Source organism: Methyloceanibacter sp., assembly GCF_050726195.1.
In the GTDB taxonomy this organism is placed as follows: Bacteria; Pseudomonadota; Alphaproteobacteria; order Rhizobiales; family Methyloligellaceae; genus Methyloceanibacter.
The window spans coordinates 1-55,848 of record NZ_JBOHJC010000002.1; the positions used below are offsets into that span (position 1 = coordinate 1).

The window sequence follows — 55,848 nt, forward strand, 5'->3', positions numbered from 1 at the left end:
GGGTGAGGGGGTTCTAACGCTTGTGGCTGAACTGTAAAGGCGATCAGTTCAAGCACTCCGTCGATGTTCGTCAGCACATCGTTGTTCCAAAAGCGGAGAACCAAATAGCCCATAGATTCCAAAATCTCCGTCCGCCGTCGGTCTGCTGTCGTTCGTGTCCCATGCTGACCGCCATCGACTTCAACGATGAGGTTCGCGTCAACGCAAATGAAGTCGACGATAAAGCGATCAACCGGTGCCTGACGCCGAAACTTCAGGCCCAGAAATCGTCTGTCGCGAAGCCTGAACCACAATTTTCGCTCGGCAGGTGTGGCTTGGCTTCGGAGCCGCTTTGCCAGACTTCGACCCTTCATCCCCCTCACCCTACCCTCTCCCCACTGGGGAGAGGGGGAGATTGCCGCGAGGCTACACATACACAACCCGCGCACAATGCGCGGGAATGACAACACTCATTCCTCGCGTCCTGCCTACTCCTTCTTCTCCGCCTGCTTCTGGAGCCGCTCCTCCTCGTACTGGATGAACCAGCCGATCATCTGCCGCCACAGCGCCTCGGCCAGTTCCGGCGGTAGGCCCTGCTTCGCCGCACGCACCCGCACCCGGTCGATCACCTGCTGGATGCGCCACGGGATGCGTGCCTCGGCTGGCGAGTTCTTGAGCTGCCAGGCGCGGTCGACGAAGGTGAAGCGCTCGCCGATAAGGTCGACCAGGGCCTGATCGATACGGTCGATCTCGGCCCGCACCTCCTCCATGTTGGCGCAATCCTTGGCTTTGCGTGGTGCCATGACTGATCGTCCTTCAACAGGAGCCGCCGGACAAGACGGCATCGGCCTCGATCTCGACGAGCCAGTCGGGGCTGACGAAGGCCGAGACCTGAAGCATGGTGTTTGCGGGGCGAATGTGGGCGAAGAATTCGCCGTGCACGCGGCCCACCGCCTCCCAATGGGCGATGTCAGTGAGATAAACCCGCGTACGGATGACGTCCTCGAGGCCAGATCCGGCCTCCTCGAGCGCCTTGCCGATCGTCTCGAGGATCGCTCTGGCCTGTGCCGCGGGGTCGCCGATGGCGACCGGCTTGCCGCCGGAGCCTGCCGTGGTGCCGCTCACCGCGACGAGATTGCCGACCCGCACCGCACGGCAAAAGCCGACGATCTTCTCGTAGGGGCTTGCCGAGGAAACCGACAGACGCTTGGCCTTGTGTTCGGTCATGCCTTGCTCCACCAATCCTTGGGCTTGGCCGATGGCCCCGCCGCTTCTTCCATCACCTGTCCGACGCGAAACAGCGTCTCCTCGTCGAACGGCCGGCCGATGAGCTGCAGCCCGAGGGGCGTGCCTTCCGACGAGAGGCCCGCCGGCACGGAGATGCCCGGCAACCCCGCCATGTTCACCGTCACCGTGAAGATGTCGTTCAGATACATCTCGACCGGATCGCCGGACTTCTCGCCGAGCGCGAAGGCAGGCCCCGGCGTGGTCGGCGTCAGGATCGCATCGACGCTCTCGAACGCCTCATCGAAGTCGCGCTTGATCAAGGTCCGCACTTTCTGCGCCTTGAGGTAGTAGGCGTCGTAATAGCCCGCCGACAACACATAGGTGCCGATCAGGATGCGCCGCTTGACCTCCGTCCCGAAGCCCCCCTCGCGCGTGTTCTCGTACATGGAGATCACGTCCGAGCCCGGCTCGCGCAGGCCGTAGCGCACGCCGTCATAGCGGGCGAGGTTCGACGAGGCTTCCGCCGGCGCGACAATATAATAAGACGGCAGCGCGTATTTGGTGTGCGGCAGGCTCACGTCCTTGATCTTGGCGCCGGCATCCTTGAGCCAGGCGATGCCCTGCTTCCATAATGTCTCGATCTCGGGCGCCATGCCGGCCACGCGGTATTCCTTGGGGATGCCGATGGTGAGGCCTTTGACGCCCTGCCCCACCGCCGCCTCGAAATCCGGCACGGGCAGGCCGGCGCTCGTGGTGTCCTTTGGATCGTGGCTCGCCATGACCTTCAGCAGGATCGCGGCGTCGCGCACGGTCCGCGCGATCGGCCCTGCCTGGTCGAGCGACGAGGCGAAGGCGACGATGCCCCAGCGCGAGCAGCGGCCGTAGGTCGGCTTGATGCCGACCGTGCCGGTGACGGCCGCGGGCTGGCGGATCGAGCCGCCGGTGTCGGTCGCCGTCGCGCCCATGCAGAGCCGCGCGGCCACCGCGGCGGACGAGCCGCCGGACGACCCGCCTGGCACGAGCTTGGCGTCAGAGCCTTCCCGCCGCCAGGGATTGACCACCGGGCCGTAATGGCTCGTTTCGTTCGACGAGCCCATGGCGAACTCGTCGTTGTTGAGCTTGCCGAGCATCACCGCGCCTTCCGCCCACAGATTGGCGGTGACCGTCGACTCGTAGGTCGGGGTGAAGCCGTGGAGAATGTGCGAGCACGCCGTGGTGCGCACGCCCTTGGTGCAGAATAAGTCCTTGATGCCGAGGGGGATGCCTTCGATCGCGCCGCCCTCCCCCTTGGCGAGGCGCGCGTCGCTCGCCCTCGCCATTTGCATCGCGCGCTCCGGCGTCGGCAGGACGTAGGCGTTGAGCGCTTCGTTTGCGGTCTCGATCGCCGCAAGATGCGCTTGCGTGAGCTCGCGCGCCGAGAACGACTTTGCCGCCAAGCCTTCGCGCGCTTCGGCGATGGTGAGGTCTGTCAGTTTGGTCACGGGGCTTAACGCTTCACGTCAGGGCAAGGGACATAGTGATTGAACGCATCCGGCTTCGCCGGCGGCTGGTCGCCTTCGGCCTCGACCCCCTCGTCTTCAACCTCGACGGGCTCCTTGCCGAGCTCGACCGGGTCCATGTCGTCGGCGAAGGAGGGCAGGTCTTGCGCGTCCGAGCTTTGCTGCTGCGTGACGTCGGTGAGCCGCGTCACGGCAAGGCCGCCGTCGGCCTTGCGCGCGATGGCGAACATGTCGGGATAGATGAAGCCCCCCTCGTCGCACATCGCCGTCGCCACCCACTGCGCGTTCTCCCGCGGCGTGACCTGCACGAAGTCGCAGCGCTGCGCGTAGGTGGCGATCCCGCTCCGGTCCAAGGTGTAAAAGTCGAAGTCCTCGCCCAGCTCCTCGGCGGTCTCCGTCTTGAGCATGGTGCAGCCTTCCGCGCTGGAGGCGAATGTTCCGTCAGGTAAGTCTTCGCCGAAGGCCGCGGCCATGCCGCCGAGCCAAGCGCCAAACACGACCAGAAGGAGTTTCCGCATTCCTGCCTCCTACTCGACGATCTTCGGCACGACGAAATAATGGTCGTCGACCTTGGGCGCATTCTTGACGATGTCGTCGGCGCAGAAGCCGTCCGTCACTTCGTCCTTGCGCTGCTTCATGGTCATGGCGGCGACCCGCGTCATCGGCGGCACGGCGCTCGTGTCGATCTCGTCGAGCTGCGCCACCCAGTCGAGGATGCCCGACAGCTCCGTCTCGAGCCGCTCCGCCTCCTCGTCGGTGATGGCGATGCGGGCAAGGCGGGCGATGCGGCGGACTGTGGCGCGGTCGACGGACATGGCGGCGTTCCTGTAACACTGAACCTGGAGCAGCATCAACTTGGGGTCTTCGAGGGCCGTCATACCGGCGAAAGCCGGTATCCAGAATCACGGATTCAGTGCTGGCTGCCCTGGATTCCGGCTTTCGCCGGCATGACGCTACACGGTGAACGGTACGCCGACCTCGGGCACCAGGACCCGGCTTCCGCCCATTTCGGCGACAAACTTGTCGGCCGTCTGATCGATGACCGGGAAGGTCCCGTAGTGGCACGGCACGATCGTCTCGAAGTCGAAGAACCGCTTGCAGGCGAGCGCCGCGGTCTTGGCGCCCATCGTGTAGCGGTCGCCGACGGGGACGAAGCCGATCTGCGGCCGGTAGAGCTCGTTGATCAGCGCCATGTCGGAGAAGATCGCCGTGTCGCCCATATGATACACGGTCTTGCCTTCGTGTGCGGCGATCACGATCCCGCAAGGATTGCCGAGATAGAGCGGCTTCCCGTCCACCATGTTGGACGACGAGTGAAAGGCCGGAACGAAGGTCAGGTCGAAGTCCTCATGCGGCTGCGTGCCGCCGGTGTTGCCGTGGTCGGTCTTCCTGGCGCCGCGCAGCTGCAGATAGGTGGCAAGCTCATGCACCGCGATGAGGGTCGCGCCGGTCTTCTCGCAGATGGCGAGCGTATCGCCGAGATGGTCCTCATGGCCATGGGTGAGCGCCACGTGGGTGACCCCTTCCATCACCTTGCTCTTGGCAATGCCGGACTTTTCGAACGTGGCGTTGCCGGTGAGGAACGGATCGATCAGGATGACGCTTGCGCCCGTCTCGATGCGGAAGCAGGAATGTCCGAACCACGTAATCTTCATTGTCTCACCCTTAGACTGCCGAAGTGACGTCAACACCGCCCCTTCCTATCGAAGACTTGGCCGCGATTCTACCGCCGGACGCGCGGCTGCTCGGCCTCGATGTCGGCACCAAGACCATCGGCCTGGCGCTCTCCGACGTCACCCGCTCTATCGCTACGCCGTATGACACCTTGCGCCGCACCAAGTTCACGGCGGACGCCAAGCACATCGCCGGGATCGTCGGCCAAATGGGCGTCGGCGGGCTGGTCGTCGGCCTGCCCATCAATCTCGACGGCACCGAGGGGCCCCGGGCACAATCCACCCGCGCCTTCGCCCGCAATCTCGCCGGGCATGTTTCGGTGCCCATGGCGTTCTGGGACGAGCGGCTCTCCACCGCCGCCGTCGAGCGCCTCCTGATCGAGGCGGATGCGTCCCGCAAGCGCCGGGCCGAGGTCATCGACCGCATGGCGGCGGCCTATATCCTGCAAGGCGCGCTCGACCGGCTTAAGCGCCTCGGCGAAGGCGCAGGCTAGGTCGGAGTCGCCTCGAACAGCATGTAGTCGGTCGGCGCCTCGGGGCAGAACCCCGTGCCGCACAGCGCGATGGTCGAGAATACATTGCCGATGGCGAGCACGAGAAACAGCAGAAGCGCCGAGAGCGGCAGCGGTTTCAGGCGGGACGACATGGGCTCCGCTCTGGCGAATTGCCGGTCGTCCAGCAACATGATGGCGCAGCCGACAACGATGACGACGAACGCGATGAACGCCCAGGTGTAGAGGTGAAGGTCAAAGACAGGAGGGCCGTAGGACCCCGTGCCCGGAACAATGTGCAACAGGATCTGGCGCATCGCTATGGCGGCGCCGGCGACCGCGCCGATGATGGCGACGCCGTAGTGGCTCGGCCTTGGACCGAAGACGAGGTTGAGCGCGATACCGAAGCCCGCAGCCAAGAAGCCCGCGCGTTGCAGAATGCACAAAGGACACGGCAGATCGCGGAACCAGAGCTGATCGATAAAGGCCAGAGTCAACACCGTGCCGATGCCCAGAAGGCCGATGGCGTTGAGGAGCCTCGACAGATCGGCGGACACGCACGTCTCCTTAGGTCAGAGCTGAATGTTCAGGACTTCGGTCACATGGAAGCGGAACAGCACCAGCATCACCAGAAGCCCCACGACCCAGAAGCCCATGGCCACGCCGCGGTGCCGCAACCACGCCGCACCGATCGCGCAGGCGAACAAAACAAAGGGTAAGCTCATCATCGCGCAGCCCTCCCGTATGTCCCCCGGACGCTCTCAGAGCCCCTGCCTGCTCAACTCGTCTTGTGATTCGTTTAGGCCAAGGTATTGAAAATTCGGCCTTGTTGACAACCCCCTTAGGCAGGGCAACGAGACCGCCGCGAGACCGGCGGCCTCATCTGCCGATCATACCCGGCGCCAAGCCTTTTAGCAGGGGGCGCACCAACACCGCAGCGGACCGCAAACCCGGTACCGGCCCCAGCCGCACCGTCCCCGGCGGAAGCAACCGGCCTTCTCGACCGGCGAGTAGGTCTTGGCAACCGTCGGGAGGTTCACCGTGGCGGACTTCCAGTTCGTCGCTTCAGCCTTCCACGCAATGCCTCCGGCGAGCATGACCGCCGCCGCAAGCCCAAAGGCAACCGCAAGCTTACGCATCGTCATCGTCTCCTGGTTAGAACGCCCTGCCCCATGAACGGGAGAGCGAGTTTAGAGTAATCCACATTGCGGGATGATGTCATGGTGCGCCCTAAGCAGCGTTCCCAAACGCTTAAGCACTTCACGCCAATTGCAGCCCGGCGCGGTCGAGGATGGCGCGCGCGTCGATCTTGGATGCATCGGCGCCATAGGTGTTGCGGCTCCGCCCTTCGAGGCGCGTGGCGAGATAGGCGTCGCTCACCGCCGGGGGTGAATGGGCCAGAAGGAGCGCCCCGGCTTGGGCGAGCGCGAGCTCCTCGACAAGCGCCCGCGCCGCACTTTGATCTCGCTTGGCTTGCGCCAGCAGCGTTTCGATCCTCTCAAGCGCAGTCTTCAATCTTGGCTCACCGGCGGCAATCTCGCCGATGGCTTCGAGCACGAGCATCACGGTCTCGGGCGCGCGCTCCAGCACGCGCAACACGTCAAGGCACATCACATTGCCCGACCCTTCCCAGATGGCGTTGACCGGCACCTCGCGATAGAGGAGCGGGAAACCGCCCTCCTCCACGTAGCCGTTGCCCCCGAGGCACTCCATGGCCTCGTAGGCGAGCCCCGGTGCAGTTTTGCACACCCAATATTTCGTCACCGGCGTCATCATCCGTCGATACGCGGCCTCGCTCTCCTCCGCGCCGCCATCGAAGGCGCGCGCCAGCCTGAAGCTGAGCGCGGTCGCCGCCTCCACGTCGAGCGCCATGTCGGCGAGCACCTGCGTCATCAGCGGCTGGTCGATGAGCAGCCTCTGGAACACGCTGCGGTGGCGCGCGTGATGAATGGCGCGGGCCAGCGCCTGACGCATGAGGCCCGCCGACGACACCGCGCAGTCGAGCCGGGTCAAAGTCACCATGTCGATGATGGTGGCCACACCCCGCCCCTCCTCGCCGACGAGGAAGGCGCGCGCGCCTTCAAACTCGACCTCGGACGAAGCGTTGGAGCGATTGCCGAGCTTGTCCTTGAGCCGTACCAGACGAAGCCCGTTGAGCGTGCCGTCCTCGTTGAGCCGCGACAGCAGGAAGCAGGAGAGCCCGCCTTTCGCCTGCGCCAGCACGAGGAACGCGTCCGACATCGGCGCCGAGAGGAACCATTTATGTCCGGTGATGGCGTAGGGCGCGCCGGGATCAGCGCCGTCGAGCGGCTCCGCCCGCGTGGTATTGGCGCGCACGTCAGTGCCCCCTTGCCGCTCGGTCATGCCCATGCCGAGCGTGACGGCCGACTTGACCTTGGCGGGCGCCGCGCCCGGGTCATAGGTGCGGCTCAGTATCTTCGGCAGCCACTCAGCCGCGAGCGACGGCGCGTGGCGAAGCGACGCCACCGCCGCATGGGTCATGGTGATGGGACAGCAATGGCCGGGCTCCATCTGCGCCGCCATGTAGCTGCCGGCCGCGCGCGCCACGTGCGCGCCCGGTTTCGGCTTCTCGCCGGTGAGCAGATGCTCCCATGTCGAGCAGTGGAGGCCCTGCGCCATGCTGATGGCCATGACCTCGTGATAGGCGGGGTGGAACGCCACGTGGTCGACGCGGCGCCCCTTCGCGTCGAAATTCTGAAGCTCAGGCGGATGCGCGTTGGCGCGCCGCCCGAGCTCGATGGCCGTGGCGCTTCCCGTAACGCCGCCGAACAATTGGAGGTCCGCCGCCGCCCACGCCGCGCCCTCCCGCCTAACCGCCTCCCGCAAGGCGCTGTCCGACGCGAACAGGTTCACATCGGCAAAAGGCGGGCTTTGATTGAACGCCGCATCGTCCCGGGAAGGCTCGGCCATCGCGCCTCACGCTGCCAGAGGTCCGTTACGGCGAGCTTACCTTAAATGAGCGCCCGCGCTTGATGCCGGCGGCGCGCGAGCCTATACAGTGCGCTTTAATGAGCATCGCCGCAGAAGCTCCACACCCGACCTTTTCTCACCGCCATCTTATTGGAATAGAAGGCCTTTCGCGCGCCGAGATCACGGCGCTGCTCGACCTCTCCGAGGAGGCCGCCAAGCTCGGGCGCCAGATCAACAAAAAACGCGACGATCTGCGCGGCCGCACCCTGATCAACCTGTTCTTCGAGTCCTCGACCAGGACCCAAAGCTCCTTCGAGCTTGCGGGCAAGCGGCTCGGCGCCGACGTCATGAATATGGCGATCCCGACCTCGTCGGTGCAGAAGGGCGAGACCTTGATCGATACGGCCGTGACCTTGAACTCGATGCGGCCCGATCTGCTCGTGGTCCGCCATCATGCGGCCGGCGCGGTCGAGCTGCTCTCCCAGAAGGTCGACTGCTCGGTGATCAACGCCGGGGACGGCAGCCACGAGCATCCCACCCAAGCCCTGCTCGACGCGCTGACCATCCGCCGCCACAAGAAGCGCATCGAAGGCCTGATCGTGGCGATCTGCGGCGACATCCTCCATTCGCGGGTCGCCCGCTCGAATATTCTCCTGCTCAATACGCTCGGCGCCCGGGTCCGGGTGGTCGCCCCCTCCACCCTGCTTGGCGCCGGCATCGAGCGGCTCGGCGTCGAGGTCTATACCTCCATGCGCGAGGGGCTCGCTGATGCCGACATCGTCATGATGCTCAGGCTCCAGCGCGAGCGCATGGTGTCGAGCCTGGTCCCGAGTCAGCGGGAATACTTCCACTTCTTCGGTCTCGACTACGACAAGCTCGCGTGCGCGAAGCCCGACGCGCTCGTCATGCACCCGGGCCCGATGAACCGCGGGGTGGAGATCGACTCCAACGTCGCCGACGACGCGCGCAGCCTTATCCGCGAGCAAGTGGAGATGGGCGTTGCCGTGCGCATGGCCGTGCTTCTGGCGCTCGCCCGCCATCTGCCGAATCAATGACCGAGATGCCGCCGCAAGACCAAGATCATCGCCCGCCGCGGCGCCCGCTTGCGCTTCTCAACGCGCGGCTGATCGACCCCGCCACGGGTCTCGATGCGTTCGGCGGCATGCTGATCGCCGGCGGCGTCATCGCCGATCTCGGCATGCACATCACCGAGGGGACGATCGAGGGCGCCGAGACCCTCGATTGCGGCGGCCGCGCCGTCGCGCCCGGCCTGATCGACATGATGGTGTTTGCCGGCGAGCCAGGCCACGAGCACCGCGAAACCCTGGCGACGGCGAGCCGGGCGGCGGCTGCGGGCGGCGTCACGACCATGCTCTGCATGCCCGACACCGACCCCGTCATCGACGACGTGGCGCTGGTCGATTTCATCTTGCGCCGCGCCCGCGACACCGCGCTCGTCAACGTCCATCCCATGGCGGCGATGACCAAAGGTCTCCTCGGCGAAGAGATGGCCGAGATCGGCCTCCTCTACGATGCCGGCGCCATCGCCTTCACCAACGGCAAGACGAGCGTCGCCAATGCGCGGGTCATGCGCAACGTGCTCGCCTACGCCAAGGACTTCGGGGCACTGATCGTGCATCACCTGGAAGACGCCTCGCTCTCCCAAAGCGGCGTGATGAATGAGGGCGAGATCGCGACGCGGCTCGGCCTGCGCGGCGTCCCAGCCGCGGCCGAGACCATCGTGCTGGAGCGCGACATCCGCCTCGTCGAGCTGACCGGCGGGCGTTACCACGCCGGCCAGATCTCCTGCCGTGCTTCGCTCGACGTCATTCGCGACGCCAAGGCGCGCGGCCTCCCTGTCACCTGCGGCGTCTCCATCAACCACCTCACCTTGAACGAGCACGACATAGGCTCCTACCGGACGTTCTTCAAGATGAAGCCGCCGCTGCGCGCCGAGGGCGACCGGCGCGCCATGATCGAGGGCGTGGCGAGCGGCGACATCGACGTCGTCGTGTCGGCACACGACCCGCGCGGCGCGGAAGGCAAGCGCCGTCCCTTCGCCGAGGCCGCCGACGGCGCCGTCGGCCTCGAGACCCTGCTCGGGGCCGCGCTTCGCTTCTATCACAACGGCGAAGTGACCTTGCACCGCCTGCTGAAGGCCATGTCCGCCAACCCGGCCAAGCTGCTCGGCCTTGGCACCGGACGCCTCGCCAAGGGCGCTCCCGCCGATCTCGTCTTGATCGATCTCGAAATGCCGTGGACGGTCGAGCCCGAGCGTCTGTGCTCCAAGTCCAAGAACACCCCCTTCGACGGGGCGCGCCTCGAGGGCCGGGCGCTCGTGACATTCGTTGCCGGGCGGCCCGTCTATCACTACGCTTGAGCGGGGCTAGCGAGAGGGTGATCCATGCCGCCTTCCGGGGATTGGAGCAACGTCCTCCCGCTGATGCTCGGTCTTTGCCTCGTCAGCTTCGCGATCGGCTATCTGCTTGGCTCCATCCCGTTCGGCCTCATCCTCACGCGCCTCGCCGGCCACGAAGACCTGCGCAAGATCGGCTCCGGCAATATCGGCGCCACCAATGTGCTGCGCACCGGCAGCAAGGGGCTCGCGGCCCTCACGCTCCTGCTCGATGCGTTGAAAGGCACGGCCGCGGTGATGATCGGCGCGCAGTTCGGCCCCTATGCCGCAACGGCCGCCGGGCTCGGCGCCTTTCTGGGCCATTTGTTCCCGGTCTGGCTCGGCTTTCGCGGCGGCAAGGGTGTCGCGACCTATATCGGCGTGGCGCTCGGCCTCTATTGGCCGGCGGCTTTAGCGTTCTGCCTCGTGTGGCTGATGGTCGCGGCGGCCACGCGCTATTCGTCGCTTGCCGCACTGGTGGCGAGCGCCGCCACATTGGGCGCCCTCGCCCTCACCAGTGAGTGGCGCATCGCGGCGCTGTTCCTTTTGCTCACCGTCCTTCTCTATGCCCGCCACGCTCAGAATATCGGCCGGCTCGTGAAAGGCGAGGAGGCGCGGATTGGCCAAAGCAAGCAAAGCACCTGAGGCGCGCAAGCGCCTCAACAACGCCCAGCGGCTCGCTTGGCTCCGGCTGATCCGCAGCGAGAACGTCGGCCCCGCCACATTTCGCGCGCTGGTCAACGAATTCGGCGGCGCGGACGCGGCCATCGAGGCGCTGCCCGCGCTGTCGCGCCGCGGCGGCCGTACGCACGCCATCAGGCTGTGCACCGCCGCGGAAGCTGAAGCCGAGCTCGAGGCGGCCGAGCGCTTCGGCGCGCAGCTTGTCGCCGTCGGCGAGCCGGGCTATCCGCCCGCTCTCGCCCAGGTCGATGGACCGCCGCCAGTCATCTACGTGAAGGGCCGGATCGAGCTTGCCGACATGCCCATCGTCGCCATGGTCGGCGCCCGCAACGGTTCCGCCGTCGGGCAGAAATTCACACGCCAGATCGCCAGTGGGCTCGGGCTGGAGGGCTTCGTGGTCGCCTCGGGGCTTGCCCGCGGCATCGACACCGCCGCCCATACCGCCGCCCTGCCCCATGGCACCATCGCCGTCGTCGCCGGCGGCATCGACGTCGTCTATCCGCCGGAGAACGAGGCGTTGCAGGAGGACATCGGCACGCGCGGCCTTATCATCAGCGAGCGGTCGCCGGGCTTTTCCCCGCGCGGCAAGGACTTCCCCCGCCGCAACCGGCTGATCTCGGGGATCTCGCTTGGGGTCGTCGTGGTCGAGGCGGCGGAGCGCTCCGGCTCGCTCATCACCGCGCGGCTCGCCGGCGAGCAGGGCCGCGAGGTGTTCGCCGTCCCCGGCAGCCCGCTCGACCCGCGCGCCGCCGGCACCAACAATCTCCTGAGGCAGGGAGCGACCCTCGTCACCAATGTCAGCGACATCGTCGAGACGCTCGCGCCGATTTTGGGCCGCCCACCCGCGCCGCCGGTCGAGCTTGCCTCCTCCGACGAGGCCGCGACGCCGGCGCCACTTCCCGATATCGGCCAGAGCGAGCGGGCGCGCATCGTGGAGGCGCTTGGGCCGAGCCCCGTCGACATCGATGAATTGATCCGCGCGACGGGCATCGAGACGCGCAAGGTGCACATCGTGCTGCTCGAGCTCGACCTTGCCGGCCGGCTGCAGCGCCACGGTCGGCAGCTCGTCTCGCTGATCGAGCCGTGAGGCCGTTCAGCCGCGCTGCGACTTCTCGTTGTTGGCCTCTTCCAGGGCGACGCTGATGAGATAGGCCAGGAAGGGCAATTCGGCCTGTTGCGCCACGACGCGCAGGCCTTCCAACAGCGATGCGATGTATTCTGCCGCCTCCAGGCGCTTCAGCTCGGTTTCGTCGTCTTGTGAGCCTGACTTTACTGGAGGCCGGGCGCGGGACCCTGCCATTCTACTCCGCCTTATGTCGCGCCCATTGGTCCCCACCGCCGCCTCTGAATCGCAGTCTTCGACGGCGGTTGCCGCACCAAGAACACACTTCGGATTAACACCTTGAGGTTGCTATTAGTTAATATAGACAGCTAGAAGTTGTCAATCGCCCGATCGGTAAATTTGACAGCGGCCGGTCGAAGCACCATTTTCCGGCGTACCAGGGTCGATTCCAGACCTGCCGCCCTCAGCCGGACGCAATTTGCGCGGCTAGGAACGTCTCAATGAACATCGTCATCGTTGAATCGCCAGCCAAGGCAAAGACCGTCAACAAGTATCTGGGGCCCGGATACCGCGTGCTCGCCTCCTACGGGCACGTGCGCGATCTGCCCTCCAAGAACGGCTCGGTTGTCCCCGACAACGACTTCGAGATGCATTGGGACGTCGATCCCAAGGCGCAGAAACGCCTCAACGAGATCGCTCAGGCCCTGAAAGGCGCCAACAAGCTGATCCTCGCCACCGACCCCGACCGGGAGGGCGAGGCCATCTCCTGGCATGTGCTCCAGGTGCTCGACCGCAAGAAGGTCCTGACGGGCATTCCGGTCGAGCGCGTGGTGTTCAATGCCGTGACCAAGGAGGCGGTGCTCGACGCCATGCGCCACCCGCGCGAGATCGACGGGCCTTTGGTCAACGCCTATCTCGCCCGCCGGGCGCTCGACTATCTCGTCGGTTTCACCCTGTCGCCGGTCCTGTGGCGCAAGCTGCCGGGCGCCCGCTCGGCCGGCCGCGTCCAGTCGGTGGCGCTCAGGCTCGTCTGCGACCGCGAGCTCGAAATCGAGCGGTTCAAGACGCAGGAATATTGGTCGATCATCGCCGAGCTTGCCACGGCCAAGGCCGAGACCTTCCAGGCGCGCCTCGTCTCGGCCGAAGGCAAGAAGCTCGACAAGTTCGACATCCCCGATGAAGCGACCGCCGAGCGCCTCAAATCGGCGCTCGAAGGCGGGCGCTTCACCGTCGGTTCAATCGAAAGCAAGGCGCAGCGCCGCCATCCTGCCGCGCCCTTCACCACGTCCACCCTCCAGCAGGAGGCCTCGCGCAAGCTCGGCTTCTCGCCGCGCCAGACCATGCAGCTTGCCCAGCGGCTCTATGAAGGCGTCGATCTCGGCGGCGAGGCCGAGGGCCTGATTACCTATATGCGCACCGACGGCGTTCAGATCGTGCCCGAGGCGGTCGCCGCAATCCGCAAGCTCGTGACCGGTCTCTACGGCAATCGTTACGTGCCGCCCTCCCCGCGCGAATACGAAGCCAAGGCGAAGAACGCGCAAGAGGCACACGAGGCGATCCGGCCCACCGATTTCGGCAAACCGCCCGAGAAGGTCGCCCGTTATCTCGATGACGACGCGCTCAGGCTTTACAAGCTGATCTGGCAACGCTCCCTCGCAAGCCAAGCCTCGAGCGCCGAGATCGAGCGCACCACGGCTGAGATCGACGTAGCCGGCAAAGACGGCAAGCCCTACGGTGTTCGCGCCACCGGCTCGGTCATCCGCTTCGACGGCTTCCTCAAGATCTACGAGGAAGGCGTCGACGACGCGGTCGGCGAGGACGGCGCGCTGCCCGCACTGAACCAAGGCGACACGCTCAAGCCGCGCACCATCGCGGCGAAGCAGCACTTCACCGAGCCGCCGCCGCGCTACAGCGAGGCGACGCTTATCAAGAAGATGGAGGAACTCGGCATCGGCCGGCCGTCGACCTATGCCACCACGCTCAACGTGCTCCGCGACCGCGAATATGTCCGCATCGACAAGAAGCGGCTCGTGCCCGAGGACAAGGGACGCCTGGTCACCGCCTTTCTCGAGAGCTTCTTCAAGCGCTACGTCGAGTACGACTTCACCGCCGATCTCGAGGAGAAGCTCGATCAGATCTCGGCGGGGGAGCTCGAGTGGAAAGACGTCCTGCGCGACTTCTGGCGCGAGTTCATCGGCGCGGTGAACGATATCGGCGATCTGCGCATTACCGAGGTGCTCGACGCCCTCAACGATCTGCTCGGACCGCACGTGTTTCCCGACACGGGTGCGGGCGGCGATCCGAGGGCCTGCCCGTCCTGCGGTGAAGGGCGCTTAAGCCTTAAGGTCGGCAAGTTCGGCGCGTTCGTCGGCTGCTCCAACTATCCCGATTGCCGCTACACGCGGCAGCTCGCCGATACCGGCGACAAGGCGGCGCTGGCCGAGGGCAAGGTGCTCGGCACCGACCCCGAGACGGGCCTCGACGTCAGCGTGCGCACCGGCCGCTTCGGGCCGTATGTCCAACTCGGCGAGGCCAATGGCGACGAAAAGCCGAAGCGCGGCTCGATCCCCAAGGGCACCGACCCGGACAGCATCGACCTGGAGCGCGCGCTTGCGCTGCTGTCGCTGCCGCGCGAAGTCGGCCTGCACCCGGAGACCGGCAAGCCCATCACCGCCGGCTATGGCCGCTACGGTCCTTACATCCAGCATGACGGCAAATATGCGAGCCTGAGCACGCCCGAAGAGGTGTTCGAGGTTGGCGCAAACCGCGCCGTGAGCCTGCTCGCCGAAAAGGCGGCGAACCGGCGCCCGCGCGGCGCGAGCGTCATCAAGGAGTTGGGGGACCACCCCGAGGGTGGCGGCAAGATTCAGGTGCTCAACGGCCGCTACGGGCCCTACGTAAAGCACGGCAAGATCAACGCCACGTTGCCGAGGGATCGCGAACCAGAGCAGGTCACCTTGGCAGAGGCCGTGGAGTTGATCGCTGCCCGGGCCGCCAAGGGCCCAGTGAAAAAGGCTGCGAAGAAGGCGGCCAAGAAGGCCGCCAAGAAGCCTGCGCGCAAGAGCGGCAAGAGCAAAGAGGCCGCGGAAGGGGCGGCAGGCTAAGCGGCACAAGTGGCGAAAGCGAAAAAGGCCCCCTCGAAAAAGCCCGTGGGCAGGCTCCCCTCCAAGCAAGAGATCCTCGACTTTCTGGCGCAGTCGACCGCGCAGGCCGGCAAGCGCGAGATTGCGCGCGCGTTCGGCGTCAAAGGCGGCGATCGCATCGCGCTGAAAGAGCTGCTGCGCGTCATGGCCGAGGACGGCCTGATCGCCGGCTCGCGGCGCAAGCTGACCCGGCCAGGCACGCTGCCCCCCGTGACCGTGCTCGAGATCGTCAGCCGCGATAGGGACGGCGAGTTCGTCGCAAGGCCCGCGACCTGGGACGAGGAGCACGGCCCCCCGCCCCGCATTCTCATGGCCGAGAGCAAGCGCGAAGCGGGTCCCGCCGCCGGCATCGGCGACCGCGTGCTGGCGCACATCACCGCGCTCGGCGCCGACGGGGATTTTCCCTATCAGGCCCGCACCATCAAGCGCCTGCCGCGCACGGCGCGGAGCCTGCTCGGCATCTTCCGTGCGCTCAAGGACGGCAGGGGCGTCATCGACCCCGTCGACAAGAAGCAGCTGAAGGAATGGACCGTGCCGCGCGGCTCCACCGGCGATGCGGAGAACGGCGAGCTGGTCCGCTTCGAGGTCGCCCGTTCGGCCCGCTTCGGCGTACCCACGGCGCGCGTCACCGAGCGGCTTGGCAACCCCGAAGCGCAACAGGCGACGAGCCTCATCGCCATCCACGCCCACGGCATCCCTGACGTCTTCCCGCCGGCGGTGCTCGCCGAAGCCGATGCCGCCAAGGAGGCCGAGCTTGGCCGCCGCGAAGATCTGCGGCACGTGCCTCTGATCACCATCGACCCGTCGGACGCCCGCGACCACGACGATGCGGTGTGGGCCGAACCCGACCCCAACCCGAACAACCGGGGCGGCTGGGTCGTCATCGTCGCCATCGCCGACGTCGCTCATTACGTGAAACCCGGCAGCGCCCTCGACAAGGAGGCGCGCAAGCGGGGCAACTCTGTCTACTTCCCGGACCGCGTCGTGCCGATGCTGCCGGAGCGCATCTCCAACCATCTGTGTTCGCTGAAAGAGAACGAGCCGCGGCCCTGCCTCGCGGTGCGCATGATCTTCGACAAGGACGGGCGCAAGACGGGCCACCGCTTTTTCCGCGCCCTGATGCGCTCGGCCGCAAGCGTGAGCTACGAGCAGGCGCAAGCCGCCATCGACGGCCGCACCGACGAGACCACCGGCCCCCTTCTCGACACGGTGCTCAGGCCGTTATGGGGCGCCTATGCCAGCCTCGTCCTGTCGCGCACCGAGCGTGCGCCCCTCGACCTCGATCTGCCGGAGCGCAAGATCCTGCTCGACGACAAGGGCCGGGTGCGCGGCGTCGCCACCCCGCCTCGCCTCGACGCGCACCGCCTCATCGAGGAGTTCATGATCGCCGCCAATGTCGCGGCCGCCGAGACCTTGGAGGCCAAGCGCTCGCCGCTGATCTATCGCGTCCACGATGCGCCCTCGAAGGAGAAGCTCGCCGCGCTCGGCGAGTTCTTATCGACCATTGGCCTCAAGCTGCCCAAGGCGGGCACCATGAAGCCCGCGCAGTTCAATCGCATCCTCGCCGAGACGCGCGCCACGCCGACCGCCGAGCTCGTCGGCGAGGTGGTGCTTCGGAGCCAAGCGCAAGCCGAATACAGCCCGCACAATTTCGGGCATTTCGGACTGAACCTGCGCCGCTACGCCCACTTCACCTCGCCCATCCGCCGCTATGCCGACCTCATCGTGCACCGCGCGCTGATCCGCGCCCTCGATTTTGGACCTGGTGGCCTGACCGACGTCGAGATGGGCGAGCTGGAAGAGATCGCCACCGCCATCTCAGATACCGAGCGCCGTGCCATGGCGGCGGAGCGCGACACCGCGGACCGCCTCATCGCCGCCTATCTCGCCGACCGCATCGGCGCGACCTTCGCGGCGCGGGTTTCGGGTCTGGTGCGGACAGGCCTGTTCGTGCGGCTGACCGAGACCGGCGCCGACGGCTTCGTGCCGGCCTCGGCCATCGGCCATGAGTACTTTTATCATGACGAAGTGCGCCAAGCCCTGGTCGGCGAGGATACCGGGCTCGCCTACCAGCTCGGCGACCCTGTCGAGGTCCGACTGGTCGAGGCCATCCCCACCGCAGGGGCGCTACGCTTTGACCTGTTGAGCGAGGGGCGCCGGATCGGTATCAAGCCTGGACAGTCGCGCAGCGGAGCCCCGAGGACGCGCAAGCCGGCCAAGGGCAAGGGCCGCAGGAGTGGGCCGCGCAAGCGCCGCTAAGGGCCCTGGCAACCGGCCACGGGCCGGCAGCGCCACAAAGGATGGAGTGATGCAGAAGAGCGTTGGGCCCACGGCCCGCCAATATGAAGGCCGGTCGGCAGGGCCCCGCCCGATGCTTCAGTCGCTATTGCGCGGCGCCCGGCTCAAATGCCCGGCATGTGGGGCCGGCGCGATGTTCTATCGCTACCTGAAGGTCGCGGACCACTGCCCCCGTTGCGGTGAGGCGCTGCATCATCATCGCGCCGACGACGCCCCGCCATATTTCACCATCGTCATCGTCGGCCATGTCGTGGTCAGCCTAGTGCTGGCCGTGGAGATGGCATTCCGGCCGTCGCTGTGGCTCCACGCCGCCCTGTGGCTGCCGCTGACGGTGATCCTCGCGCTCGTCGTGCTGGCGCCGCTCAAAGGCACCTTGGTGGCCCTGCAATGGGCCCTCCTCATGCACGGGTTCGATCCCGAGGCGAAGGAAGAGATCGGCGACCGGCTGGCCCCACCCTCGTCTTGACTTCCGCCCCCGACCGATTAGGTTTCGCGCAAATTCGTAAGGTTCAGCCGAGGACGACATGGCCAAGCCCGTTACCCAGAAGATCAAACTCGTGAGCACCGCCGGCACGGGCTACTACTACGTGACCAAGAAGAATCCGCGCAATCAGACCGAGAAACTGGTCTTCAAGAAGTACGACCCGGTGGCGCGGAAGCACGTCGAGTTCAAGGAATCCAAGATCAAGTAGCGGCGTAGCGGTGGGCACCAGAAGGTGTCCTGAACCCTGCCAATGCGGGGTGCACTTCGCCGCGCCTCATCGAGGTCAGCGGCACATCAAGCATCATCGAGAAAGGCTGGCGGCCACCAAATAGGTGGCCGGCCGAAACGCGGCGCTAACGAGGAGGCCACTCAACCGCGCTCCGGCCGGCCGAACCCCACGGACCCAGGAGATGCGGCGGACCTGAGCATTCCGTAGGGTTATCGGGTTGGGAGGAGAGATCAGGAAGGCGCGCTGGAAAGCTTGGCGCTAGCCCCCTCACCCATTTTTTCGCCTCCCACGTCAATTCGTCGGAACTAAGTCAAATCATAAATACAACAGATGGTGGAATGAATTCAAACGTCAGCTCTTGTTTAATACGACAAAATACAAGGCATTGTAAAGTGTTAAGCATAGGGCCTCAGTTACCAGGTAAAGAAGGTCTCGAGCCGTTTCCGGTCCCCGGCGCCGCGAATCGGTACCACGAGTGCCAAGTGATTCGGCTCCGACCCGCCGCGGCCCGCCGAGTGAATGAGATTGCGGCAACTAGGCCGCGTCGGCGACTACCCGATTGCGCCCGTCGCGCTTGGCGCAATAGAGCGCCTGATCCGCCCTCTTCAGGATCATCTCGGGGGTGTCGTCGGGGAATTCGAGTGCGGCGACGCCGACGCTCGCGGTGACCTTGAGTGAACCGATGCGCTCGCCGGCGTGGAACGGGGCCGCCGCGATGCATTGCCGCAGCCGCTCGCCGACAAGGTACGCCTTGCCCAGGTCCGTATCCGGCATGACGACGACGAACTCCTCGCCGCCGAGCCGGCAGGCCAAGTCGATACCCCTGATATTGCGGCGCAGCCTGGTCGCGAATTCGCGCAGCACCGTGTCGCCCGCATCGTGGCCGTGCTCGTCGTTGATCGCCTTGAAGTGGTCGATGTCGAGCACGAGCACCGAGAGCGGCTTGCCGCGCTGGGCCGACTCCTCGAACAGGGTCTTGAGGTGGCTCGTCATGTAGCGGCGATTGTGCAGTGCTGTGAGCGGGTCGAGGATCGCCATCTCCACGGTCTCTTCGAGCCGCGTGCGCAAATGGTCGGTGTAGCGCTTGCGCTTGATCTGCGTGCGCACGCGCGCCAGAAGCTCGTTCGGGTCGACGGGGCGCACGATGTAATCGTTGATTCCCATATCGAGCCCTCGAAGCAGGCGCGCCTCTTCGCCGGGCTCGACGATGATCATGATGGGCAAGTGCCTGGTACGATCGAGCGAGCGCACCTGCGAGCAGAGCCGCAAGCCGTCGGCATGCTCGAGGTTGAGGCTGACGATCATCAGATCGAAATTGCCCTCCGGTAACAGCAGCAGCGCCCGCGCCGGGTCGGATTCCCGTTCCACATGCTGTTCCTCACCGAGCGCTTGCACGATGCGCTCGGCGGAGCGCTCGCGGTCCTCGACCAGCATGATGTGTCCGTCGCGTCCGGCTTGCTCGATCCTTGCATTCATGGCGGCCGCGAAGCCCATCTGCTCCTCGGTCGAGGCGCGCATCAACATCTCGTCGGTGAGGAGCTTGAGCCGCGCCAGGTTCTTGACCCGGGTGACGAGCGCCAGATCGTCCACCGGCTTGGTGAGGAAGTCGTCGGCCCCCGCCTCCAAACCCTTCACCCGGTCGGCAGGTTGGTCGAGCGCCGTGACGATGATGACGGGAATGTGCTGGGTGCGCGGCTCGGCCTTGAGGCGGCGGCATACCTCGAATCCGTCCATGCCCGGCATCATCACGTCAAGCAGGACGACGTCGGTCCCGTCACGCGTGCAGATTTGCAGTGCCTCCGCCCCGCTACGCGCGGTGCGCACTTCGAAATACTCGGCCGTGAGCCGGGCTTCGAGCAATTTTACGTTGGCGTCGACGTCGTCGACTACGAGAACGCGCGCGGTCATTTCTGCCTATCGTGCTTCGCCGATGAATTGCTTGACGGTATCGAGGAACATCGACACAGAGATCGGCTTCGAGATGTAGGCCTCGCAGCCGCCCTCACGAATGCGCTCCTCATCTCCCTTCATGGCGAACGCGGTGACGGCGACGACCGGAATCTCACGGAGATGATCGTCTTCCTTCAGCCATTTGGTGACTTCGAGGCCCGACACCTCGGGCAATTGGATGTCCATCAGGATGAGATCGGGGTGGTGCTCGCGGGCAAGCTCGAGCGCCTCCATGCCGTTGCGCGTCTGGAGCGTCCGGTAGCCATGCGCGTCGAGGAGATCGTGGAACAGCTTCATGTTCAGCTCGTTGTCCTCGACGATCAAGACGGTCTTGGTCATTGGCATCGGCCCCGGCGATTCGGTCCGTCCATGATCGACGATCTCACCATAATGCGCCATGGCAGTGGGAGCCTGCCTGACCCGCCAAAACATCGCCTTCACCCTTCCCTTGGAGGGCCGAGTGTCACCGTAAACCCGTAACCAAACCCTTTAGAGCCACGGCAAAACCGGCGGGAAACCGTGCCTTTTCGGCCTGCTGAGCGCTCAAGTTCACGCGGGCCGCAGGACCAATTTGGTCCACCGCGCTATTTGCACGCTTTGACTTGGAGATATTCGAGCGAGGTGAGGGTGCCGTGGATCGAGAAGTCGCCATAGTCGATCAGGAGCTCGCGGCTGACGCCGTTCTCATAGAGCCGGAAATCGATCTGGTAGCTTGGCGTGAGGTCACCCTCTTTCGGCTCGAAGTAGCCGATCGACACCGGCCAGGACGGAAGCTCACCGAGCTTCTTATCCTTGGCCGGCGCTTCGAGTTTCCCGTCGTCGGCTCCCGGCTTGACCTCAGAGCCGATGAACGCGGTCGTCTCGTACACCTTCCGCCCCTTCTCCGAGCCGTCATAGATCCTGGCCTGAAACAAGGACTGTCCGGACAGCGCCTTCTCAATCAGGGCAATGCTGTGTTGCGTCGGGAAGAACACCGGACCGGAGAGATTGAGCTCGGCGCGCGACGGCTGACTGAGCTTGACCTCCACGGCGGCGTTGGGAGCCGCGCGTACGGCCCGTCCCATGGTGACGTCGCCGAGCTTGTCGTTCAGATATTGCGCCGACTGGAACCTGAACTTCGTGCCGTCCCCCTGCTCCCAGGTCGACGACCGCAGATCCGTCATGTTGATCTGGCCTTGCGAGTCGGTCATCTGCGTGACCATGCGCATGTTGAGCGAATAGCCGTCGCATGGCGAGCCGGTGAATTCGAACACCATGCGTCCGTCGATGCCGGTGATCCCCGAGGCGGACCGTGCCTGCTGGAGCGTCATCTCGTAGACGGCGCGATGCGGCATAAGCTTGCTTGGTTCCTTGGCGGCGAGCGCCAGCGCGTGGCCGGGAAGCGCGCAAGCGAATCCAAGCGTCGCCACCAGCGCCAGTCTCCGCCTCATTCCAACCATGCCCTGCCTCGTACCTCTCTCCGCACCTCCGCCGGACGCCGGCGGTACGCCGATTTTTGGCACCAACCTACGACCGCGACAAGGGGGGCTGAGGGAGGCCGGACCCCGCAACACTTGCCCACGCGCGGAATTTGCTCAATGGTTGGAACAACTTCTTCGAAAGTCTCGGGAGGACGCCATGGCAGGGGAGATAGAAGCAAGGCTGAAGGCGCTCGACCTCGTCCTACCGGCGGCCAAGACCGCGGTCGGCACTTATGTCCCCTTTATCCATATCGGGGGCCAACTCATCGTCTCCGGCCAGCTGCCAATCAAAGACGGGGCGGTTGCCTTCGCCGGCAAGCTCGGGGATGGGGTCGATATCGAGATCGGGCAAAAGGCGGCGCGGCTGTGCGCGCTCAATATTCTGGCCCAGGCCAAGGTGGCCTTGGGCGATCTCGACCGCATTGTGCAACTCCTCCGCCTCAACGGCTTCGTCAATGCCGCGCCTGGCTTCACCGACCACCCAAAGGTTATGAACGCCGCGTCCGACCTGATGGTGGAAATCCTCGGCGACAAGGGGCGCCACACCCGCATCGCGGTGGGCTGCGCCAGCTTGCCCATGAACGTTGCCGTCGAGATCGATGCCGTTTTTGCCATAAACTAGCGCCCCTGATGGGACCCCCATGGCCGAGCTCTACTGGCTGAAACGGCCGATCGCCCATCGCGGCCTGCACGACGCCGCCAAGGGCGTCATCGAGAACAGCGCCTCCGCCGTCACCGCTGCCATGGGCAAGCACTGCGCCATCGAGGTCGACGTGCAATGCGCGGCCGGTCACATGCCGGTGGTGTTCCACGATTCGACGCTGGACCGGCTCACCGATGAGACTGGGCCGGTGGCGGCGCGCGACGTGGATCAGCTGCGTGCCATCAACCTCAAGGGAAGCACAGACCGCATTTTATCCTTACCGGACCTGTTCGCGCTGGTCGGCGGCTACGTCCCCCTCGTGCTCGAGGTGAAGAGCGCATGGCAGCGCGACGGCACGTTCGAAGCCAACATCGCCAACCTGCTCAAGTCCTACTCCGGCCCGGTGGCGGTCATGTCGTTCGATCCCTATTGCGTGGAAGCCTTCCGCGAGGCCGCGCCCGACCTGCCCCGCGGCCTCGTCGCCTGCCGCTTCGATCCGCAAGACTTCCCCAACCTCACCGCGCGGGAGCGATTTCTCATGCGGCATCTCCTGACGTCGGCCTTCGCACGGCCACACTTCATCGCGTACGATATCGGCGCGCTGCCGGCGGTCGCACCGCTTGTGGCCAAGGCGCTGTTCGGGCTGCCGCTCCTGACCTGGACGGTGCGCACCAAGGCCGAGCGCGAGCGCGCGCTGCGTTATGCCGACGCCATGATCTTCGAAGGGATCGAGCCCTAAAGCCATGGGCGATGTGGAGAGATATCCTTGGGAGACCGGCGCGCGCGCGGCCGAGCCCAAAGTCGTGGTGCGCATCGCGCCGTGCATCGCCGACGTGCCGGCGGCGGAGTGGGACGCCTGCGCCACCGGCGGCGCGCTCCAGGCGCCCGCAACGAGCCCGGCCAATCCTTTCGTTTCACACGCATTTTTGAAGGCATTGGAGGAGAGCGGCTCGGCCACGCGGGCCACCGGTTGGCTGCCCCAGCATCTGCTCTACGAAGACGGCGCAGGCCGCCTGCTCGCCTGCATGCCCTGCTACCTCAAGTCTCACAGCCAAGGCGAATATGTGTTCGATCACGGATGGGCCGAGGCCTATATGCGCGCCGGCGGGCGCTACTATCCGAAACTGCAAGCCTCCGTGCCGTTCACGCCGGTCACCGGCCCACGCCTCCTGGTGCGCGACTGTGCCGATCGGAGCGAGCGCCAGACGATCCTGCTGGACGCCGGCGTTACCCTCGCCAACGAGCTCGGCGTCTCCTCGCTGCACATCACGTTCATGACGCGCGCGGAATGGGACCTTGCCGGGCGGCGCGGCTTCCTAAAGCGCACCGACCAGCAGTTCCATTGGCGGAACGACGGCTATGCGTGCTTTGACGACTTCCTCGGCGCGCTCACGTCGCGCAAGCGCAAAACCATCCGCAAGGAGCGCCGCGAGGCGCTCGACGGCGGCGTCGACATCGAGTGGGTCACGGGCCGCGCCCTCACCGAGGCCCATTGGGACGCGTTCTTCGCCTTCTACATGGACACAGGCTCGCGCAAATGGGGCTCGCCCTATCTCACGCGCGAATGCTTCAGCCTGCTCGGGCAGAGCATGGCGGACCAACTCCTGCTCATCCTCGCCAAGCGCGGCGGCCGCTATATCGCCGGCGCGCTCAACCTGATCGGCGCCGATACGCTCTACGGCCGCTATTGGGGCGCGACCGAGAGCCACGACTTCCTGCATTTCGAGGTGTGCTACTACCAGGCCATCGCATTCGCCATCGCGCATGGGCTGGCAACTGTCGAGGCCGGGGCGCAAGGCGCGCACAAGCTCGCCCGCGGCTATCTGCCGGTGGAGACCTACAGCGCCCACTACATTGCCGATCCGGGCTTGCGCCGCGCCGTAGCCGACTATCTCCGTCGCGAGCGTCTCGCCGTCGCCCACGAGGCGGCGCTTCTCGGCGAGGAATCGCCTTATCGCCGCGATAGAGATTAGGTGCGCAAGGCGCCTCCCCAAACTCAAACAGCGTCATGGTCGGGACAAGGCCGGCATGACGGATTCTAGTTGTGAGGAAACTCAGGTATAGAAGTGAGATGGCCTACGATCCGGACAACATCTTCGCCAAGATCCTCAAGGGCGAGATTCCCTGCCACAAGATCTACGAGGACGAGGACACCCTCGCCTTCCTCGACATCATGCCGCGCACCGAAGGCCACGCGCTCGTCATCACCAAGGAGAAGGCCCGCGACCTGTTCGACATCGATCCGGCCGCGCTCGGCAGGCTGATGGCCGTGGTGCAGACACTCGCGCCCAAGATCAAACAGGCGGTCGGCGCCGACGGCGTGCTGATTCAGCAATTCAATGGAGCGGCGGCGGGCCAGACCGTGTTCCACCTCCACATCCACATCGTGCCGATCAAGCAGGGCGTGGCGCCAAAGCCCCATGCCGGCGAGATGGCCGACCAGGCCGAGCTCGCGGCCACGGCCGAGAAGATCAGGAAGGCAATTGCTTAACGCTCGCCGAGCGGCACCTTGGGCACGAGGCTCGAGCCTGGCGTGCGGGCGCGCAGGGCCCGCGACTTGCGGGGCCGCTTGGCGCGCGGCTTGGCCGCGGTCTTGGCCGACGCTTCTCCGCCACCGCCTGAGCCGCCGCCGTCAGCATCGGCATCCTCCGGATCGCGCGGCTTGATCGGCGCGTCCGGCTTGATGTACTCGAAGCCGAGCACCTTCTCGCTATCCTTCTCCTCGACGAGCACGCGCACCGTGCCGCCATCCTTCAGGGCGCCGAATAGAATCTCCTCGGCCAGCGGCTTCTTGATGTGCTCCTGGATGACGCGCGACAGCGGGCGAGCGCCGAACTTGTCGTCGTAGCCGCGCTCGGCGAGCCACGCGTTCGCCTCGGGCGTCAGCTCGATGGTGATGTTGCGGTCGCCGAGCTGCGCCTCGAGCTGGAACACGAACTTCTCCACCACCTTGGCGATGACCTCGGGCGGCAGACTGGCGAAGGCGATGACCGCGTCGAGCCGGTTGCGGAACTCCGGCGAGAACAGGCGATTGATCGCCTCCTCGTCGTCGCCCTCGCGCTTTGTCCGGTTGAAGCCGATCGCCGCCTTGGCGAGGTCGCTGGCGCCGGCGTTGGTGGTCATGATCAGGATCACGTTCTGGAAGTCGACATGCTTGCCGTTGTGGTCGGTCAGCTTGCCGTGATCCATGACCTGCAACAGGATGTTGAACAGGTCCGGATGCGCCTTCTCGATCTCGTCGAGCAGGAGCACGCAATGCGGATGCTGGTCGACGCCGTCGGTGAGCAGTCCGCCCTGATCGAAGCCCACATAACCGGGCGGCGCGCCGATCAGCCGCGACACCGTGTGCCGCTCCATGTACTCGCTCATGTCGAAGCGGAGCAGCTCGACGCCAAGCAGAAGCGCAAGTTGACGCGCCACTTCCGTCTTGCCGACGCCGGTCGGGCCGGAGAACATGTAGCAGCCGATCGGCTTGCCGGGCTCGCGCAAGCCGGCGCGCGACAGCTTGATCGCCGCGGCCAGCGCCTCGATGGCCTTGTCCTGGCCGAACACGACCCGCTTCAGGTCCTCGTCGATGGCGCGCAGCACCTCGGCGTCGGACTTCGACACCGTCTTCGGCGGAATCCGCGCCATGGTGGCGATGGTCGACTCCACCTCCTTGACGCCGATGGTCTTACGCCGTTGGCGCTCGGGCACCAGCATCTGCGAGGCGCCGGACTCGTCGATGACGTCGATGGCCTTGTCCGGCAGCTTGCGGTCGTGGATGTACTTGGCCGACAGCTCGACCGCCGACTTGATGGCCTGGCTCGTGTAGCGGACGCGGTGGAAGTCCTCGAAATACGGTTTGAGGCCCTTGAGGATCTCGATGGCGTCGGGCACCGACGGCTCGTTCACGTCGATCTTCTGGAAGCGGCGCACCAGCGCCCGATCCTTCTCGAAGTGCTGGCGGTACTCCTTGTAGGTGGTTGAGCCGATGCAGCGCAGCGTGCCCGACTGAAGCGCGGGCTTCAGCAGGTTGGACGCGTCCATGGCGCCGCCCGAGGTAGCGCCGGCGCCGATCACCGTGTGGATCTCGTCGATGAACATGATGGCGCCGGGGAACGCCTCGATCTCGCGCATCACCGCCTTGAGCCGCTCCTCGAAATCGCCGCGGTAGCGGGTGCCGGCGAGCAGCGCGCCCATGTCGAGCTGGAAAATGGTGGAATCGATCAAGACCTCCGGCACGTCGCCCATGACGATGCGCCGCGCCAGGCCCTCGGCGATGGCCGTCTTGCCCACGCCGGGATCACCTACGAACAGCGGGTTGTTCTTCTGCCGGCGGCACAGCACCTGGATGGTGCGCTGAATCTCCGGCCCGCGCCCGATCAGAGGGTCGATGCGGCCCGCGCGCGCCTTCTGGTTCAGGTTGATGCAGTACACTTCGAGCGCGTCGGCGCCGCGCTTCTTCTCGTCGCCGCCCTCGACCGTCGCCGCGTCGTCGTCGACGCCGCGCACCGTGCGCGGCTCCGACATGCCGCCGCGTTTGGCGATGCCGTGGCTGATGTAATTGACCGCGTCGAAGCGGGTCATGTGCTGCTCTTGCAGGAAGAACGCCGCATGGCTCTCCCGCTCGGCGAAGATGGCGACCAGCACGTTGGCCCCGGTCACCTCCTCGCGGCCGGATGACTGCACATGCGCCACGGCGCGGTGGATCACCCGCTGGAAGCCCGCCGTCGGCTGGGCGTCGCCGTGGGTGTCGAGCACGAGGCCCGAAAGCTCGTTATCGATATAGCCGGTCAGCTTGTCGCGCAGCAGATCGAGGTCCACGTCGCAGGCGCGCATCACCGCCGCCGCGTCGCGGTCGTCGATCAGCGACAACAGCAGATGCTCAAGCGTCGCATACTCATGGCTGCGCTCGTTCGCATATTGCAGCGCCCGCCGCAAAGCCTGCTCAAGACTGGTCGAAAACGAAGCCACCTAAGTCCTACTCCTTCTCCATCGTGCACTGCAGCGGATGCTCGTTCTGCCGGGCGAAGCTCGTCACCTGCGCTACTTTAGTCTCCGCCACCTCGTAAGTGTAGACCCCGCAGATACCCACGCCCTTCTGGTGCACGTGGAGCATGATGCGGGTCGCCTCCTCGGGAGGCTTGTTGAAGAAGCGCTCGAGCACATACACGACGAAGTCCATCGGCGTGTAGTCGTCGTTGAGCAGCAGCACCTTGTAGAGGCTAGGCCGTTTGGTCTTCGGCCGCGTCTTGGTGATGATATGGGTGCCGGTGTCATCGCCCCGGCGATTGTCGCCGTTCCGCGCCATCGTCAGCCTCTATGTGGCGTCTCGTCTCTCATCTGCCAAGGAGAGCGTTCCGCTCGTTGAGAAAGGACCATCCGGGTCCATTCTATCTGCACCGCGCCGGGACGGGCAAATCGACCCGGCGATTCCTCCATACCATAGTGTGAGTTGCCGACAGGAAAACGGCAAAAAAAAAGACCCGGGGCAACCCCCGGGTCTTTTTCTTGGGAAAGGTGGAGCTTGCTCCGCAGGTGTTACGCGGCCTTCTTGGTCATGACAGCCTCGACCGGCTTGTAGGCGTCCTTGGCCAGGCCGACATACATCTCGCCAAGCTTGGACATCTCGGCCATGTAGGTGTCGTAGGCCTTCTTGGCGTACTGAGACTGAATCTCGATTGCCTGCTCGATCGACTTGGCGCCGACGAGCTGCTCGAAAGCGCGGGTGGTGTCCTCGAACGCCTTCTTGGAATAGTCGGTCATCTCGGCAGCGATGGCCTGGAAGCCCTTGTTCATCTCTCCGAAAGAACGGACAGCCGCATCGAAGCCGTCTTTGCCGACTTTCTGGAACTCTTCAAAACCTTTGAGCATGTGGGCCCTCTCGCGAATGGGATATGGGGTGGATTTGCTGCGAACGCGAAGGCATATATATGCAATGCACAAAAAACGTCAACGGCAAATTTTTGCAGTGCACAAACAGTCCCCACCGCCGAGCTTAACGCTTTGGCAATAGCCCGATTTTAGCCTTGCCCTTTCCCCACCCTGGAGCCCGGCGGGATGGCATGACGGCGCGGCCAGAAGGTCGGGGTGCGCGTGGGAAGCGCGCGAGGGAAGTCAAACGGGGGGAAGGCTACCGCCTTCAAGAGTGAGTGAAACTCTTCAAGCGTAATCTTTGGGCGCCGCTGCGCCGCGTCACCTGCCTCGGCCTTGCGCTCTTGCTCAGCTTCGGGGTGTTCCTTGTGCCTCTCGGCGAGGCACGCGCAACGAGCGCGGTCAAGGCCGCCATCATCGTCGACATGAACGCGGGTACCGTCCTCTATGCGCAGTCGGCTGACACCCTGCGCTCGCCGGCCTCCCTGACCAAGATCATGACGCTCTATATGCTGTTCGCCTACCTGAAGGCGGGCAGGCTCACATACGAATCGGAGCTCACGGTGACGCCGCATGCGGCGGCCCAGGCGCCCACCAAGCTCGGGCTGAAGCCGGGCTCGACCATCAAGGTCAGCGACGCCATCAAGGCGCTCGTGACCAAATCGGCCAACGACGCCGCCGCCGTTATCGCCGAAAATTTGGGCGGCACCGAGGAGAATTTCGCCCGCATGATGACCGAGACGGCGCGGAAGCTCGGCATGAAAAACACGACCTTCCGCAATGCCTCCGGACTTCCCAATGACGCGCAGCTGACCACCGCGCGCGACATGGCCATCCTCGCCATGCACGTGATCCGCGACTACCCGGAATATTACGGGGTCTTCGAAACGCGCACCTTCACCTATGCCGGCCGCCAGCACCGCAACCACAACCGGCTGTTGTTCGGGTACAAGGGTACCGACGGCATCAAGACCGGCTACACGCGGGCGAGCGGCTTCAACCTGACCGCTTCGGTCAAGCGCGACAACAAGCACCTCGTCGGCGTGGTGCTCGGCGGCCGCACCGGCGCCCAGCGCGACGCCGCCATGCGCGCTCTGTTCGACAAGCATTGGGCCAAGGCCTCGACCGGCAAATCCGGCGCTGGGTCTTTGATCGCCTCGCTGCTCGGATCGCCCTCGCCACCACCGCCGGCGAAAAAGCCGGCCTATGCGCTTGCCGCCGCGGCGCCAGCCCCGGCACTCCCCGCCCCCGTCGAGGAGGGCGACGCCGACGAGCCGCCGGTCGTCAAGGCGAGCCTCTCGCCGAACCGGCCCGCTCCACAGAGCGTAGCCAAGCCTGCGCTTTATGACGGCACGTTCCACGTCCAGGTCGGGGCCTTCACCTCTCAAGCCGAAGCCATGAACCGGCTCGGCATGGTGCGGCAGCGCGCGCCCAAGCTCCTCGACGGGCACCTGCCGTTCACCGCCACCTTCATGAAGGGCGAGACTGAATGGTACCGGGCGCGGTTCGCTGGCTTCTCCAAGAGCAACGCCCAGTCGACCTGCCAAGCCCTGAAGCGCCTGTCGCTCGAATGCATCGCCATGGCCGCCGAGTAGGCGGTGGACGTGCCTAGCGGCCGAGCAGGACTTCCTTGGCTTCGTTGATGCGCGCCGCGAGATAGGTCGACCCGCCCTGGTCCGGGTGGAGCTTCATCATCAGCCGGCGATGCGCCTGTCTGATGTCCTCTGCACTCGCGTTGGGCCCCACTTCGAGCACGGCGCGAGCCTCTTCGACGGTCATGCCGCCTTTGGCGCGCGTCCGGCCGCGGTCGGCCTTGGCGGAGCGATCCTCCGTCGGATCGCGCCATTCGGCGATGCGCCAATCGAGATAGGCCTCCATGAGGGCGGCCTCCTTCAGGCCGTCGGCCTCGAACTCGTGGTACAGCTCGATCGCCTCCCGATCGCTCAACGATGACAGCTTGCGGCCGGCGAACCGCCCGGTGTGGCAGGTTCCGTCCATGTAGCCGGTGTCGTGATCAAGCTCCATGTCGAGCCGCTCGGTACCCACATGCGATGTCTGTCCTGGGGACTTCTGCGACGATCCGAACACGCCGCCGAGACCGAGTCTGCTGCCGCCGCCGACCAGAGCGAGGCCGAATGCCGCGAGCGGTATGGCGATGGGAAGCGCGCCGCGGATGGCCAGGAACCCCGCCACGGCCAGCAGCGCGACACCACCGGCCTTGCGCAAGGTGAGGGCGAGCGTCTTCGGGTCGGCCTTAGTGAGCAGGCGCGCGCCAAAAATGAGAAGCAGGAGCAGCGCACAACCGGCCAGGAAGTAAACCATGCGAGGAGTCCGTCAGCCGAGCTGCTGAAGAAGGCGTACCGCCGCGCCGCTTCTCGTCTCGTCGCTGAAGTTCTGCAATGCTTTCCGGCCCCCGGTGGCATAAACGGCCACGGCGGTCAAAAGCTCGCGCAGCTGGCGTGCCGAGCCCGCGTCGAAGGGGCAATAGGCGCCGCGGGAGAGCCGCGCGATCTCCTTGAAGGCGCGCTCGGCGCGCGGCTCGCGCCCTTCCTGGAACACGAACACCGGCACGCCGATCAGCCCAAGCTCGCCGGCGAGCTGGCTCAGCTCGTCGATGTCCTCCTCCATGCAATCGCCGACATAGACGAGGGCGTTGACTTTGGTCTTCTCGCTCTCCTGCCGGGCATGGGTCAGCACCTTGCGGATCTGGGTGTGGCCGCCCTCGCAATGGACCTGCCGCATCAGCTTGGCGAGCGCGTCCGTGTCGCCGACCCAGCGGCTCGCCTGGCACTCGTTGAAGCCGCGGAAAAAGACGAGCTGCACGTCGAGACCGCCCACCTCTTTGACGGCGCGGAACATGTCGCCTTGCAGCTGGAGCGCGAGGTCCCAGGAGGGCTGCCGGCTCATGGTCGCGTCCATGGCGAAGATCAGCCGGCCCCGGCCCGAGGCCTCCGGCTGTAGCGTCCGCACCCGATCGAGGAACGCGTCGATTTCGGCGCGCGAGGAGGGTTTCGGCGCCACCTCGCTTTTTCCGGTCTTCGCTGGGGCCTTGGGCTCCGCCATCTCCTTAGAACTCCGAGCCAAATCTATGGCCTGGCTTATAGATGGACCCTTAACCGCCTAGCGGCAATGGCGCTTCTCCCCGCTTAAGTCTCGTCGCCGCCCGCCGCGAGCAGACTGGCATTGCCGCCGGACGCCGTGAGGTCCGTGGTCCGCACCCGCTCCACGGCGAAGGCCTCGAGATAATGCGGTCCGCCGGCCTTAGGCCCCGTGCCGGACAGGCCTTCGCCGCCGAACGGCTGGACGCTCACCACGGCGCCGATCTGGTTCCGGTTCACATACATATTGCCAACCCTGACCCGCGCCGCCACGAAGTCTGCCGTCGCCTTGATGCGGCTGTGCAGACCGAGGGTGAGGCCGAAGCCGGTGGCGTTGATCGCCTCGCACACCTCGCCGAGGCGCTCGCCGTCGAACCGCACCACATGCAGGATCGGCCCGAACACCTCGCTTTCGAGCATACTGATCGCCGGAATCTCGTAGATGGCCGGCGCGACATAGGTGCCGTGCGCATGCTCCGGTCCGAGCGGCAGATCAAGCAGCTCGCGCGCGTGCGCGCGCATCCTCGCCTTGTGCACCTCGAGCGCGGCCTTGGCGTCTGCGTCGATCACCGGGCCGACATCTGTCGCATAGTCGAGGGGATCGCCGATATTAAGCTCCCGCGCCGCGCCCAGCAGCATGGCGATGGTCGCATCGGCGATGTCGTCCTGGAGGAACATCACGCGGAGCGCCGAACAGCGCTGGCCGGCGCTGTCGAAGGCCGAGGCGAGCGCGTCGTCCACCACCTGCTCCGGCAGCGCCGATGAATCCACGATCATGGCGTTGAGACCGCCGGTCTCGGCGATGAGCTTCAGGATCGGGCCGTTGCGCGCCGCGAGCACCCGGTTGATGGCGCGGGCCGTGTCCGTGCCGCCGGTAAACACCACGCCGTCCACGCGGGCGTCGTTCACCAGCGCGGCGCCGACCACCTCGCCGCGCCCTGGCAGTAGATGCAGCACCTCGCCGGGAATGCCGGCCTGGTGCAGCAGCCGCACGGCGCGGGCGGCGATGAGCGGCGTCTGCTCGGCCGGCTTCGCCACCACGGCGTTACCGGCAGCGAGCGCGCCGGCGATCTGGCCGGTGAAGATGGCAAGCGGGAAGTTCCACGGCGAGATGGCGGCGAACACGCCGCGGCCATGCAGCGACAATTCGTTCTGCTCGCCCGTCGGGCCGGTCAGCGCCTGCGGCCTCTCGAACTTGGCGCGGGCCTCGGCCGCGTAATAGCGCAAGAAATCGACGGCCTCGCGGAGGTCGGCCTGGGCGTTGGCCAGCGTCTTGCCGGCCTCGCGCACGATGAGCGCCATGAGCTGCGCGCGGTCCGCTTCGAACAAATCGGCGGCGCATTCCAGAAGCTCCGCCCGCGCCACCCCGCCGCGCCGGTCCCAACAATCGCTCGCCGCCTTCGCCGCATCGAGCGCGGCGTCGATTGCGGCCCGATCGGCGGTGCGGCAGGTACCAACAACCACGCGCCGGTCATGAGGCGAGGTGATGCTGAGCACTTCGCCTCCCGTCTCGACTTCTTCACCCGAGACGATGGGGTTGGCGGCGGCGGGCGCCTTCAGCGCCTGCCGGACGGCGGTGAGCAGCGGTTCCCGGACCGACGGCTCCCACAGCGGCAGGCCGAGGCTGTTCTTCCGCGCCGGCGCGAACAGCATGGGCGGGATCGGGATCAGCTTGTTGGCTTTCTCCGGCAGCGCCGCTGCCTTCTCGACCGGGTCGGCAACGATGGCGGCGATCGGCGCCTCGTCGTCGGCCAGGCGATTGACGAAGGACGTATTGGCGCCGTTCTCCAGGAGCCGGCGCACGAGATAAGCGAGGAGGTCGCGGTGCCCGCCGACCGGCGCGTAGATGCGGCAGGGTTTCCCGAGGGCTTCAGGATGCACCACCTCGCGATGCAGCGCCTCCCCCATGCCGTAGAGACGTTGGAACTCGTAAGGGCGATTGCCGGCAAGCTCGGCGATGGCGGCGATGGTGTGGGCGTTGTGCGTGGCGAACTGGGGATGGAAGCAGTCGGGCCGCGCCAGCAGCGCGCGGGCCGCCGCCAGATAGGCGACGTCGGTGTTCACTTTGCGCGTGAACACAGGGTATCCGGCGAGCCCCTGCTCCTGCGCCCATTTGATCTCGCTGTCCCAATAGGCGCCCTTCACCAGCCGGACCGGGATTTGCCGCCCGGTCGCCCCCGCCACCTGGGCCAGCCAATCGATCAACGGCAGAGCGCGCTTCGAGTAGGCCTGCACGGCGAGTCCCAAGCCGTTCCAACCGCCAAGCGCAGGATCGGTGAACAGCGGCTCGATCAGCGCGAGCGAAAGATCGAGGCGCTCGGCCTCCTCGGCGTCGATGGTGAGGGGCAGCCACGCCGCGCGCATGGCCTTCGCCAACGTGGCAAGGCGCGGCACCAGCTCCTCATGCAGCCGCGCTTCCTGCGACGGCTCATAGCGCGGATGCAGCGCCGAAAGTTTCACCGACAGACCGGGACGGCGGCGCAAGTCCTCGTCGGTCCGCGACCGTGGCGCGCCAGCCCAGGCGGCGATCGCTTCGACAGCGTCTTCGTAGCGGGCGGTATAACGCGCCGCGTCGTCCGCGGTGCGCGCCGCCTCGCCGAGCATGTCGAAGGAAAATCGGTAGCCCTGGTCTGCCTCGTCCCTGGCGTTCTCCAGCGCTTCCGCGATGGTCTCGCCCAGCACGAACTGATTGCCGAGAATGCGCATGGCTTGGCGGAGCGCTTGGCGGATCACCGGCTCCCCGCTCCGTGCGATCAGGCGCTGGACCATGCTGCCGAGGTCCCTGCCCTTGCCCTCGCCCCAGTCGACGATATGTCCCGTGAGCATCAGCCCCCAGGTCGAGGCGTTGACCAGCACCGACTCCGAGTGCCCGAGGTGCCGCGCCCAGTCTCCAGAGCCGATCGTGCCGGCAATCAGCCGATCGGCCGTGGCGGCATCGGGAATGCGCAGCAGCGCCTCGGCGAGGCAGAGCAACAGCACGCCCTCCTCGCTCGACAGCCCATATTCATGCAGGAAGGAGTCGACCCCGCCGGTGTCGTGCCGGCCGGCCCGCGCCGCCTCGACGAGGCGCGTGGCGACCGCCTCGATGCGGGCGCGCTCCGCATCGCCGAACCGCGCTTTGTCGATGAGCGCATCGATGAGCGGCCCCTCTTCGGCGAGGAGCGCGCGGCCGATCGCTTCGCGGCTTGGCAATTTCGTGGCGGCAATGTCGACTTTGGGCGCGCCCATGGCGTCAATTTAGTCCTTCCGGCCCCCTCATACGAGGCGCTATGGTCGCGGCCCGCCTGAGACCGCCATGACCCGCGCCATCCATATTGTGAGAACGGTCCAAGACTTGAGACCGCGCATCGCCGCGTGGCGGCAGGCGGGCGAGACGGTCGCCCTCGTCCCCACCATGGGCGCCATTCATGCCGGACATCTGTCGCTGGTCACGCTTGCCAAGGACAAGGCGGACCGCGTGGTCACCTCGCTCTTCGTCAATCCGCTCCAGTTCGGCCCGCGGGAGGATTTCCACGCCTATCCGCGCGACGAGGCGCGCGACAGTGCTGCGCTCGCCGCCGCCGGCAGCGACCTCCTCTATGCGCCGGACGCCGGCGAGATGTACCCGCCCGGCTTCTCCACGAAGGTCAATGTCGGCGACCTCACCGAGGATTTGTGCGGCGCGGCGCGGCCCAACCATTTCGACGGGGTCGCCACGGTGGTCGCCAAGCTTCTGCTGCAATGCGCGCCTGACAAGGCGATCTTCGGCGAGAAGGACTATCAGCAGCTTCTCATCATCCGGCGTCTGGTCCGCGATCTGAACATCCCGGTGGAAATCATTGGCGCGCCGATCGTGCGCGAGGATGACGGCCTCGCGCTCTCCTCGCGCAACGCCTATTTGTCGCCGGACGAACGCAAGATCGCGCCGCTGCTCTCGCAAACCATCCACGACGTCGCCGTGGATCTCGCGGGCGGCCGCGGCGCCGACGACGCCGTGGTGGCCGCGCGGTTTAAGCTCGAAGCCGCCGGTTTCCGAGTCGACTACGTGGCGGTGCGCGATCCAGAGACGTTGAAACCGCTGTACGGTCCGGTGAAGCGCGCGCGCGTGCTCGCCGCCGTCCATCTCGGCAAGACCCGCCTCATCGACAACGTGCCGGTGCCGCTTGCCGGCTGACGGTCACCAATCGATCAGCCGCAGCTCGCGCAACGCCCTGCGCATGCCTGGAGGCATGTCGTCGCCTCCGCCATCGAGCAGCGGTGCGTCAGGCGGCGTATCGGCGGCTTCGAGGTAGCGCCAGCCCTGGAAGGCGCGGCGCGGATGCGGCCGCGTCACCACGAGCTCGGGGTCGTAGACAATGCCGCAACAGGGCGTGCCATCATCCTTGGTGTCGGCTCTGAGATCGATGATGCGCTGGCGAACCAGGATGAAACCTTTGATCACCCAATAGAGCGACCCGCCGTCGAGTACCTCGTCACGCCGACGCGGGCTCTGCAAGGTGCGATGGCAGAGTTCGGGCGTCTTGCCGGCCCGCGCCAGTTGTTGCAGCCGCTCCGTTTGCCAGTCTTTCAAGTCCTGGACGCTGTCGCAGCCGACACAGAGCTTCAGGAGATGAACCGTCATTACGGATCAATGCGCCATGAACAGGGGGATCGTCGCCTCTTCGAGCATGGTCAAGGTAACACCTCCCAGAATGAACTCGCGCCAGCGCGAGTGATGAAAGGCACCCATCACGATCATATCGGCTCCGAGAGCCTTCGCCTGCGTCAGGAGCACGCGGCCGATGTCCCCTTCGCCCGCCGGCACAAGCATCACATCGACCTTGACGCCGTGCCGCTGCAAATGTGCCACCATGTCGTCGGTCGGCGGCGCGCCCCTCTCGCCGCCGTCCATGACGCCGACCAGAAGCACGACCCGCTTAGCGGGTTTGAAGAACATCAACGCGTCGTTGAAGGCGCGCGCCGCCTCCGCGCTCCCGTCCCAGGCGGCGATGATGGTGCCGTCAAGCGCGATAGCCGGCGGCGCCGCCGGCACGATCATGACCGGCCGACCCGATGCGAACAGGCAGCGCTCCACGAGCGCGTACTGACCGATCAGCGGATCGCCGTCGCGCGGCTGGCCGAGAATCGTGAGATCGACTTGCCGGGCGAAATAGGCGAGGTCGTGGGGAAACTCTTCGCTCATGCCCTGCATCAGCCGTCCCTCGGCGCTGACGGCAGCTTCGGCCGCGCGCGCCTTGAAGCTTTCGAGCGCCGCCTCGCCTTGCGCTTTCACGCCCTGCAACACGCCGGTCATGTCGGCGAAGCCGACATCGGCGCCATAGAGAGGCAGCAGCCCCGTCGGCGCGAACGCCACGCCGATGAGATGGGCGCCTTGCGCCTTAGCCAAGTCCACCGCGAACGCGACCCGCGCCTTGGCGGCCTCCGTCCCATCCACGTGAACGATGATGTCGTTAAGGCTCATTAAGCCAAGCTCCCTAGGAGCGATCATAGCCCTCAAGCTCAGGCCCCGGAATTCCCGATGCGCGTTGTGCATCCGGAATTGCCGCCGCCACGTATCTTCGGCCGTCACGATCCTGACGGGCAGCGTGGCCGGCCGCCATACGGAAGGTCACGGAGCTTTGATCAGGCGTGACGCAAGCCCTTTGGAAATAAGGGCTATAGGACCAGTGTGGCCCTCCGCCACGAACCCGAACTCGATTCAAGGAGAGGAAAATGAAGCTCAACCACAAGTCTGGTGCTAAGATTGCCATGACCGCTGCGGCGTTGCTATTCTCTGGCGCGCTGGCGAGCGCCGCCATGGCCGAGACCGTCAAGGGCCGTTGCTTCGGCGTCAATGGCTGTAAGGGCCAGGGCAACTGCAAGACCGCCCAGAACGACTGCAAGGGCCATAACGCCTGCAAGGGTAAGGGCTGGCTCTCGATGCTCCAGGACGAGTGCTCGGGCGCCGGCGGCCAGTGGGAATCGATCTAACTGGCACTTAGGCGTAGATTATGGGAGCCGGCCCCTCGCCGGCTCCCAGACCTCTCGGGAGCTGAGCACATGAACACCGCAAAGCCGCCTTATCTCGGCTTCGGCTTGGGTCTTAGGCCCCAGCACTACGAAGAGATCCTCGGCGGCTCGCCCGCCATCGATTGGTTCGAGGTCATTTCCGAGAATTACATGGTCCCCGGCGGCCAGCCGCTCCGCATGCTGGACCGGATCCGCGAGCGCTATCCCCTCGTGATGCACGGCGTGTCGCTGTCCATCGCCTCGACGGCGCCGCTCGACATGGACTATCTCGGCGCTCTGAAGTCGCTCGCCGAGCGCCTCAATCCCAAATGGATCTCCGATCATCTGTGTTGGACCGGCGTCCACGGCGTGAACCTGCACGACCTCCTGCCGATTCCCTATACTCAAGAGGCCCTCGACCACGTCGTCGATCGCGTGAGCCAGGTGCAAGACTTCCTCGGCCGCCGCCTGACCTTGGAGAACGTCTCGACCTACGTGACCTTCGGCCAGTCGGAGATGACCGAGTGGGAATTCGTCAGCGAGGTGGCGAAGCGCGCCGATTGCTGGCTCCTGTTCGATGTCAACAACGTCTATGTGAGCGCGTTCAACCACGGCTTCTCAACCGACGAGTTCCTTCACGGCGTGCCGCGCGACCGCATCGTCCAGTTCCATGTGGCCGGACATAGCCACGAGGAAAGCCACATCATCGACACCCACGACCATCCCGTCTGCCCCGAGGTGTGGGACTTCTACCGCGAGGCGGTTGCCCATTTCGGACCGGTGTCGACCATGATCGAGCGCGACGACAACATCCCGCCCCTGGCCGAGCTGATCGAGGAGCTGGATCACGCGCGCGCCATCGCCCGCGAGGTGCAGGCGAGCGCCCGGCTCACGGCGGCGGAATGAGCAGCCTCAAAGAGCTTCAGGACAGCTTCCAGCGCGGCATCCTTGCCGGTGACGACGCGATCTTGAGCGAGGTCAACGACAGCGCCAAGGAACGGCGCACCATCCTGTTCGGCGTCTACCGCAACGCCTATGTTGCGCGGCTCGCCGAGATTCTCGGCAACGACTACGAGCTGTTGCACGCTTATCTCGGCGACGCCCGCTTCGCCAAGCTGGTGAGGGCCTATATCGCCGCCAACCCTTCGGATCAGCGCAATGCCCGCTGGTTCGGCCGCTACCTCCCAGCCTTTGCGCGCGAGACTGCACCGTTCGCCAATCATGCAGAGATTGGTGAGATTGCCGCGCTGGAGAAGGCGCTCGCGGATGCCTTCGACGGGCCCGACGCGCCGCCGCTTTCGATCACCGCGCTCGCGACCATTTCGGCCGAGGATTGGCCGCGCCTTGTGTTCCAACCGCACCCCACGGCGATCCGCCTCACCTTCGCGACCAACGCCGCCGCCATCTGGTTGGCGCTGAAGGCGGAAACCGCCCCGGTGAAGGCAGCGCGCCTGCCGGAGCCGCAAGCCCTCGTTGTCTGGCGTCAGGACCTCATGGCGCGGTTCAGGCCGCTCGAAGCGGAGGAGGCCATGATTTGGGACGAGGCCGCCAAGGGGGTGCGCTTCAGCGTCTTGTGCGAGATGGTGGCCACCTTCGCCGGCGAGGACGGGGCCGAGCTTCGCGCCGCCACCTATCTCAGGGGCTGGGTCGATCTGGGCATGCTGGCCGGCTGTCGGGTGGAGTAGCGCCTGGCGCGGCGGGCGCACAGTCCGGCGCGCCTTCGTCAGGTCCAGGGAACAGCGCGTCGGTTCGTCCGGTCATCCAATAGGCGAAGAGGCCCACCCACTCCCGGCTCGCCACATCGACCCGCCGCAAACCCTCCGACACTTTGTCGAATGGTCGGGTAAGATCGGCGGACCCCCGCGTGCGGTAGTCCACCGGCCACGGCTCGACCCAGAAGCCGGCCTGCCGGAAGGCGCCGATCGCGCGCGGCATGTGGTAGGCCGACGTGATCAGGAGCCAGCGCTTGGTGAGATCGAGCTCGCCCCGCGCCGTGAGCTCCTTCTTGAGATAGACCGCGTTCTCGTAGGTGTCGCGCGCGTCCGCTTCCAGAATCAGGCGGTCGCGGTCGATGCCGAGCTGGGTGAGGAGCGCCGCCGCGCCTTCGGCCTCGCTGTCTGACTTGTAGAGAACGCCGGCATCGCCGCCGGAGAACGCGATCTTCGCCTCGGGAAATTTGTGGGCGAGGATCGCCCCTTCCAACAGGCGCTCGCCCGCCTCGTTGAGGGTCGGGGCTTGGCGCGCACTCCCCACCAGCCGGTCCTCGGCACCGCCGAGAATGATGATGCCAGTGGGCGGCGGCGGCGCGGCGATGCCGGCCCGCGGGAAGCGGTCTTCGAGCGGCAGGATCAAGGCATTGCCAAGTGGCGAGAGGCCCGCGATCAGGAGCAGGATCGCGCCCACGGTGACGAAGCGCCGCCCCCAGCGCGCCCAGCCGGTCCAAATGAGAATGGCCCCGTAGCCGATCAGCAGCGCGATCAGGGTGGACGGCTGCAGCACGAACCACAGCACCTTGGCGAGATAGAAGAACATCAGAGCCCCCCGCCCCTAAACTAACCACAAAGCGGCCAGCCCGAGAAAGGCGAAGAAGCCGACGACGTCGGTCACGGTGGTGACGAACACGCCCGACGCGACCGCGGGGTCGAGATCGAGCGCGTCGAGCGCGAGCGGAATGAGAATGCCGGCGAGCGCCGCGGCGAACAGGTTGACGATCATAGCGAGGCCGATGATCAGGCCGAGCTCGTCGCTGCCGAACCAGAAATAGGCGATCGCCGCCATGATGACGGCGAACAGAAGGCCGTTCAGCAGGCCCACGGCGGATTCGCGCAGGATCACTCTGACGGCGTTGACCGGGCCAAGATCCTGCATGGCGAGCGCGCGCACCGCGACGGTCATGGTCTGGGTTCCGGCGTTGCCGCCCATCGACGCCACGATCGGCATGAGCACGGCCAGCGCCACCATCTGCTCGATCGTCGCCTCGAAGAAGCTGATCACGACGGACGCGAGGATGGCGGTCGCGAGATTGGCGAGCAGCCAGCCGAACCGAAGCCGCGTCGTCTCCCACACAGAATCGCTCACGGACTCGCCGCCGACGCCGCCCATGCGCAGGATGTCCTCCGACGCCTCCTCCTGGACGACCTCGACCACGTCGTCGGCGGTGATGACGCCCACAAGTCGCTTGTCCTGGTCGATCACCGGTGCCGACGTGAGATTGTAGCGCTCGAACTGCCGCGCCACCTCCTCCTGGTCGGCCTCGACCTGGATCGGACGGATATCGGCGTCGGTGATGGATTCGATGGTTATCGGCCGCTTGGAGCGCAGCAGGCGGTTGAGCGCGACCGAGCCGATCAGATGATAGGCCGGGTCCACCACGAAGATTTCGTAGAAGCGGTCGGGAAGGTCGGCTGCCTCGCGCATGTAGTCGATCGTCTGCCCCACCGACCAGAACGGCGGCACGGCGATGAGATCGGTCTGCATGATGCGGCCGGCGGAGTCCTCCGGATATTCGAGGCTCCGCTGCAGCGCGATGCGCTCGAAATAGGGAAGCTTGGCGAGGATGTCGGACTGCTCTTTCTTGTCGAGGTCCTCGAGCAGGTAGACCGCCTCGTCCGAATCGAGCTGCTGCAGGGCCTCGGCGACCTGCTCCGCCGGCATGTCCTCGAGCACCTGGTCGCGCACCGACTCGTCGAGCTCCGGCAGCGCGGTCGCCTTGAAGTCCGTGCCGAGGGCGGCGATCAGCGCCGCACGCGCCTCGGGGCGCAGCAGCTCGATCAGGTCGGCAAGGTCGGCTTCATGTAGGGGAAGCGTGAGCGCGCGCGCCTTCGCCACGTCGTCCTCGTCGAGGGCGGCGGCGACCGCGTGGAGGAAATCGGAGCGGATTCCGCCGTCCTCGTCGCGCAGTTCAACCTCGCTTGCGGCGTCCTGCATCGCCTGTCCAATCGCTGGGCTTGTCGCTTCGAACTAGGAAAGACCGCGAGTTCCGTGAGGTGGAACCCGCGTGTGTCGCCTCGCGGCCTACTGCGTCCGGCCTGTGATATCAGGCGCGGCGGCGGGGTCATAGACGCTTGTTGTGGCGAGAATTCCGGTCCCCGATCGAGCCCGGTCAAGGGGCCTGGTACCCGGGCCCGGGACGCAATTTGGGAGAAGTGGTGCGGTCGAGAGGAATCGAACCTCCACGAGCAAGCTCACAGCGACCTCAACGCTGCGCGTCTACCATTTCCGCCACGACCGCAAGGATTCCCGGAGCGTCCTGCCCCGGATATGGCTATAGGCCCCACGATCGGCAAGCGACTGTGGGGCCCGCTGCCTTAGCAAACCTGTCCCAGGGGTGCAAGGTTTGGCCTAGGATAGCGGCCCGATGCTGAACACCGCTCCAAAGTCGCCGCCCCAAGCGGACCTGGCGCCCGTCGAATGGGTCATGACGCCCGGCCCAGTGCCCTACGAAGCCGCTCTTGCGGCCATGGACGCCCGCGTCGCGGCGATTGCCGAGGCCCGTGCTCCCGAATGCGTGTGGCTGCTGGAGCACCCGGCGCTCTACACCGCCGGGACGAGCGCCGATCCCGCCGAACTGATCGATCCGAAGCGCTTCCCCGTGTTCCGCACCGGCCGCGGCGGACGCTACACCTATCATGGCCCCGGCCAGCGCATCGCCTATGTCATGCTCGATCTTTCGGCTCGCGGCCGCGATGTCAGGGCCTATGTGCGTTCGCTCGAAACTTGGCTGATCGCGGCGCTCGCGCGGCTTGGCGTCGCGGCGGAGCGTCGCCCGGGCGCCGTCGGCATCTTCGTTGGCGGAGCGAAGATTGCCGCCATCGGCGTCCGCGTGCGCCGCTGGGTGAGCCTGCACGGGGTGAGCCTCAACGTCGATCCCGACCTCGAGCACTTCTCAGGCATCGTACCGTGCGGGCTCGCGGGCACGAAGGTCACGAGCCTTGCCGCGCTCGGAGCCGAGACGGGCATGGCCGCGGTCGACGCGGCGCTCTGCACCGCCTTCGAGGAGGTCTTCGCCGCAAGGGCAGTCAGCGCCACCGGTCGGTCGCGAGCACCTTGAAGCCGGACGGTGGCGCCCCGCCTTCGTCCGTAATGGTGACGGCGGTCACCTGCGCGTCGGGCGGGCCCTTGGCGCAGCGCTTCAGCATGTCGTCGACCGCCGCGCGCGGCCCGGAGAACACCGCCTCGACGCTGCCGTCGCTGGCGTTCCGCACCCAGCCGTCGAGACCGAGCGAGCAGGCGGTGTCGTAGGTCCAGGCGCGGAAATAGACGCCCTGCACCCGGCCTTCGATCCTGACCGTCACCGTGCGCCGCTCATTGTTACTTTGCGTCATAACCAATTGTACCGCGAACAAGTCCCGCGCGAGACTCGCGACTTGCTCTCCCCTCCCCCCTTGCGGGGGAGGGATAGGGAGGGGGGTGAGCCGCAGAATCCGAGTCTGCCGCTTACCCCCCTCCCGTCAAGCATCGCCGAGTTGGCGACGACCTCCCCCTCAAAGGGGGGAGGTGAAAGCACGCAGCTCCAAGGTCAATCACGCGAATTCGAGGATCACGGCGTCGACATTGAGGCTGTCGCCTGGCTTGGCGAGAATCTTGGAGACGGTGCCGTCACGCTCCGCCTTCAGCACGTTCTCCATCTTCATCGCCTCGACCACGCAGAGCGTGTCGCCGGCCGCCACCTCCTGGCCTTCCGCCACGGCGAGCGACACCACGAGCCCAGGCATTGGGCAGAGCAGCAATTTCGAGGTGTCCGGCTTCTCCTTGACCGGCATCAGCGCCATCAGCTCGGCCTCGCGCTCGGTGTAGACGCGCGCCGGCACTTCCACGCCCTGATAGGTGAGCACGGCGCCGTTCAAGATCGAGCGGACCTGCACCGCGGCGGCTTCGCCGTCGGCCGTTCCTTCCCACACCGGATCGCCGAACCACCACGACGAGGCCAAGGTCACCATGCGGACACGCTCGCCGGTGCCCTCGCCGCCGAACGTCACCGTCAAGGGGTAGTCCCGCCCATCCACCTTTACCCGGATCAGCTCTGCGCCGAGCTCGACCATGCGCACTTCCGAGAAGCGCACCGGCTCGCCGTACATCTGTTGGGTGATGGCCCGCCGCCGCTGGTTGGACAGATGATCGATGCTTGCCGCCACCGCCGCCAGCACGTCGCGCACCTTGCCTTGCGGCACCGGCGGCTGGAATCCTTCCGGGAACTCCTCGGCGATGAACTTGGTGGAGAGCCGCCCTTCCCGCCACCTCTTGTTGCGCATCAGCACGGCAAGGAACGGAATGTTGTGGCGGAAGCCGTCGATGGCGAAGGCGTCGAGCGCGCGGCCCATCTGGTCGATGGCTTCGAGCCGCTTCGGCGCGTGGGTGACGATTTTGGCGATCATCGGATCGTAATAGACCGAGATCTCGCCGCCCTCCTCGACGCCGGTGTCGAGCCGTGTGGTGACGCCGCCTTCGGTGCCGAGCTTGGGCGGCCGGAAGCGGACGAGCCGTCCTGTAGACGGCAGGAAGTTTCGCACCGGGTCCTCGGCGTAGATGCGCGCCTCGATCGCCGAACCGTCGAGCTTCACGTCCTTCTGCTTGATGGCGAGCTTCTCCCCGGCGGCGACCTTCAGCATTTCCTCGACGAGATCGAGCCCGGTCACAAGCTCCGTCACCGGGTGCTCCACCTGGAGGCGCGTGTTCATCTCGAGGAAGTAGAAGTTGCGGTCCTTGTCGACGATGAACTCGACGGTGCCTGCCGAGTCGTAGCCGACGGCCTTGGCGAGTGCGACCGCTTCCGCGCCCATCGCCTCGCGCGTATTGGCGTCGAGAAATGGGCTCGGCGCCTCTTCGATGACCTTTTGATTGCGCCGCTGGATCGAGCATTCGCGTTCGCCGAGATGAATGACGTTGCCGTGCTTGTCGCCGAGCACCTGGATCTCGATGTGCCGCGGTTCCTCGATGTACTTTTCGATAAATACGCGGTCGTCGCCGAAGCTCGACTTGGCCTCCGACTGCGACGAGGCAAAGCCCTCCGCCACTTCCTTCTGGCTATAGGCGATGCGCATGCCCTTGCCGCCGCCGCCAGCCGAGGCCTTGATCATGACCGGGTAGCCGATGTCGTCGGCGATCTTGGCGGCCTCCTTGGCGTCCTTGATCACGCCGAGATGACCGGGCACGGTCGAGACCTTCGCCTTCGCCGCGAGCTTCTTCGATTCGATCTTGTCGCCCATAGCCTCGATGGCTTGCGGGTTCGGCCCGACAAAGACGATGCCGGCCTCTTGAAGCGCCTTGGCGAAGGCGGCGTTCTCCGACAGGAACCCGTAACCCGGATGGATCGCCTCCGCGCCAGTCGATTTGGCGGCGTCGATGATCTTGCCCATGTCGAGATAAGACTGCGCTGCCGCCGCAGGCCCGATGGGCACCGCCTCGTCGGCCATGTCCACATGCAGCGCGTCGCGATCCGCCTCGGAATAAACCGCAACGGTCTTGATGCCGAGCCGCTTCGCGGTCCGAATGATCCGGCAGGCAATCTCGCCACGATTGGCGATGAGAAGCTTCTTGAACATCAATCCCCGCCCGCTTTTGGCTGAGGCTTTCTAGAGGCTCGCCGGGGGCGAGTAAACCGGCGAACGCGGTCGGTGGAGCGGGGGACTACTCGGCGGCCTCTGGCAGGTCCTTGCCGCGCCCTTGGCCGCGCCGCCGGCTATTGCCCGGCGAGGTGGCGGCGGAGGCGGCGTCGGCGGCGGAGCCGAATGCCCTTGCCTCGGGCGAAAGCTGGCCCTTGGCGGGCGCGTCCTCGGCCTCGGCCGGGAACAGCAGCCCCGTCTCGGCTTCGGCATCGAGCTCTTTGATCTCCTCGCCGGCCTGACCCTCCGGGGGCGCAGGCACAGCCTCCTGAGCCCGCCTTCCAGCTTGAGCCGCGAGCTTAGCCTTCGCCATGGCGTGGTCTCTGGCGAGATAGGTGTAGATCGTCGGCGTCACGAACAGGGTGAACAAGGTGCCGATGGTCATGCCGGCGGCGATGACCACGCCGATATTGAACCGGGCCGCGGCGCCGGCACCGCCGGCGATCAGAAGCGGCACCATGGCGACGACCGTTGCCGCCGTGGTCATGAGAATGGGCCTGAGCCTGAGAGCAGCCGCGTGCTCGATCGCTTGGGTGCGGGTGTAGCCTTCGTCCTCCTGCAGCTTGTTGGCAAAGTCCACCATGAGGATGCCGTGCTTGGAGATCAGCCCGATCAGAGTGACGAGGCCGATCTGCGTGTAGATATTGATACTGGCGAGCCCGGCGTTGAGCGGGATCAGCGCGCCGAAGATCGCAGTCGGCAGCGCGATCAGGATGATGATGGGATCGCGGAAGCTTTCATATTGCGCGGCGAGCACGAGATAGATCACCACCAGCGCGAAGATGAACGTATAGACGAGCGTATTGCCCTCCTGCACGAATTGCCGGCTCTCGCCCTGCCAGTCGTAGGAGAACCCATCGGGGAAGCTCTCCGCCGCCTTTTTCTGGAGGAACTCGATTGCCTCGCCGACGGTACGACCCGGGAACGGCACCGCCGTCAAAATGGCGGAGTTGAGCTGCTGAAAGTTGGTGAGCGAATTGGGTTGCACGGTCTTCGTCACCGTCGCGACGTTCGACAGCTGCACCAGCTCGCCGGAGCTCGTGCGGATCTGGTAGCGCGTGAGCCAATCCGCCGTGTCCCTGAACTCGCGCGGCACTTGCGGGATCACCCTATAGCTGCGGCCATAGAGATCGAACAGATTGATGTAGTTGCCGCCGAGCAGGGTCGCCAGCGAATTGCCAACATCGGCCATGGTGATGCCGAGCCGGTTCGCCTTGTCGTGATCGATCTGGAACTCGATCTGCGGTGTCTCGAAGCGGAGGTCGGAGTCGGAGAAGATGAAGAGCCCGCTCTCCTTGGCCGCCTTGTCGACGTCGGCGAGCACTTCGGCGAGCTGCTCGAAGTCATGGGTCGTGGTGATGACGAATTGCACCGGCGGTCCGCCCACAGAGCCAGGCAAAGTCGGCGGCGAGAACGAGATCGCCTGCGCCGTCGCCAGCGCCTCGATCCGGGGCGACAGCTCCTGGAGCACTTGTTTCTGATTACGCTCCCGCTCGCCCCACGGCTTGAGCAGCATGCCGGAAAACGCCTGATGAATATCGGGGACACCGTTGATGGTGAAGACGTGCTCGCTCTCGGGCACGGAGCTGTAAACGCGGTAAAGCTGTTGAGTCGCGTCCTCGACGTAGTCGAGATTCCCGTATTGCGGCGTCTTGACCAGGGTGAACAGGATGCCCTGGTCTTCCTCCGGCGCCAGCTCCCGTTGGGTCGTCATGTAGAGGAGGCCTGAGGCCGCGATGACGCCGATGAGCACGAGCACGGTGACGGGACGATAGTTCAGCGTGCCGCGCAGGCGGCGCTGATAGCGTTGCTTTAGCCCCTCGAAGCGGCGGTCGAGCCATGCCGTCAGCCGATCGGCGCCGCCGCCCTCCGCCTGCGACTTCAGCAGCTTCGAGCACATCATCGGCGACAGTGTGAGCGCGATCACGCCCGACACGATCACCGCGCCGGCGAGCGTGAAGGCGAATTCCCGGAACAAGACGCCGGTCAGCCCCGACACGAAGGCGATCGGCGCGAACACCGCGGCGAGCGTGATGGTCATGGCGATCACGGGATAGACGATCTCGCGCGCGCCGAGCAGCGCCGCCTCGAACGGCCGCTTACCCTCCTCGATGTGCCGGTAGATGTTCTCCACCACGACGATGGCATCGTCCACCACGAGCCCGATGGCCAGCACGAGGGCAAGCAAAGTCATCAGGTTGATGGAGTAGCCGAGCGCGAGCAGCATGGCGAGCACGCCGACCAGCGACAGCGGAATAGTGACGATGGAGATCACCGTCGACCGGAGATTGCCGAGAAACAGGAAGATCACGACGACGACGATGATCGCCGCCTCGCCCAACGTCTTCACCACCTCCCACAGGGAGGCGCGGATGAAATTGGTGGCGTCATAGGCGATGGCCGCCTCGAGCCCCGGCGGCAGCTCCTTTTGGATCTGGGGAAACGCTTCCCGTACGTCGGAGATGACCGTCAGCGGGTTCGCCGTCGGCGTCGCATAGACGCCGATGAACACGGCTTTCAGTCCGTCGAACACCGACGAGGAATCGGCATTTTCCGGCCCAAGCTCGATCTCGGCGATTTCGCTCAAGCGCACCAGCGAGTCGTCGCGCGTGAGGACCACGAGCCGGCCGAACGCCTCCGGACTGCTGAGCGAAGTCTTGGCGTCGATATTGGTCTGAGTGAAGTCGCCCTTCACCTGACCCGGCGCCGAGGTGAAGTTGTTGTCGGTGAGCGCCTCGCGCACATCGAGCGGCGTCACGCCCAGCGCCGCCATGCGGTCCGGATCGAGCCAGATGCGCATGGAGAACACCTGGCCGCCCATCATCTCCGCATTGGCCACCCCATTGATGGTTTGCAGCTTGGGCTGCACCACGCGCTGGATATAGTCGCTGATCTGTGACGAACTCATCACCTCCGAATTGAAGGAGAGGTACATCAGCGCGTACCCCTCCCCCGTCTGCTTGGTGACGATCGAGTCGTTCGCCTCGCGGGGCAAGATGCCCTTCACCTGGGCGAGCTTCGACAGCACGTCGGTCATCGCCCGGTCAGGATCGGCGTCGAGCTTCAGGTTGAGCGTCACCGTGCTCACGTTCTGGTTCGACGTCGCGGTCAGCGTGTCGATGCCCTCCGCGCTCGCCACCGCCTGCTGGATGGGCACGGTGATGAAGCCCTGGATGAGGTCGGCGTTGGCGCCGGGATAGGTCGTGACGATGGTGATCGTGGTGTTGGACAGCTCGGGATACTGCCTGATGGGCAGCTTGAACCCGGCCTGCGCCCCGACCAGAAGGATCAGCAGGCTGACCACGGTGGCGAGCACCGGCCTTTTGATGAAGAGATCGGTGAAGCTCATCGCGTTTACTGCTTCGGCATCACTGCCGGCGGCTTCAGGGTATCGGCGTTGTCGATCTTGACGGTGGCTCCCGGCTGTAGCTTGAGCTGGCCGCTGGTCACCACCTGTTCCCCGGCCTTGACGCCCTCGACGATGGCCACCCGGCCCTGTTGCGTCGGGCCGACGCGCACGAAGCGGCGTTCGACAGTGAGTTTCGTCTCCTGATCGGGCGCATCGGCGGCGACCGCCGCTCCGACCGGCTTGGCGGAGGTCGCCGGCGCCTCGCTCTCGGCCGGCACCGGCGCCGTCTCCTTCACCACCCAAACGCTGTCGCCATAAAGGCTGTAGGTCACCGCCGTGCGCGGCACCGTGACCAGTTCCTTCGGCGAGCCGGCAAGCACCGCCACTTGCGCGAACATGCCCGGCAGCAATTTACGGTCGGGGTTCTTGAGCGTGCCCCGCACCATGAGGGTGCGGCTGTCCTTGCTGAGCCGCGCGTCGAACGCCTCGACGATGCCCTCGAACACGTGGCCGACATAAGTGTCGACGGTCAGCTCGATCTTGGCGCCGACCTTGAACTTGCCGACGTCGCCCTCGGGCACGGGGAAATCGACCCAGATCGGATCGAGCGCCTGGAGCCAGACCAGCGCCTGCCCCGGCGACACGTATTGCCCCTTCTCCACCCGCCGCAGGCCAAGCTGCCCGGAGAACGGCGCCAGGATCGTCTTCTGCGCGATCAACGCCTCGATGCGTTCCATGGCGGCGACGGCGGAGTCGCGTTTGGCGATCGCCGATTCGAGCGTCGCCTGGGACGTGACCTCGCGCTTCACGAGGCTGGCCTGCCGCTTCAAGTGAAGCTCGGCCTCCTGCAGCAGGGCCTCGTTGTTCTTGAGATCGGCCAGCTCCACGGAGATGTCGAGCTGAACGAGCTTCTCGCCCTTCTGCACGTCCTCGCCACTGTCGAAATAGTACTCGCTGACAATGCCGCCGACTTCGGGCGCTACTTCCACGCCCTCGATGGCGATGAGCGTGCCGATCGAACGAACGCGGTCGGTCCAGGTCTCGAGTTTGGCGGGTTCCGCCGTCACGGTGGCCGTGGGCGGCGCCATCTTCGACACGAAGTCGGCGATCATCTGCGGTTTGAAGACGAGATTGAAGTAGCCGACCCCGCCCAGAAACAGGGCGATGATTATGCCGGCGATGAATAGGCGCTTGACCATGACCGTTAAGCTTGTGCCCCATCCCCCCGTGACGGAACGATTGCAGGAATCGCTTTAGCCGGGGGAGACGGCGAAATTGCGCCAATTCTGGGCGCAGGGCTCAATCGGATAGCAGCCTCCGAAGGGCTTGGAAACTACCCAAATGTCAACTTTGAGCCGCGACCGAGAGTTAGGGCGAGGCCCATTGCGGGACAAGCGGGCTTCGGGCGAAAACGGATGAGAGTCTTAATGCACGCTGCGGGTCGCAGGGCTAGTCAGCTTTCCGCGAGCGCTGGCCTGAAGAGCTAGGCGGCCCTGACCTGAAGCGCGGCTAGTTGCAGCCTTTGCTCCGTTCCACCTTAGTGATGGCAGAGATGTTGTGGCGCTCGACATTGCTGAGCGGCACATCCGCGGCATTGTCGTACAGGCATCCGGCGTTGCCGAAATACTTGATGGCCTTCGCCGTTTTGAAGCAGTACCCGTTTTCCTTGTAGATCGTATTGCGCACGTCCCACAGCGGCTGACAGCCGAGCTGTTTGAGATGATAAGGCTTGAAGTAGTCCTTGTCGGTGCAGCCGATCAACTCGTAGCAATTGGCCAGCGCCGGCGTCGCGGCAACCGCGAGCGCTATCGCCGCGCCGGCAGCGACACTCGCGCAAATTTTCCGCACCCAAGCTCCGCAAGACGAAGACTCAAGCACCATGTAATCCTCCAAGCATTAAAGGGAACCGCGCAAAGCGGGGCAATCTATCATGTACCGCCGTGCCCCGGGGAGCACGAAAGATGTGGCGGCTTGTCTAGTCGTCGATGAAGCCGAGCGAGCTCGCGATACCGCTGCCCCCGCCCGAATGCCTGGAAGGCGCCGAGGCGACCGATCCTTGCGACTGCTTCGGCTCCGGCGGCGGAACTGGAAAGCCTTCCGTGTCGCCGAACAGGGCGCTCGCCATCTTGCGATCAAGCCCGTAGAGATCGCCGAAGGTCGCAACCTCGCCCTCCTCGTCCACCACGGCCGTGAAATAAGTGGTGTGCACCGGCGGCGGCGTGTCCAACGTCACGGCGCTGTTGACGCCCTTATCCCACAAATCCTTGACCTTGCTCGCCGGCCATTCCTTGTCCTCGGCAAGGAGAAGCTCGGCGAAACGTTGCGGATCCTCCATGCGGACGCAGCCGTAGCCGATGGCGCGCACCTTCTCCTTGAATACCTTGCGCCGGTAGGGAAGCGTGTCGTGCATGTAAACAATGTGCTTGTTGGGATAGAGGAACTTGGCCTTGCCGAGCACGTTGGTCGGCCCTGTCTTTTGGGTGAACGTGAAGTTATGAATGTTCACGCGGTTCCAATCGACCTTGCTCGGATCGACAGCCTTCCCCTGATAGCTCACCTGAAGCTTGTTGGACTTGACAATGTTGTAATGCTTCCGGCGCAACGCGGGCAGCAGCTTGTCCTCTAGAACCGATGGCGGCGCGACCCAATCGGGATTGAATACGATGGTCTTCATGTCGGCCGAAAACACCGGCGTGGCATAGCCGATCGTGCCCACGAGAGTCTTGTCCGTGAAGATCGTCTTGCCGTCCTTGACCAGGTACAGCATGAAGTCGGGCGTGTTGAGCTGGACGTAGAGCGACCCAAGTCTTCCGGCATCCACCGCCAGCGCTCCATATTGATGACAATGCGGCGCTCGGCGGTCTTGTCCTTTGCGGTCTCTTCTGCGCGGGCTGCCAGCAGCGCCGCGCGCAAGCGGCCGAACTGCTCGTGCCTGGGATGCAGCGATTGCAGATAGGCGCCGGGCGCCTCCGCCGCGCCGATTTCGGCGATCACTTGCTTGGGGTCGCGCACCGGCGGCGCTTGGTCTAGCAATTCGCTGATCTCAATTGGCTTGAAGCGTCCGCCGCGCGCGAGGCGGGCATATTTCAGAATGGCGAGACCGAGCGCGATCTCGGCCTCCGCCTGTGCCGCTTCGTTTGCAGGCAAGGCGCCGGCGTCCGGCAATGTGAACGCCTTGGCGTCGAGGCCCCAATCGTCGGCTCTCCCGATCTCGTCCACGGCCTCCTGCCCGCGCGCCGAGAAGCCCATCTCCGTGATCCAAAGCGGCGGCTCGGTTCGCGCGCCGTAAAATGCCCGGAGCGCGGCGACATCGTCCGTCTCGGCGCCCTTGCCGGCGTCCGGGCCGGTCAGCTTTTCGCGGATGGTCGCCACCACGGGATGCGGCGGTGGAAGGGGCGCCGTCTCGGACTGCGCCGGTGCCAGGGATGCAGGCGCGGCAGCCAACCCCTCGGCTGGTGCATCCGACGCGGTGGAAGTTGCCTCAGGCGCGGGAGCATCCTCGGCACGTGCAGGTAGAACGCCCGCCAAGCTCGCGGCCTGGGCCATGCAACACAGGACGGCGATCAGGAAACCCCCGCGCATCCCCTACCCCCAAGAGACTGCCGGGAATTTACGCGAGACGGCTCGGTTCGGCCACCCTGATCGTCAGGGGGTTCGGCGCCACTTTGGTCAGCCGAATGCAGTCGGGGCCGCGCCGCGCGGCATCGCGTCGGCGCGCGCCGGGCTCGTGTTGAGGATTGCCGCCAGCTCGTCGAGCGCGACCAGGATGTCGTTCAACGCCCCCGTCACCTCATCCGCCTGTGCCACGGCGAGGTCGTCGGTGAATGAATAGTCTTGCAGGATCTCAAGCGCCCGCTCGAGAAAAAGCACCGACTCCTCGTGCTTCTTGATGCGGTTCTGAATGGCTAGGCCGTGCCAATCGAGCACGCGCGCGACGAGGTTGTCCTCGCCGTTAGCCTTTCGTCTCGCCCGGCCGCGCAACCGCCCGAGCCGCTCGGCCGCCCGCTTTTGATGCACAACGCTTCCCTTCCGATCGGCGATGTCGTCGCGGATCGCCTGCTCGATTAGGGCGCCGACGTCCATGGACGATAGGTCGTGCTCCGCATGGATCACGAGGCCGAGCTTCTCGGCGATAATCTCGATGGCGCCGCCGTCGAAATTGTCGGGGCGTGGCGGGTCGATCTCCCCCGTCTCGTCGTAGCGTCTACGGCGCTTCGGGTCGGACAGGACGGCATAGGCCACGACCAGCTCGTTGAAGGCCTCGACGGAGCCGCCGGTATCGGGATGCGCGGACTTGGCCTTGCGCCGGTAGGCCTTATGGATGTCCTTTCGGGGTGCCGCAGGCTTCACGCCCAGTATTTGATAGAGGTCATTCAACGGATTCCCCCGCCGCAGCCTAGGGACCTGCCCTCCGCCCCCTCCCACCCGGGGCGGCCCCCGCCAGTCCACGACTCTTTCATGGCCTCGGTTTGTGTCCTGCTAATGGCAAGGCCGTTCCCCTGGCGGACCGCGCTCCTTCCCAGTGTGCTGGATCTGCCCTCTAGCCTTGATCGAGAATTGCGGTAAAGAATGCAGCGACCGCGCCCAATCGGCTAAGCGGGTTGGGCTTGAGGCACGAACTGGCGACACCAGAGGGAGACGGGCCACACATGCGTTACTTCCACTCCTTGGGTGGCCGCACTCGCACGTTCGACTCGTTGCAGGCATCGCTCGCACCTGCCACCGGCCGCGTCGTCTCTGAACCGTCCAAAAACCGAAGTCTGCCATGACCGGCACAATGACGTTGCAGGAGCTGCGGGCGGAAGCCGACCGTGGCGATATCGACACGGTAGTGGCCTGCTTTCCCGACATGCAAGGCAGGCTCGTCGGCAAGCGCTTTCACGCCGAGTTTTTTCTCAACGGCGCCTATGAGGAAACGCACGGCTGCGACTATTTGCTTGCCAACGACATCGATATGGAACCGGTACCGGGCTATGCGGTCGCCAACTGGGAGCGAGGATACGGCGATTTCATCATGAAGCCGGATCTCTCGACCCTCCGGCGCATCCCGTGGCTTCCGGCTACGGCGCTCGTGCTGTGCGATGTGCTCGACCACCACCATCACGAGCCGCTCGCGCATAGTCCACGTACCATGCTGCGAAAGCAGATTGCACGCCTCGCCGGCATGAAGATGTCTGCCCGCATGGCGTCGGAGCTCGAGTTCTATCTGTTCGACGAGACCTATGAGACGGCGCAGGCCAAAGGCTGGAATAATCTCAAGACCACGGGCAGCTACATTCAGGACTACCACGTCTTCCAGACCACCAAGGAAGAGGAAGTGATGCGGGCCATCCGCAACGGTTTGCAAGGCGCCGGCATCCCGGTCGAGAACTCGAAAGGCGAATGGGGGCCGGGGCAAGAAGAGGTCAATGTCCGCTACGCCGATCCGCTCACCATGGCCGATTGGCACGTCGTCCTGAAGAATGGCTGCAAGGAAATCGCCCATGGGCTCGGCAAGGCCGTGACCTTCATGGCCAAATGGCGCTACGACCTTGCCGGCTCATCGAGCCATATCCACACTTCGCTGTGGGACGCCGCCGGGAAATCCTCCCTCTTCCTCGACCCCAAGGGCGAGCACGGCATGTCGGAGCTGATGCGCCACTTCGTGGCGGGACAGCTTGCCTACGCGCGCGAGATCACCTGGTTCCTTGCGCCCTATGTCAATTCCTACAAGCGCTTCCAGGCCGGCACGTTCGCGCCCACCAAGTCCATCTGGTCGCTGGACAATCGAACGTCCGGTTTCCGCCTGTGCGGCGCCGGCACCAAGGGCATCCGCATCGAGTGCCGCATCGGCGGTGCCGATTTGAATCCCTATCTTGCCTTCGCCGCGCTGATCGCGGCCGGTCTTGCCGGCATCGAACAGAAATTGGCGCTCGAGGCCCCCTATGTGGGTGATGCCTATCGGGGTGAGGCGCTGCCTGAGGTGCCGAAGACGCTTCGTGAAGCGACCAAGCTGATGCGCGGTTCGGCGATGTTGCGCGCCGCCTTTGGCGACGAGGTCATCGATCATTACGTTCACAACGCGGAGTGGGAACAATTCGAGTATGATCGCCGCGTCACCGACTGGGAGTTGAAACGCGGTTTCGAACGGTCATGAGGTGAGAGGCACAAAGATGTCAGCGAACGTGAAGATCATCTCCCCCATTGACGGCTCGGTCTATGCCGAGCGGCCAATTGCCGGCGACGCCGCCATCGATGCCGCAATCTCTGCCGCCCGCGCCGCCATGCCCCAGTGGAAGGCTACGCCAGTCGCCGAGCGTGGCCGCTATATGCTCGCCTTCCTCGACGCCCTGTCGGCGATGAATGACGACATCACCACGGAACTTGCCTGGCAGATGGGCAGGCCAGTGCGCTATGGCGGTGAGAAGGGCGGCGCCGAAGAGCGCATCCGCGCCGTGGTGGCGATGGCGGAGGAGGCGCTCAAGCCCTACTTCCCGCCGGAGAAAGAAGGCTTTCGCCGGTATATCGCCCGCGAGCCGCTCGGCATCGTGCTGGTCATAGCCCCATGGAACTACCCGTATCTCACCTCCATCAACACGATCGTCCCGGCCCTGCTCGCGGGCAACGCGGTCATCCTCAAGCATGCCGCCCAGACCTTGCTCGTCGGCGAGCGCTTCGCCGAGGCCTTCAAGCGCGCCGGCCTGCCCAAGGGTCTGTTCCACAATCTCGTCATGTCCCATGAGCAGACCGAGAAGCTGATTGGATCGGGTCGTGTCGACCACATAAACTTCACGGGCTCAGTGGCCGGAGGCCGCGCCATCGAGCGCGCGGCGGCCGGCACCTTCGCTTCCCTGGGTCTCGAGCTCGGCGGGAAAGATCCGGCCTATGTGCGCGCCGACGCCAAGCTCGATCATGCCATCGAGAATCTGGTCGACGGGACGTTCTACAATTCCGGTCAATGCTGCTGCGGCATCGAGCGCATCTATGTCGATGCGGCGGTTTACGACGATTTCGTCGAGGGCTTTGCCGACCTCACCCGGAAATATGTGGTCGGCAATCCGCTTGACCAGTCGACGACTCTCGGGCCCATGGCGCGCAGCACCTTCGCTGACACGGTGCGTGCTCAAGTCGCCGAGGCGCGGAGAAAGGGCGCGACCGCACTCATCAACATGAACGTGGACGGCGACAAGTCCGGTTCGCCGTATCTCGCGCCCGAAGTACTGGTCGACGTCAATCACCAGATGGAGGTGATGCGGGAGGAAAGTTTCGGTCCGGTCGTCGGCATCATGAAGGTGCGCGACGACGATGAGGCGATAACGCTCATGAATGACAGCCCCTATGGGCTCACCGCGTCTATTTGGACGCGCGACATGGAACGCGCCGCAGAGCTTGGCAGCCGCATCGAGACCGGCACGGTCTTTATGAATCGCTGCGATTATCTCGACCCGTATCTGGTCTGGACCGGCGTCAAGGATACCGGACGCGGCGTCACCTTGTCGAAATTCGGCTTCGACACTTTGACCCAGCCTAAGAGCTATCACCTGCGTGACGTCTGACCGGCCGCACTGGAAACGCCCATGAGCAATGCACCCACCGCCAATTGGAGCTACCCGACCGCTGTCAGGTTAGGTCCCGGCCGTATCAAAGAACTCGCCGAGGCTTGCCGGGCGGCAGGAATAAGCCGCCCTCTGCTCGTTACCGATGCCGGTCTTGCCAAGCTCCCGATCACCGAAATGACGCTCGGCCTCCTGGAGAAGGCCGGGCTTCCAGCCGCCATGTTCGCAGACGTGCAGCCCAATCCGGTGGATGCGAACGTCGAGGCGGGGATCGCCGCGTTTCGCGCCGGCCACCA

The 55,848-nt window shown here is 65.5% G+C and carries 54 protein-coding genes and 1 tRNA gene (1 of these 55 only partly in view); 22 read left to right on the forward strand and 33 right to left on the reverse strand.

Annotated features, from left to right (window positions below):
• The 7 genes from ACRECX_RS01355 to ACRECX_RS01385 all read right to left on the reverse strand — a co-directional run.
• The coding region (locus ACRECX_RS01355) for an endonuclease domain-containing protein (protein ID WP_431557018.1) at nt 1-353 on the reverse strand (353 nt) is incomplete at its 3' end.
• Between the two features lie 114 nt (nt 354-467).
• Nucleotides 468-782: a chorismate mutase gene (locus tag ACRECX_RS01360; protein ID WP_431557019.1), complete on the reverse strand. Its 315-nt coding sequence runs from the start codon at nt 780-782 to the stop codon at nt 468-470.
• A gap of 13 nt (nt 783-795) precedes the next feature.
• Nucleotides 796-1,206, reverse strand: a complete 411-nt coding sequence (locus tag ACRECX_RS01365) for a RidA family protein (protein WP_431557020.1) — start codon at nt 1,204-1,206, stop codon at nt 796-798.
• The gene (gatA, locus tag ACRECX_RS01370) at nt 1,203-2,687 is read right to left on the reverse strand and encodes an Asp-tRNA(Asn)/Glu-tRNA(Gln) amidotransferase subunit GatA (RefSeq protein WP_431557021.1); all 1,485 of its coding nucleotides are present in this window, start codon (nt 2,685-2,687) and stop codon (nt 1,203-1,205) included. The genes ACRECX_RS01365 and gatA overlap by 4 nt, the downstream gene beginning before the upstream one ends.
• A gap of 5 nt (nt 2,688-2,692) precedes the next feature.
• Nucleotides 2,693-3,223 carry a hypothetical protein gene (locus ACRECX_RS01375; protein ID WP_431557022.1) on the reverse strand — a complete coding sequence of 177 codons (531 nt, stop codon included), beginning with the start codon at nt 3,221-3,223 and terminating at the stop codon, nt 2,693-2,695.
• A gap of 9 nt (nt 3,224-3,232) precedes the next feature.
• Nucleotides 3,233-3,520 carry an Asp-tRNA(Asn)/Glu-tRNA(Gln) amidotransferase subunit GatC gene (gatC, locus tag ACRECX_RS01380; RefSeq protein WP_431557023.1) on the reverse strand — a complete coding sequence of 96 codons (288 nt, stop codon included), beginning with the start codon at nt 3,518-3,520 and terminating at the stop codon, nt 3,233-3,235.
• Between the two features lie 138 nt (nt 3,521-3,658).
• Nucleotides 3,659-4,360 (reverse strand): metal-dependent hydrolase, encoded by a 702-nt coding sequence (locus ACRECX_RS01385; RefSeq protein WP_431557024.1) that lies wholly within the window; start codon nt 4,358-4,360, stop codon nt 3,659-3,661.
• Nucleotides 4,361-4,383: 23 nt separating this feature from the next.
• Here ACRECX_RS01385 and ruvX point away from each other — a divergent pair, with 23 nt between their 5' ends.
• Nucleotides 4,384-4,872: a Holliday junction resolvase RuvX gene (gene ruvX / locus ACRECX_RS01390; protein ID WP_431557025.1), complete on the forward strand. Its 489-nt coding sequence runs from the start codon at nt 4,384-4,386 to the stop codon at nt 4,870-4,872.
• On the opposite strand, the gene ACRECX_RS01395 is transcribed toward ruvX, so the two are convergent.
• From ACRECX_RS01395 to ACRECX_RS01405, 3 genes are all read right to left on the reverse strand, one after another.
• Nucleotides 4,869-5,426, reverse strand: a complete 558-nt coding sequence (locus tag ACRECX_RS01395; RefSeq protein ID WP_431557026.1) for a disulfide bond formation protein B — start codon at nt 5,424-5,426, stop codon at nt 4,869-4,871. The two genes, ruvX and ACRECX_RS01395, sit on opposite strands and share 4 nt — an antisense overlap.
• A gap of 15 nt (nt 5,427-5,441) precedes the next feature.
• Nucleotides 5,442-5,597, reverse strand: a complete 156-nt coding sequence (locus ACRECX_RS01400; RefSeq protein ID WP_431557027.1) for a DUF5993 family protein — start codon at nt 5,595-5,597, stop codon at nt 5,442-5,444.
• A gap of 532 nt (nt 5,598-6,129) precedes the next feature.
• Nucleotides 6,130-7,800, reverse strand: a complete 1,671-nt coding sequence (locus ACRECX_RS01405; RefSeq protein WP_431557028.1) for an isovaleryl-CoA dehydrogenase — start codon at nt 7,798-7,800, stop codon at nt 6,130-6,132.
• A 98-nt stretch (nt 7,801-7,898) separates the two neighbouring features.
• On the opposite strand from ACRECX_RS01405, the gene ACRECX_RS01410 reads away from it, so the two are divergent.
• Genes ACRECX_RS01410 through dprA form a run of 4 tightly spaced genes read left to right on the forward strand, consistent with a single transcriptional unit; the run spans nt 7,899 to nt 11,963 of the window.
• Nucleotides 7,899-8,855, forward strand: a complete 957-nt coding sequence (locus tag ACRECX_RS01410) for an aspartate carbamoyltransferase catalytic subunit (RefSeq protein WP_431557029.1) — start codon at nt 7,899-7,901, stop codon at nt 8,853-8,855.
• A 5-nt stretch (nt 8,856-8,860) separates the two neighbouring features.
• Nucleotides 8,861-10,180, forward strand: a complete 1,320-nt coding sequence (locus ACRECX_RS01415; RefSeq protein ID WP_431557244.1) for a dihydroorotase — start codon at nt 8,861-8,863, stop codon at nt 10,178-10,180.
• Nucleotides 10,181-10,204: 24 nt separating this feature from the next.
• Nucleotides 10,205-10,840 (forward strand): glycerol-3-phosphate 1-O-acyltransferase PlsY, encoded by a 636-nt coding sequence (plsY, locus tag ACRECX_RS01420; protein WP_431557030.1) that lies wholly within the window; start codon nt 10,205-10,207, stop codon nt 10,838-10,840.
• Nucleotides 10,815-11,963, forward strand: coding sequence for a DNA-processing protein DprA (gene dprA, locus ACRECX_RS01425; protein WP_431557031.1), 1,149 nt, complete (start codon nt 10,815-10,817; stop codon nt 11,961-11,963). The genes plsY and dprA overlap by 26 nt, the downstream gene beginning before the upstream one ends.
• A 6-nt stretch (nt 11,964-11,969) precedes the next feature.
• On the opposite strand, the gene ACRECX_RS01430 is transcribed toward dprA, so the two are convergent.
• Nucleotides 11,970-12,176, reverse strand: a complete 207-nt coding sequence (locus ACRECX_RS01430; RefSeq protein ID WP_431557032.1) for a hypothetical protein — start codon at nt 12,174-12,176, stop codon at nt 11,970-11,972.
• A 263-nt stretch (nt 12,177-12,439) separates the two neighbouring features.
• Between ACRECX_RS01430 and topA the strand changes: the two genes are divergently transcribed.
• The 4 genes from topA (at nt 12,440) to rpmG (ending at nt 18,072) form a co-directional block, all read left to right on the forward strand.
• Nucleotides 12,440-15,043: a type I DNA topoisomerase gene (gene topA, locus ACRECX_RS01435; protein ID WP_431557033.1), complete on the forward strand. Its 2,604-nt coding sequence runs from the start codon at nt 12,440-12,442 to the stop codon at nt 15,041-15,043.
• A gap of 45 nt (nt 15,044-15,088) precedes the next feature.
• Nucleotides 15,089-17,341 (forward strand): ribonuclease R, encoded by a 2,253-nt coding sequence (rnr, locus tag ACRECX_RS01440; RefSeq protein WP_431557034.1) that lies wholly within the window; start codon nt 15,089-15,091, stop codon nt 17,339-17,341.
• A 172-nt stretch (nt 17,342-17,513) separates the two neighbouring features.
• Complete coding sequence (locus ACRECX_RS01445; protein WP_431557035.1) at nt 17,514-17,846, forward strand: DUF983 domain-containing protein; 333 nt, start codon at nt 17,514-17,516, stop codon at nt 17,844-17,846.
• Between the two features lie 58 nt (nt 17,847-17,904).
• Nucleotides 17,905-18,072 (forward strand): 50S ribosomal protein L33, encoded by a 168-nt coding sequence (rpmG, locus tag ACRECX_RS01450; RefSeq protein WP_431557036.1) that lies wholly within the window; start codon nt 17,905-17,907, stop codon nt 18,070-18,072.
• 555 nt (nt 18,073-18,627) lie between these two features.
• Here rpmG and ACRECX_RS01455 read toward each other — a convergent pair.
• From ACRECX_RS01455 to ACRECX_RS01465, 3 genes are all read right to left on the reverse strand, one after another.
• Nucleotides 18,628-20,001, reverse strand: a complete 1,374-nt coding sequence (locus tag ACRECX_RS01455; RefSeq protein ID WP_431557037.1) for a PleD family two-component system response regulator — start codon at nt 19,999-20,001, stop codon at nt 18,628-18,630.
• A gap of 6 nt (nt 20,002-20,007) precedes the next feature.
• Nucleotides 20,008-20,382 carry a response regulator gene (locus ACRECX_RS01460; protein WP_431557245.1) on the reverse strand — a complete coding sequence of 125 codons (375 nt, stop codon included), beginning with the start codon at nt 20,380-20,382 and terminating at the stop codon, nt 20,008-20,010.
• 245 nt (nt 20,383-20,627) lie between these two features.
• Nucleotides 20,628-21,473 carry a cell envelope integrity EipB family protein gene (locus ACRECX_RS01465; RefSeq protein WP_431557038.1) on the reverse strand — a complete coding sequence of 282 codons (846 nt, stop codon included), beginning with the start codon at nt 21,471-21,473 and terminating at the stop codon, nt 20,628-20,630.
• A gap of 187 nt (nt 21,474-21,660) precedes the next feature.
• Between ACRECX_RS01465 and ACRECX_RS01470 the strand changes: the two genes are divergently transcribed.
• The 4 genes from ACRECX_RS01470 (at nt 21,661) to ACRECX_RS01485 (ending at nt 24,637) form a co-directional block, all read left to right on the forward strand.
• The gene (locus ACRECX_RS01470; RefSeq protein ID WP_431557039.1) at nt 21,661-22,125 is read left to right on the forward strand and encodes a RidA family protein; all 465 of its coding nucleotides are present in this window, start codon (nt 21,661-21,663) and stop codon (nt 22,123-22,125) included.
• A 19-nt stretch (nt 22,126-22,144) separates the two neighbouring features.
• Nucleotides 22,145-22,885 (forward strand): glycerophosphodiester phosphodiesterase family protein, encoded by a 741-nt coding sequence (locus ACRECX_RS01475; RefSeq protein WP_431557040.1) that lies wholly within the window; start codon nt 22,145-22,147, stop codon nt 22,883-22,885.
• Between the two features lie 4 nt (nt 22,886-22,889).
• Nucleotides 22,890-24,119: a GNAT family N-acetyltransferase gene (locus ACRECX_RS01480; protein ID WP_431557041.1), complete on the forward strand. Its 1,230-nt coding sequence runs from the start codon at nt 22,890-22,892 to the stop codon at nt 24,117-24,119.
• A gap of 98 nt (nt 24,120-24,217) precedes the next feature.
• Nucleotides 24,218-24,637 (forward strand): HIT family protein, encoded by a 420-nt coding sequence (locus ACRECX_RS01485; protein WP_431557042.1) that lies wholly within the window; start codon nt 24,218-24,220, stop codon nt 24,635-24,637.
• Here ACRECX_RS01485 and clpA read toward each other — a convergent pair.
• The 3 genes from clpA to ACRECX_RS01500 form a co-directional block, all read right to left on the reverse strand.
• On the reverse strand, nt 24,634-27,102 hold the full coding sequence (clpA, locus tag ACRECX_RS01490) for an ATP-dependent Clp protease ATP-binding subunit ClpA (protein ID WP_431557043.1): 2,469 nt from the start codon (nt 27,100-27,102) through the stop codon (nt 24,634-24,636). The genes ACRECX_RS01485 and clpA overlap by 4 nt on opposite strands.
• Nucleotides 27,103-27,109: 7 nt before the next feature.
• Nucleotides 27,110-27,439 (reverse strand): ATP-dependent Clp protease adapter ClpS, encoded by a 330-nt coding sequence (gene clpS / locus ACRECX_RS01495; RefSeq protein WP_431557044.1) that lies wholly within the window; start codon nt 27,437-27,439, stop codon nt 27,110-27,112.
• A 230-nt stretch (nt 27,440-27,669) separates the two neighbouring features.
• Complete coding sequence (locus ACRECX_RS01500; RefSeq protein WP_431557045.1) at nt 27,670-28,002, reverse strand: phasin family protein; 333 nt, start codon at nt 28,000-28,002, stop codon at nt 27,670-27,672.
• A gap of 278 nt (nt 28,003-28,280) precedes the next feature.
• Here ACRECX_RS01500 and ACRECX_RS01505 point away from each other — a divergent pair, with 278 nt between their 5' ends.
• Nucleotides 28,281-29,597 carry a serine hydrolase gene (locus ACRECX_RS01505; RefSeq protein WP_431557046.1) on the forward strand — a complete coding sequence of 439 codons (1,317 nt, stop codon included), beginning with the start codon at nt 28,281-28,283 and terminating at the stop codon, nt 29,595-29,597.
• A gap of 13 nt (nt 29,598-29,610) precedes the next feature.
• Here the strand turns inward: ACRECX_RS01505 and ACRECX_RS01510 are convergent, their stop codons facing one another.
• From ACRECX_RS01510 to putA, 3 genes are all read right to left on the reverse strand, one after another.
• The gene (locus ACRECX_RS01510) at nt 29,611-30,324 is read right to left on the reverse strand and encodes a DnaJ domain-containing protein (RefSeq protein WP_431557047.1); all 714 of its coding nucleotides are present in this window, start codon (nt 30,322-30,324) and stop codon (nt 29,611-29,613) included.
• A 12-nt stretch (nt 30,325-30,336) separates the two neighbouring features.
• Nucleotides 30,337-31,065 (reverse strand): VWA domain-containing protein, encoded by a 729-nt coding sequence (locus tag ACRECX_RS01515; RefSeq protein WP_431557048.1) that lies wholly within the window; start codon nt 31,063-31,065, stop codon nt 30,337-30,339.
• A gap of 83 nt (nt 31,066-31,148) precedes the next feature.
• Entirely contained in the window at nt 31,149-34,328 is a 3,180-nt protein-coding gene (putA, locus tag ACRECX_RS01520) for a bifunctional proline dehydrogenase/L-glutamate gamma-semialdehyde dehydrogenase PutA (protein WP_431557049.1), read from the reverse strand.
• A gap of 67 nt (nt 34,329-34,395) precedes the next feature.
• Here putA and panC point away from each other — a divergent pair, with 67 nt between their 5' ends.
• Nucleotides 34,396-35,253, forward strand: a complete 858-nt coding sequence (panC, locus tag ACRECX_RS01525; RefSeq protein WP_431557050.1) for a pantoate--beta-alanine ligase — start codon at nt 34,396-34,398, stop codon at nt 35,251-35,253.
• A 3-nt stretch (nt 35,254-35,256) separates the two neighbouring features.
• Here panC and ACRECX_RS01530 read toward each other — a convergent pair whose 3' ends face one another.
• Nucleotides 35,257-35,700, reverse strand: a complete 444-nt coding sequence (locus ACRECX_RS01530; protein ID WP_431557051.1) for a DUF1489 family protein — start codon at nt 35,698-35,700, stop codon at nt 35,257-35,259.
• Between the two features lie 6 nt (nt 35,701-35,706).
• On the reverse strand, nt 35,707-36,540 hold the full coding sequence (locus tag ACRECX_RS01535; RefSeq protein ID WP_431557052.1) for a universal stress protein: 834 nt from the start codon (nt 36,538-36,540) through the stop codon (nt 35,707-35,709).
• A gap of 251 nt (nt 36,541-36,791) precedes the next feature.
• On the opposite strand from ACRECX_RS01535, the gene bufA2 reads away from it, so the two are divergent.
• The 3 genes from bufA2 (at nt 36,792) to ACRECX_RS01550 (ending at nt 38,752) form a co-directional block, all read left to right on the forward strand.
• The gene (bufA2, locus tag ACRECX_RS01540) at nt 36,792-37,049 is read left to right on the forward strand and encodes a BufA2 family periplasmic bufferin-type metallophore (protein ID WP_431557053.1); all 258 of its coding nucleotides are present in this window, start codon (nt 36,792-36,794) and stop codon (nt 37,047-37,049) included.
• Nucleotides 37,050-37,118: 69 nt separating this feature from the next.
• Entirely contained in the window at nt 37,119-37,973 is an 855-nt protein-coding gene (gene bufB, locus ACRECX_RS01545) for an MNIO family bufferin maturase (RefSeq protein WP_431557054.1), read from the forward strand.
• Nucleotides 37,970-38,752, forward strand: coding sequence for an HvfC/BufC family peptide modification chaperone (locus tag ACRECX_RS01550; protein ID WP_431557055.1), 783 nt, complete (start codon nt 37,970-37,972; stop codon nt 38,750-38,752). Before bufB ends, ACRECX_RS01550 begins: the two co-directional genes overlap by 4 nt.
• Here ACRECX_RS01550 and ACRECX_RS01555 read toward each other — a convergent pair.
• The 3 genes from ACRECX_RS01555 to ACRECX_RS01565 all read right to left on the reverse strand — a co-directional run bounded on the left by ACRECX_RS01555 (nt 38,703) and on the right by ACRECX_RS01565 (nt 41,298).
• A complete protein-coding gene (locus ACRECX_RS01555; protein WP_431557056.1) occupies nt 38,703-39,599 on the reverse strand; it encodes a YdcF family protein in 897 nt (298 codons plus the stop codon). The two genes, ACRECX_RS01550 and ACRECX_RS01555, sit on opposite strands and share 50 nt — an antisense overlap.
• Nucleotides 39,600-39,614: 15 nt before the next feature.
• Nucleotides 39,615-40,994, reverse strand: a complete 1,380-nt coding sequence (gene mgtE, locus ACRECX_RS01560; RefSeq protein ID WP_431557057.1) for a magnesium transporter — start codon at nt 40,992-40,994, stop codon at nt 39,615-39,617.
• A 219-nt stretch (nt 40,995-41,213) separates the two neighbouring features.
• Nucleotides 41,214-41,298, reverse strand: a tRNA-Leu gene (locus tag ACRECX_RS01565).
• Between the two features lie 126 nt (nt 41,299-41,424).
• On the opposite strand from ACRECX_RS01565, the gene lipB reads away from it, so the two are divergent.
• Nucleotides 41,425-42,117: a lipoyl(octanoyl) transferase LipB gene (lipB, locus tag ACRECX_RS01570; RefSeq protein WP_431557058.1), complete on the forward strand. Its 693-nt coding sequence runs from the start codon at nt 41,425-41,427 to the stop codon at nt 42,115-42,117.
• On the opposite strand, the gene ACRECX_RS01575 is transcribed toward lipB, so the two are convergent.
• From ACRECX_RS01575 to ACRECX_RS01610, 8 genes are all read right to left on the reverse strand, one after another.
• Entirely contained in the window at nt 42,086-42,391 is a 306-nt protein-coding gene (locus ACRECX_RS01575) for an acylphosphatase (protein WP_431557059.1), read from the reverse strand. The two genes, lipB and ACRECX_RS01575, sit on opposite strands and share 32 nt — an antisense overlap.
• A 198-nt stretch (nt 42,392-42,589) precedes the next feature.
• Complete coding sequence (gene accC, locus ACRECX_RS01580; RefSeq protein ID WP_431557060.1) at nt 42,590-44,608, reverse strand: acetyl-CoA carboxylase biotin carboxylase subunit; 2,019 nt, start codon at nt 44,606-44,608, stop codon at nt 42,590-42,592.
• 85 nt (nt 44,609-44,693) lie between these two features.
• A complete protein-coding gene (locus ACRECX_RS01585; protein ID WP_431557061.1) occupies nt 44,694-48,017 on the reverse strand; it encodes an efflux RND transporter permease subunit in 3,324 nt (1,107 codons plus the stop codon).
• Nucleotides 48,018-48,022: 5 nt separating this feature from the next.
• Nucleotides 48,023-49,216, reverse strand: a complete 1,194-nt coding sequence (locus ACRECX_RS01590; RefSeq protein WP_431557062.1) for an efflux RND transporter periplasmic adaptor subunit — start codon at nt 49,214-49,216, stop codon at nt 48,023-48,025.
• Nucleotides 49,217-49,526: 310 nt separating this feature from the next.
• A complete protein-coding gene (locus ACRECX_RS01595) occupies nt 49,527-49,865 on the reverse strand; it encodes a YARHG domain-containing protein (protein WP_431557063.1) in 339 nt (112 codons plus the stop codon).
• A 127-nt stretch (nt 49,866-49,992) separates the two neighbouring features.
• Nucleotides 49,993-50,784, reverse strand: coding sequence for a L,D-transpeptidase family protein (locus tag ACRECX_RS01600; protein ID WP_431557064.1), 792 nt, complete (start codon nt 50,782-50,784; stop codon nt 49,993-49,995).
• Entirely contained in the window at nt 50,688-51,461 is a 774-nt protein-coding gene (locus tag ACRECX_RS01605) for a hypothetical protein (protein ID WP_431557065.1), read from the reverse strand. Before ACRECX_RS01605 ends, ACRECX_RS01600 begins: the two co-directional genes overlap by 97 nt.
• Nucleotides 51,462-51,686: 225 nt before the next feature.
• A complete protein-coding gene (locus ACRECX_RS01610) occupies nt 51,687-52,394 on the reverse strand; it encodes a DnaJ domain-containing protein (RefSeq protein ID WP_431557066.1) in 708 nt (235 codons plus the stop codon).
• A 388-nt stretch (nt 52,395-52,782) separates the two neighbouring features.
• Between ACRECX_RS01610 and ACRECX_RS01615 the strand changes: the two genes are divergently transcribed.
• The 3 genes in view from ACRECX_RS01615 to ACRECX_RS01625 are tightly spaced (at most 21 nt apart) and all read left to right on the forward strand, a layout consistent with a single transcriptional unit that may run on beyond the window.
• Nucleotides 52,783-54,153 carry a glutamine synthetase family protein gene (locus tag ACRECX_RS01615; RefSeq protein ID WP_431557067.1) on the forward strand — a complete coding sequence of 457 codons (1,371 nt, stop codon included), beginning with the start codon at nt 52,783-52,785 and terminating at the stop codon, nt 54,151-54,153.
• Between the two features lie 16 nt (nt 54,154-54,169).
• Nucleotides 54,170-55,552 (forward strand): aldehyde dehydrogenase family protein, encoded by a 1,383-nt coding sequence (locus ACRECX_RS01620; protein ID WP_431557068.1) that lies wholly within the window; start codon nt 54,170-54,172, stop codon nt 55,550-55,552.
• 21 nt (nt 55,553-55,573) lie between these two features.
• Nucleotides 55,574-55,848 carry the 5' end (the start) of an iron-containing alcohol dehydrogenase gene (locus ACRECX_RS01625; protein WP_431557069.1) on the forward strand. 901 nt of this gene lie beyond the right edge of the window, so 275 of the gene's 1,176 nt are visible here — the first part of the coding sequence; it begins with the start codon at nt 55,574-55,576; the stop codon falls past the right edge of the window.

Bases quoted from the DNA above. Each gene is read 5' to 3' on its own strand.
- ACRECX_RS01360 (WP_431557019.1), bottom strand. From the start codon at position 782: ATGGCACCACGCAAAGCCAAGGATTGCGCCAACATGGAGGAGGTGCGG.
- ACRECX_RS01365 (WP_431557020.1), bottom strand. From the start codon at position 1,206: ATGACCGAACACAAGGCCAAGCGTCTGTCGGTTTCCTCGGCAAGCCCC.
- ACRECX_RS01375 (WP_431557022.1), bottom strand. From the start codon at position 3,223: ATGCGGAAACTCCTTCTGGTCGTGTTTGGCGCTTGGCTCGGCGGCATG.
- gatC (WP_431557023.1), bottom strand. From the start codon at position 3,520: ATGTCCGTCGACCGCGCCACAGTCCGCCGCATCGCCCGCCTTGCCCGC.
- ACRECX_RS01385 (WP_431557024.1), bottom strand. From the start codon at position 4,360: ATGAAGATTACGTGGTTCGGACATTCCTGCTTCCGCATCGAGACGGGC.
- ACRECX_RS01400 (WP_431557027.1), bottom strand. From the start codon at position 5,597: ATGATGAGCTTACCCTTTGTTTTGTTCGCCTGCGCGATCGGTGCGGCG.
- ACRECX_RS01405 (WP_431557028.1), bottom strand. From the start codon at position 7,800: ATGGCCGAGCCTTCCCGGGACGATGCGGCGTTCAATCAAAGCCCGCCT.
- ACRECX_RS01410 (WP_431557029.1), top strand. From the start codon at position 7,899: ATGAGCATCGCCGCAGAAGCTCCACACCCGACCTTTTCTCACCGCCAT.
- ACRECX_RS01415 (WP_431557244.1), top strand. From the start codon at position 8,861: ATGCCGCCGCAAGACCAAGATCATCGCCCGCCGCGGCGCCCGCTTGCG.
- plsY (WP_431557030.1), top strand. From the start codon at position 10,205: ATGCCGCCTTCCGGGGATTGGAGCAACGTCCTCCCGCTGATGCTCGGT.
- ACRECX_RS01430 (WP_431557032.1), bottom strand. From the start codon at position 12,176: ATGGCAGGGTCCCGCGCCCGGCCTCCAGTAAAGTCAGGCTCACAAGAC.
- topA (WP_431557033.1), top strand. From the start codon at position 12,440: ATGAACATCGTCATCGTTGAATCGCCAGCCAAGGCAAAGACCGTCAAC.
- ACRECX_RS01445 (WP_431557035.1), top strand. From the start codon at position 17,514: ATGTTCTATCGCTACCTGAAGGTCGCGGACCACTGCCCCCGTTGCGGT.
- rpmG (WP_431557036.1), top strand. From the start codon at position 17,905: ATGGCCAAGCCCGTTACCCAGAAGATCAAACTCGTGAGCACCGCCGGC.
- ACRECX_RS01455 (WP_431557037.1), bottom strand. From the start codon at position 20,001: ATGACCGCGCGCGTTCTCGTAGTCGACGACGTCGACGCCAACGTAAAA.
- ACRECX_RS01460 (WP_431557245.1), bottom strand. From the start codon at position 20,382: ATGACCAAGACCGTCTTGATCGTCGAGGACAACGAGCTGAACATGAAG.
- ACRECX_RS01465 (WP_431557038.1), bottom strand. From the start codon at position 21,473: ATGAGGCGGAGACTGGCGCTGGTGGCGACGCTTGGATTCGCTTGCGCG.
- ACRECX_RS01470 (WP_431557039.1), top strand. From the start codon at position 21,661: ATGGCAGGGGAGATAGAAGCAAGGCTGAAGGCGCTCGACCTCGTCCTA.
- ACRECX_RS01475 (WP_431557040.1), top strand. From the start codon at position 22,145: ATGGCCGAGCTCTACTGGCTGAAACGGCCGATCGCCCATCGCGGCCTG.
- ACRECX_RS01480 (WP_431557041.1), top strand. From the start codon at position 22,890: ATGGGCGATGTGGAGAGATATCCTTGGGAGACCGGCGCGCGCGCGGCC.
- ACRECX_RS01485 (WP_431557042.1), top strand. From the start codon at position 24,218: ATGGCCTACGATCCGGACAACATCTTCGCCAAGATCCTCAAGGGCGAG.
- clpS (WP_431557044.1), bottom strand. From the start codon at position 27,439: ATGGCGCGGAACGGCGACAATCGCCGGGGCGATGACACCGGCACCCAT.
- ACRECX_RS01500 (WP_431557045.1), bottom strand. From the start codon at position 28,002: ATGCTCAAAGGTTTTGAAGAGTTCCAGAAAGTCGGCAAAGACGGCTTC.
- ACRECX_RS01510 (WP_431557047.1), bottom strand. From the start codon at position 30,324: ATGGTTTACTTCCTGGCCGGTTGTGCGCTGCTCCTGCTTCTCATTTTT.
- ACRECX_RS01515 (WP_431557048.1), bottom strand. From the start codon at position 31,065: ATGGCGGAGCCCAAGGCCCCAGCGAAGACCGGAAAAAGCGAGGTGGCG.
- putA (WP_431557049.1), bottom strand. From the start codon at position 34,328: ATGGGCGCGCCCAAAGTCGACATTGCCGCCACGAAATTGCCAAGCCGC.
- panC (WP_431557050.1), top strand. From the start codon at position 34,396: ATGACCCGCGCCATCCATATTGTGAGAACGGTCCAAGACTTGAGACCG.
- ACRECX_RS01530 (WP_431557051.1), bottom strand. From the start codon at position 35,700: ATGACGGTTCATCTCCTGAAGCTCTGTGTCGGCTGCGACAGCGTCCAG.
- ACRECX_RS01535 (WP_431557052.1), bottom strand. From the start codon at position 36,540: ATGAGCCTTAACGACATCATCGTTCACGTGGATGGGACGGAGGCCGCC.
- bufA2 (WP_431557053.1), top strand. From the start codon at position 36,792: ATGAAGCTCAACCACAAGTCTGGTGCTAAGATTGCCATGACCGCTGCG.
- bufB (WP_431557054.1), top strand. From the start codon at position 37,119: ATGAACACCGCAAAGCCGCCTTATCTCGGCTTCGGCTTGGGTCTTAGG.
- ACRECX_RS01550 (WP_431557055.1), top strand. From the start codon at position 37,970: ATGAGCAGCCTCAAAGAGCTTCAGGACAGCTTCCAGCGCGGCATCCTT.
- ACRECX_RS01555 (WP_431557056.1), bottom strand. From the start codon at position 39,599: ATGTTCTTCTATCTCGCCAAGGTGCTGTGGTTCGTGCTGCAGCCGTCC.
- mgtE (WP_431557057.1), bottom strand. From the start codon at position 40,994: ATGCAGGACGCCGCAAGCGAGGTTGAACTGCGCGACGAGGACGGCGGA.
- lipB (WP_431557058.1), top strand. From the start codon at position 41,425: ATGCTGAACACCGCTCCAAAGTCGCCGCCCCAAGCGGACCTGGCGCCC.
- ACRECX_RS01575 (WP_431557059.1), bottom strand. From the start codon at position 42,391: ATGACGCAAAGTAACAATGAGCGGCGCACGGTGACGGTCAGGATCGAA.
- accC (WP_431557060.1), bottom strand. From the start codon at position 44,608: ATGTTCAAGAAGCTTCTCATCGCCAATCGTGGCGAGATTGCCTGCCGG.
- ACRECX_RS01585 (WP_431557061.1), bottom strand. From the start codon at position 48,017: ATGAGCTTCACCGATCTCTTCATCAAAAGGCCGGTGCTCGCCACCGTG.
- ACRECX_RS01590 (WP_431557062.1), bottom strand. From the start codon at position 49,216: ATGGTCAAGCGCCTATTCATCGCCGGCATAATCATCGCCCTGTTTCTG.
- ACRECX_RS01600 (WP_431557064.1), bottom strand. From the start codon at position 50,784: ATGCTGTACCTGGTCAAGGACGGCAAGACGATCTTCACGGACAAGACT.
- ACRECX_RS01615 (WP_431557067.1), top strand. From the start codon at position 52,783: ATGACCGGCACAATGACGTTGCAGGAGCTGCGGGCGGAAGCCGACCGT.
- ACRECX_RS01620 (WP_431557068.1), top strand. From the start codon at position 54,170: ATGTCAGCGAACGTGAAGATCATCTCCCCCATTGACGGCTCGGTCTAT.